This window comes from Spiroplasma endosymbiont of Megachile willughbiella (assembly GCF_964273395.1).
Taxonomy (GTDB): Bacteria; Bacillota_I; Bacilli_A; order Mycoplasmatales; family Mycoplasmataceae; genus Spiroplasma_A; species Spiroplasma_A apis.
In genome coordinates this window covers 865073-922743 of the sequence record NZ_OZ187005.1, presented here as the reverse complement: position 1 = coordinate 922743, position 57671 = coordinate 865073, and the positions used below count along the sequence as shown (strand labels likewise).

At 32.0% G+C, this 57671-nt stretch carries 38 protein-coding genes and 6 rRNA genes (1 of these 44 cut by a window edge); 42 read left to right on the top strand and 2 right to left on the bottom strand.

All coding sequences use genetic code 4. The features are described from left to right. Positions 1-483 precede the first annotated feature (483 nt). Positions 484-1074, top strand: a complete 591-nt coding sequence (locus ACI2WZ_RS04020; RefSeq protein WP_500244719.1) for a Pr6Pr family membrane protein — start codon at positions 484-486, stop codon at positions 1072-1074. A 12-nt stretch (positions 1075-1086) separates the two neighbouring features. On the opposite strand, the gene ACI2WZ_RS04015 is transcribed toward ACI2WZ_RS04020, so the two are convergent. Both ACI2WZ_RS04015 and ACI2WZ_RS04010 read right to left on the bottom strand, forming a co-directional pair. Further along, complete coding sequence (locus tag ACI2WZ_RS04015) at positions 1087-1536, bottom strand: hypothetical protein (RefSeq protein WP_500244718.1); 450 nt, start codon at positions 1534-1536, stop codon at positions 1087-1089. 35 nt (positions 1537-1571) lie between these two features. Next, positions 1572-1811 (bottom strand): NifU family protein, encoded by a 240-nt coding sequence (locus tag ACI2WZ_RS04010; protein ID WP_023789873.1) that lies wholly within the window; start codon positions 1809-1811, stop codon positions 1572-1574. 90 nt (positions 1812-1901) lie between these two features. Here ACI2WZ_RS04010 and ACI2WZ_RS04005 point away from each other — a divergent pair, with 90 nt between their 5' ends. The 41 genes from ACI2WZ_RS04005 to ACI2WZ_RS03805 form a co-directional block, all read left to right on the top strand. After that, the gene (locus tag ACI2WZ_RS04005) at positions 1902-2222 is read left to right on the top strand and encodes a S1 RNA-binding domain-containing protein (protein WP_023789871.1); all 321 of its coding nucleotides are present in this window, start codon (positions 1902-1904) and stop codon (positions 2220-2222) included. 24 nt (positions 2223-2246) lie between these two features. Continuing rightward, positions 2247-3527: a glucose-6-phosphate isomerase gene (locus tag ACI2WZ_RS04000; protein ID WP_500244717.1), complete on the top strand. Its 1281-nt coding sequence runs from the start codon at positions 2247-2249 to the stop codon at positions 3525-3527. A 76-nt stretch (positions 3528-3603) separates the two neighbouring features. Beyond that, positions 3604-4110 (top strand): dUTP diphosphatase, encoded by a 507-nt coding sequence (locus ACI2WZ_RS03995; RefSeq protein WP_500244716.1) that lies wholly within the window; start codon positions 3604-3606, stop codon positions 4108-4110. 14 nt (positions 4111-4124) lie between these two features. Then, positions 4125-5180 carry a hypothetical protein gene (locus tag ACI2WZ_RS03990; RefSeq protein ID WP_500244715.1) on the top strand — a complete coding sequence of 352 codons (1056 nt, stop codon included), beginning with the start codon at positions 4125-4127 and terminating at the stop codon, positions 5178-5180. Further along, the gene (locus ACI2WZ_RS03985) at positions 5173-5922 is read left to right on the top strand and encodes a TrmH family RNA methyltransferase (protein ID WP_500244714.1); all 750 of its coding nucleotides are present in this window, start codon (positions 5173-5175) and stop codon (positions 5920-5922) included. Before ACI2WZ_RS03990 ends, ACI2WZ_RS03985 begins: the two co-directional genes overlap by 8 nt. Before the next feature lie 26 nt (positions 5923-5948). Continuing rightward, positions 5949-7364 carry an NADP-dependent glyceraldehyde-3-phosphate dehydrogenase gene (locus ACI2WZ_RS03980; RefSeq protein ID WP_500244713.1) on the top strand — a complete coding sequence of 472 codons (1416 nt, stop codon included), beginning with the start codon at positions 5949-5951 and terminating at the stop codon, positions 7362-7364. A 140-nt stretch (positions 7365-7504) separates the two neighbouring features. Further along, positions 7505-8809, top strand: coding sequence for a hypothetical protein (locus ACI2WZ_RS03975; RefSeq protein WP_500244712.1), 1305 nt, complete (start codon positions 7505-7507; stop codon positions 8807-8809). Between the two features lie 1478 nt (positions 8810-10287). After that, positions 10288-11806 (top strand): 16S ribosomal RNA (locus ACI2WZ_RS03970). 289 nt (positions 11807-12095) lie between these two features. Further along, a 23S ribosomal RNA gene (locus ACI2WZ_RS03965) occupies positions 12096-15004 on the top strand. A gap of 105 nt (positions 15005-15109) precedes the next feature. Continuing rightward, positions 15110-15215: ribosomal RNA gene (gene rrf / locus ACI2WZ_RS03960) — 5S ribosomal RNA — on the top strand. 533 nt (positions 15216-15748) lie between these two features. Next, positions 15749-17267 (top strand): 16S ribosomal RNA (locus tag ACI2WZ_RS03955). 289 nt (positions 17268-17556) lie between these two features. Then, positions 17557-20465, top strand: a 23S ribosomal RNA gene (locus ACI2WZ_RS03950). 106 nt (positions 20466-20571) lie between these two features. After that, positions 20572-20677 (top strand): 5S ribosomal RNA (rrf, locus tag ACI2WZ_RS03945). The 16S, 23S and 5S rRNA genes sit together here, the layout of an rRNA operon. A 61-nt stretch (positions 20678-20738) precedes the next feature. Next, positions 20739-21326 (top strand): hypothetical protein, encoded by a 588-nt coding sequence (locus ACI2WZ_RS03940; RefSeq protein ID WP_500244711.1) that lies wholly within the window; start codon positions 20739-20741, stop codon positions 21324-21326. Between the two features lie 38 nt (positions 21327-21364). After that, positions 21365-22417, top strand: a complete 1053-nt coding sequence (gene pheS, locus ACI2WZ_RS03935; RefSeq protein WP_023789855.1) for a phenylalanine--tRNA ligase subunit alpha — start codon at positions 21365-21367, stop codon at positions 22415-22417. 11 nt (positions 22418-22428) lie between these two features. Further along, a complete protein-coding gene (pheT, locus tag ACI2WZ_RS03930) occupies positions 22429-24840 on the top strand; it encodes a phenylalanine--tRNA ligase subunit beta (RefSeq protein ID WP_500244710.1) in 2412 nt (803 codons plus the stop codon). Position 24841: 1 nt separating this feature from the next. After that, the gene (locus ACI2WZ_RS03925; RefSeq protein WP_500244709.1) at positions 24842-25336 is read left to right on the top strand and encodes a YceD family protein; all 495 of its coding nucleotides are present in this window, start codon (positions 24842-24844) and stop codon (positions 25334-25336) included. Between the two features lie 19 nt (positions 25337-25355). Beyond that, complete coding sequence (gene rpmF / locus ACI2WZ_RS03920; protein ID WP_500244708.1) at positions 25356-25532, top strand: 50S ribosomal protein L32; 177 nt, start codon at positions 25356-25358, stop codon at positions 25530-25532. Positions 25533-25853: 321 nt separating this feature from the next. Further along, positions 25854-27659 (top strand): ABC transporter ATP-binding protein, encoded by a 1806-nt coding sequence (locus tag ACI2WZ_RS03915; RefSeq protein WP_023789847.1) that lies wholly within the window; start codon positions 25854-25856, stop codon positions 27657-27659. Positions 27660-27677: 18 nt separating this feature from the next. Next, positions 27678-29288: an ABC transporter ATP-binding protein/permease gene (locus ACI2WZ_RS03910; protein ID WP_500244707.1), complete on the top strand. Its 1611-nt coding sequence runs from the start codon at positions 27678-27680 to the stop codon at positions 29286-29288. A gap of 173 nt (positions 29289-29461) precedes the next feature. Beyond that, entirely contained in the window at positions 29462-29767 is a 306-nt protein-coding gene (locus tag ACI2WZ_RS03905; RefSeq protein WP_023789843.1) for a hypothetical protein, read from the top strand. A 92-nt stretch (positions 29768-29859) separates the two neighbouring features. Continuing rightward, complete coding sequence (locus ACI2WZ_RS03900) at positions 29860-32529, top strand: PTS fructose transporter subunit IIABC (protein ID WP_500244706.1); 2670 nt, start codon at positions 29860-29862, stop codon at positions 32527-32529. Between the two features lie 90 nt (positions 32530-32619). After that, positions 32620-33075 (top strand): division/cell wall cluster transcriptional repressor MraZ, encoded by a 456-nt coding sequence (gene mraZ, locus ACI2WZ_RS03895; RefSeq protein WP_166484607.1) that lies wholly within the window; start codon positions 32620-32622, stop codon positions 33073-33075. Positions 33076-33077: 2 nt separating this feature from the next. After that, positions 33078-34019 (top strand): 16S rRNA (cytosine(1402)-N(4))-methyltransferase RsmH, encoded by a 942-nt coding sequence (gene rsmH, locus ACI2WZ_RS03890; RefSeq protein WP_500244705.1) that lies wholly within the window; start codon positions 33078-33080, stop codon positions 34017-34019. A 2-nt stretch (positions 34020-34021) separates the two neighbouring features. After that, positions 34022-35464: a hypothetical protein gene (locus ACI2WZ_RS03885; RefSeq protein WP_500244704.1), complete on the top strand. Its 1443-nt coding sequence runs from the start codon at positions 34022-34024 to the stop codon at positions 35462-35464. Positions 35465-35480: 16 nt separating this feature from the next. Continuing rightward, positions 35481-36737, top strand: coding sequence for a cell division protein FtsZ (gene ftsZ / locus ACI2WZ_RS03880; protein WP_500222128.1), 1257 nt, complete (start codon positions 35481-35483; stop codon positions 36735-36737). 934 nt (positions 36738-37671) lie between these two features. Further along, positions 37672-38901, top strand: coding sequence for an oligopeptide ABC transporter permease OppB (gene oppB / locus ACI2WZ_RS03875; protein ID WP_023789826.1), 1230 nt, complete (start codon positions 37672-37674; stop codon positions 38899-38901). Between the two features lie 14 nt (positions 38902-38915). Beyond that, positions 38916-39878 carry an oligopeptide ABC transporter permease OppC gene (oppC, locus tag ACI2WZ_RS03870; RefSeq protein ID WP_500244703.1) on the top strand — a complete coding sequence of 321 codons (963 nt, stop codon included), beginning with the start codon at positions 38916-38918 and terminating at the stop codon, positions 39876-39878. 11 nt (positions 39879-39889) lie between these two features. Beyond that, positions 39890-41782, top strand: coding sequence for an oligopeptide ABC transporter ATP-binding protein OppD (oppD, locus tag ACI2WZ_RS03865; protein ID WP_500244702.1), 1893 nt, complete (start codon positions 39890-39892; stop codon positions 41780-41782). A gap of 4 nt (positions 41783-41786) precedes the next feature. Beyond that, positions 41787-43964, top strand: coding sequence for an oligopeptide ABC transporter ATP-binding protein OppF (gene oppF / locus ACI2WZ_RS03860; RefSeq protein WP_500244701.1), 2178 nt, complete (start codon positions 41787-41789; stop codon positions 43962-43964). A gap of 2 nt (positions 43965-43966) precedes the next feature. Then, positions 43967-46195, top strand: coding sequence for an ABC transporter substrate-binding protein (locus ACI2WZ_RS03855; protein WP_500244700.1), 2229 nt, complete (start codon positions 43967-43969; stop codon positions 46193-46195). A gap of 61 nt (positions 46196-46256) precedes the next feature. After that, entirely contained in the window at positions 46257-47192 is a 936-nt protein-coding gene (locus ACI2WZ_RS03850; protein WP_500244699.1) for an alpha/beta hydrolase, read from the top strand. A gap of 16 nt (positions 47193-47208) precedes the next feature. Then, positions 47209-48528, top strand: coding sequence for an ATP-binding cassette domain-containing protein (locus tag ACI2WZ_RS03845; RefSeq protein ID WP_023789814.1), 1320 nt, complete (start codon positions 47209-47211; stop codon positions 48526-48528). Between the two features lie 14 nt (positions 48529-48542). Next, the gene (locus ACI2WZ_RS03840; protein ID WP_500244698.1) at positions 48543-49586 is read left to right on the top strand and encodes an ABC transporter permease; all 1044 of its coding nucleotides are present in this window, start codon (positions 48543-48545) and stop codon (positions 49584-49586) included. Beyond that, entirely contained in the window at positions 49573-50586 is a 1014-nt protein-coding gene (locus ACI2WZ_RS03835) for a hypothetical protein (RefSeq protein ID WP_023789810.1), read from the top strand. Before ACI2WZ_RS03840 ends, ACI2WZ_RS03835 begins: the two co-directional genes overlap by 14 nt. Before the next feature lie 10 nt (positions 50587-50596). Then, a complete protein-coding gene (locus tag ACI2WZ_RS03830; protein WP_500244697.1) occupies positions 50597-51451 on the top strand; it encodes a MurR/RpiR family transcriptional regulator in 855 nt (284 codons plus the stop codon). Beyond that, positions 51451-51789, top strand: a complete 339-nt coding sequence (locus ACI2WZ_RS03825) for a hypothetical protein (RefSeq protein WP_500244696.1) — start codon at positions 51451-51453, stop codon at positions 51787-51789. The genes ACI2WZ_RS03830 and ACI2WZ_RS03825 overlap by 1 nt, the downstream gene beginning before the upstream one ends. 35 nt (positions 51790-51824) lie before the next feature. Then, complete coding sequence (locus tag ACI2WZ_RS03820; RefSeq protein WP_500244695.1) at positions 51825-53333, top strand: lipoprotein; 1509 nt, start codon at positions 51825-51827, stop codon at positions 53331-53333. A 219-nt stretch (positions 53334-53552) separates the two neighbouring features. After that, positions 53553-56261: an isoleucine--tRNA ligase gene (gene ileS, locus ACI2WZ_RS03815; RefSeq protein WP_500245183.1), complete on the top strand. Its 2709-nt coding sequence runs from the start codon at positions 53553-53555 to the stop codon at positions 56259-56261. A gap of 11 nt (positions 56262-56272) precedes the next feature. Further along, the gene (gene lspA / locus ACI2WZ_RS03810) at positions 56273-57016 is read left to right on the top strand and encodes a signal peptidase II (RefSeq protein ID WP_500244694.1); all 744 of its coding nucleotides are present in this window, start codon (positions 56273-56275) and stop codon (positions 57014-57016) included. A 1-nt stretch (position 57017) separates the two neighbouring features. Next, positions 57018-57671, top strand: partial view of an RluA family pseudouridine synthase gene (locus tag ACI2WZ_RS03805; RefSeq protein WP_023789799.1) — the 5' portion only. The gene runs 261 nt beyond the window's last position; 654 of the gene's 915 nt are visible here — the first part of the coding sequence; its start codon is at positions 57018-57020; its stop codon lies beyond the right edge, outside the window.

Sequence of the window (57671 nt, the reverse complement as noted above, 5' to 3'; positions counted from 1 at the left end):
TATGTCAAATGTCACAAGTTGCAATTATTCTGGGTGCATTTCTAAACCCAAAAAAAGCCTATTAAATTTCTATTATTGTAAAAAACACTATAGATGGATTAAAAAAACTAGAGGATAGTTTTTAGGGTGGTTTGGGTGGGTTAAGATATATAAATTATCAAAACTTTTTCCGTCTTACTTATATTTTTCATAATTTTCTAAAGTCCTTGGGAAATTATTGACCTCATTTCATGAATGAGGTTTTTTTGTATCCTTATGAAGTTTTGTTATATAATAAACAAATAAAAAGGATCAGGATTAAATATGAACATAAAGTTTAATTTAAATTCAATAATTAAAGATTGAAGATGATGGTCGTACGTTTTTATACTGATCTCATTAATTTCTTCATTAATTTATGGTTTTTATTATTGTGTTTTAAAAGAATATTGATACGTAAGTGAAACTAGTATCTATGCTAGTTTACTTAATTACGATGCACTTATGAGTTTTTTTTCAGTACAAGTAACAATCATCACGATTGTTTGACTATTATTATTTGTAATAAAAAGCTATAGAAATCAAAAAATAATAGAAAGTGATTTTCAAATCTCGGTAATCAATTATAATTTATTGGTATTTATAATCTTTTGGGTTGGTATCATCTATAGTTTTGCGAATGAAAAAGGTTTTTTAGAAAATTACAGTAAGAATCAGGTCATTTGTACTTCAATTACACACTTCTTCTTACCTACTTTTTTATTGGTTTTATATCCATTTACAGCAGGAAATAAATATATTAACTTTAAAAAAATCTTCAAAGAAAAAACTTTTTATAAAACAATGATATACCCTATCTTTTACTTGTTTTATATACTTGTAAGGGGGAAAATATACCAAAATGATAAAGCGTCAGAAAACTCTTGACCATATGATTTTCTCAACTTTGATAAATTATTAATTGGTAACTCATTGTTTGGTTATATTATTTTACTAGTACTTGTGTTTTTCATATGATTGATCTTGCACCATTGATTGATAATTTCTATCAATAATCTTATTTATAAAAAAACGAAAAAAATAGAGAAAAGCTAGTTTCTCTATTTTTTATTTTTGATCTATTTTATATTGATTTTCACCGTTACATTTGTAGCATGTTAGAACAGACATAGTGTTTTGATATTTAGTATTTTCTGTTCTAAATGAAAAGTTGTTTATTTCTGGTATGATTTTATCCACGCTTTTAAAGTATTCCATGTATTTTTCTGGTGAAGAACGTTTTTTACAATTTATACAACGGAAATTACGAACATCAAATCTTTTGATTACAGCTTGTATTTGAGCAAAATACCACTCGAAGTCATTTTTTGGATATTCACTTGAGAAATATTTATCAAATGCGTCGATTAAAGCACGTTCACCTTCTTCTAGTTTGGCTTGTCTGCTAGCAAACTTTTTGTAAAGTAGAGGTAGCAATAATGATGCTGTAAATAGTGACATAGCAGAAACTGCAGTAAAAATAGCTGATATTAATCCAGTTACTTCTTGTAAACTCATATTTTTTTACTCCTTTATATTTTTTAATTTTTGAATTACATTACTAATTCAACACCTTCGATGTCATAGGGAAATTCTTCTAATAATACACCTTCGACACCTTCTTTGAAGGTGAGCTCTGTGAGACCACAGCCAACACAGTTGCCTTTTAATCTAATATAAACTAATTTGTTTTTAATAGCAACAAATTCCATATCACCACCATCTTGTGATATATAAACTTTTAATTGGTCCAAAATTTCAATGACTTTTTTTTCTAAGATATTTTTTTCCATTTTTTTCTCCTTATTTTGAAAAAAAATACAAAATATATACTTTATTTCTAAGATAAGTTTATAATCATTTATGAAGGAGAGCAATAAAAAATGATAAATATAGGTCAAAAAGTTACAGCAAAAGTTACAAGTATCGTTAATTACGGTGCATTTTGCGAAATTATTGATGGTGAAAACATTATTAAAGGTTTAATCCATATATCTGAAATTTCTGACTTTTACGTTAGCGATATCAACGAGTTTTTAACTGTTGGTAGCGAAGTTGAAGTTGAAGTTATTGATATTATTCAAGATAAAAACCAAGTAAAATTAAGTTACAAACGCATCAGACCAGATTTAGTTAAGAGTGATGACTCTAAATTAAAAGAAACTGGCAGCGGATTTGATAACTTAAAAAATAGTGTAGAATAAGCCATAAAAAAAGAGGTATTTTTTATGATTAAAATAGATTTTTCAAATTCAAAAATTGAAAAAGAAGTAAAAAACTTTGACATTTCAAAAATTAAGCAAATACATGAGATGATTGAAAACCGTTCTGGTTTAGGAAGTGATTTTCTGGGTTGATTAGATTGACCTGATAATTATGATAAAACAGAATACAAAAAGATGAAAGAAGTGGCTGAAAAGTTACGAAATCAAATTGATGTTTTAATTGTTATCGGTATTGGTGGAAGTTATTTGGGTGCAAGAGCAGCTGATGAAATGATACGTGGTCTTTATCACAAGGATAAAGTTGAATTAATATATGTTGGTAATACAATAAGTTCAACTTATACACAACAAGTTCTAGATTATCTAGATAATCTGGAGTTTGGTATTGTTAACATCTCCAAATCAGGTACAACAACTGAACCTGGTATGGCATTTAGGGTGTTCGAACAATATCTTGTTGAGTCAAAAGGCAAAGATGTTGCAAAAGAAAGAATTGTAGCGATTACAGATAAAGCCAAAGGTGCTTTAAAAGAGTTAGCTACAGCAGAAGGTTATCAAACTTTTATAATTCCCGATGATATTGGTGGAAGATTTAGTGTTTTCACACCTGTTGGAATTTTTCCGCTATTGGTGGCTGGTATTGATACTGATGCTATTTTCAAAGGGGCAAGTAAAGCCGTTAAAGAGTTAAAGGACATTAATAACGATGCATATTTATATGCTGTGTCGCGTTATTTATTGAATACTCAAAAAGGCTACGCTGCTGAAACTTTAGTTAGTTATGAAATTCAGATGCAAATTTTTACAGAATGATGAAAGCAATTATTTGGTGAATCCGAAGGTAAAGATGGTAAAGGTTTACTTCCTACAAGCTGTATATTTTCAACAGATTTACATTCATTAGGTCAATTTATACAAGAGGGAACAAAAAATGTGTTGTTTGAAACTATCATAGATGTTAAAAACCCCACACATGATTTAAAAGTTCCTAAAAATAAAGATGATCTTGATGGATTAAACTATCTTACTAACAAGACTTTTCATGAAATAAATTCAACCGCCCTAGTCGGTGTAGTTGAAGCACATTCTCAAAAAGGTCTAGTTCCAAATATTTTGCTGAAGTTTGAAAAAATGGACGCCGAAATGTTTGGTTATGCAGCTTATTGATTTATGAAAGCTTGTGCTATGAGTGGTTATTTGTTGGGTGTCAATCCATTCAATCAACCAGGAGTAGAAGTTTATAAAGAAAATATGTTTAAATTATTGAAAAAACCCGGTTATTAAAATAAAAGTTACGATAATATTTATGTTATTCGTAACTTTTATTTTTTTTAATTTAAAATTATTCAAGAGGTGTATTATGTTAACTAATAAAGAATTAATTTATCTATCTGAAAAACAAAAATATTTGGATAATTATATAATGGAAGCAAAAGGTATTATAAACTCTCCAGAAATTACCAAAAAAAAATTAATCGCTTTTTATGTGGAGGTAGCTGAGTTCATTAATGAACAAAGGTCCTTTAAATTTTGGTCAAATAAGAAGCCAAGCGAAAAATCGATTTTACTTGAAGAGTATATTGACGGCATTCATTTTTTAATTTCTTTGGGAAATGATATGGAATATGACTTTTCTAAATACATAAATACTAATGAAATTAAGACAAAAGACATCATTGAAAATTATTTAAATGTATTTTCTATGACATCCAATCTAGTTGAAACTCAATCGATAGAGAATTACGAAAATTTATTAAAATCTTTTTTAAATATATGTTATATCCTTGATTTTACTATCGATGATATTATTGGTTCTTATAATAAAAAAAATGAAATAAACTTTGAAAGACAAAATAGTAATTACTAAAAGGAGAAGTTTCGGTGAACGATTTTAAAAAAAATAAATTATACGATTATCAGCCTTCCAATTTAAATGACCACAAAATGCCCAAATTAGAAAAGGACATTGTAGTTAGCAATAATATCAATAAAGAGTCAAAAAATGAGCATAACTCAGAAGAAGTTGTGTCAAACAAGTTGGATAATTCAAAAGTTAAGGAACTGATTGCCAATATTAAAAAGCAAGCAGAACTTTCTCATGAACAATCCGATAATAATTCAGAACAGTCTAAATTAGTTATGCCAGATCCAAATAGTAATGATCGTTTAATCAAATATGGTAGTTATAAAGTTGCATATGAAGCAAAGGTTCCTGACTATAGAAACTCACAAAAAATAGTCAAAGATTCTAAAAAAGAAGCCAGAGAGAACTTACAAAAAAAAGATATAGATGTCATTGTAAATACTTTTAAACATAAAGTTATTAAAATTAATAAGACTGAAGTAGTTATTAAAAATAATAAATACGGCTTCGAATTTTATAAAAATAGTTTCGATAGAAGGTGATGGGTAACTGCGATTGTCTTCGATGAAATCTGAAATCCAAAAAAAGAAGCTTATCTTTCGTTGTGAAGTGGTAACGCGTTTGTAGGTTATGGTGAAAATACTTTGGACGAAGTTATTTCAAGAGCTCACACTTTAACAACGTCAGGCAGAACCGGCAATATTGTTTGAAGAGATTTCGTTATATCTTGGAATGAACAAAATAATCGTTTTTTAGCGGGTGATAAACCTACCCAGTTTACATTTAAGGAGTATCAAAAAATAATCAAATGATGAGACGCTAATAAAATCAGAATTCACGTCAAACAAGAAAAGATAAAAGACTATGAAGATTTGATGAATGAAACAAAGTTGAAAAAAGCAAAAGGGGAATTTGTTAGTCCAATGGTTGCCATTCAAGCTAAATTATTAGACCCCCCAAGAAAAGCTAAGTATATTTTTGGTTACCCAGTTAAGAAAAAAGATTATAAAGGAAAGGATTATGCAAATCCCGAGAATAAGCTTTATGAAATAGGATTTGCATTTAATGAATAAGTTGGAAAAAATTACATCTGTTAAAAACACTAAAATATTAGAAATTTTAGAACTAAAAAAAATCCGAATACAAAAACAAGAAAAAAAATATATAGTAGAAGGTTTCAATTTAGTGCAAGAGGCTATGAAAAATGGAGTTGTTGAACTTATTTTAGGCACAAAAAAATACTTAGGTTTAATAGACGAAGAAAAATTCATAGAAATAACCGACAATGTTGCAAATAAGTTAAGTGATTTAACAAATACGCAAGAAATTTTTGCTGTTTGTAATTTTAAACCAAAAGACTTCAATGATAGTAATGTTCTTGTTTTAGATGATATACAGGACCCAGGAAATCTAGGAACTTTAATTAGAAGCGCTTATGCATTTGGTTTCGAAAATATTTTATGTTCAGAAAAAACAGTTTGAATTTATAACCAAAAAGTTTTACGAGCAACACAAGGCAATCATTTCCAACTAAATTTCAAAATTGGTATTCTTGAAGAAGAAATGAAAAAATTAAAAGAAAATAATTTTATTATATTAGGAACTTCTTTGAATTTAGATAATAATATAGATATAACAACATTAAAAGATAAGAAAATAGCTTTAGTTTTAGGTAATGAGGGGCAAGGTGTTTCTGAATCAATAAAGAATATTTGTGATTACAACATAGTATTAAAAACTAACAAAAATGTAGATAGTTTGAATGTTTCAGTAGCAGGTTCAATAATTATGAATAATATATATTCAAATAATTAATTTTGTAACACTAAAAAGGAGATAATATGAGAATATTTAAAGCATTAATAGATAACAAACTAATAGATAATGGACAATGACTTGAAATAATCAATCCAACTTCATTAGAAGTAGCTGGTAAAGTTACTGCTTTAACGCCCGATGATATTAAATGTGCGTTTAATGCAGCAAGAAATAGTCAAGCTGAATGGGAAAATACCCCTTTATTAACAAGAATAAGTATTTTAAAAAAATTTAGAGATGAACTTGAAGTTAACAAAATGGAAATTGCCCAAGTAATAAGTGAAGAAATTGCAAAAGGTTTCAAAGATTCATTAACAGAAGTTGAAAGAACTTTAGAAATTATAGACTACACATTTGAAGAAGCAAAAAGAATGGATCCATTAGCGATGACAGGAGAAGGAATGGGTGCCAAAAACAAAATAGGTATTTTTTCAAGAGTGGCTAAAGGTGTTATTTTAGCGATTTCTCCCTTTAATTATCCTTTTAATCTTGCTCTAGCAAAAATAATTCCAGCATTAGTTATGGGTAACAGTGTGGTCTTCAAACCTGCGACAGCAGGTAGTTTGGTTGGTGCATTTATGTCTGAGTTAGCAATCAAAGCCAACCTGCCGAAGGGTATTTTTAATGTAGTAACTGGTAGAGGGCGTGATATTGGTGATGATATTACATCCAATTCAGAAATAGATATGATTTCATTTACAGGCAGTGTGAACATCGGTAACCAAATACGAAAAATGGGTAGCACAACCGATTTAGTCTTAGAATTAGGTGGTAAGGACCCCGCATTGGTTTTGGACGATTTAAATCTTACAAAATATGCGGATGAAATTATTTCTGGAGCTTTTGGATATTCAGGACAGAGATGTACAGCAATCAAAAGAGTTTTAGTCAACAATAAAATAGCAGATAAACTAATTCCGATGTTGAAAGAAAGAGTTGATAGATTATCGGTTGGTAAACCATCGGACAATGCAGATATAACACCTGTTATTGATATGAAATCAGCAAACTTTATTTTAGGTTTAATAAACGATGCGAAAGCCAACGGGGCCAAAATTATAACTGGTTATAAAAGTGAAAATAATCTTTTGTGACCAACTTTAGTAGATTTTGTAACTCCTGATATGCGCCTTGCTTGAGAAGAACCTTTCGGTCCTGTTTTACCAATTATAAGAGTTGACGATTTAGATGAAATGATAAGTTTAACAAATAAATCAGAATTTGGACTGCAGGCAAGTATTTTTTGTCAAGATCTTTCACAATCTTTAAATGTTGCCAAACGAATAAAAACAGGTACTGTTAATTTAAATGGTAAATCTCAACGTGGTCCCGATTGTTTTCCTTTCTTAGGGATTAAAAACTCTGGTGAAGGAGTACAAGGAATTAGAGAATCGTTGTTAAGTATGACTAGATATAAAGGTATTGTAATAAATTACTAGACTAAAAATAATACAATATATTAATGAAACATTTAAGACATACTCGTATATACTTAGAAGTGATTTAAATTTAGGTAGTATTTTATTTTTGTTGTGCTAAAATAATATTATATTTTAGGGCAAATTGATAGGGGTATTTTATGAAAAAAATTAGGTTTTTTGGGATAATAGGAATTTTAGCTTGTTCTATTTTAATGATTCTTTCAATTATTATGTTTAAGTTGCATGATAATTCCTTCAAATTTACAATAATAGTTTCTTTGCATAAAAGTGTTGGTAATCAAATCTCTTCTACAGATTTAAAAGTATTATCTTATATGATTATTGCGTCAATGGTTGGAATGACATTGATCGGTATTTTAAGATATATTCTTTTTAAGAACAAAACTTTATCAATTATAAGCTCACTAACTAGTGTTTTTGCTTTTGTAGCTTTGTTGGTCTATTTTTTTAATGTCAATCCATTTTTGGATGATGGATGATCATTGAATTACAATAACCCAGCATTTATAATTGTTGCAAACCCAACAAGAATAATTTCCATAGTTGGAATTGTACTTTTGGGTATTACAGGCATCTATTCAGTTATCTCTATTGTAATTACTTTTAGAATTAAGAATTTAGCGTCTGACAAGACAGTTAACCACGAAAAAATCAGTAAGAGTTTTTTGGACACACAAGAAACTGAAGATATATCTGAGAATGATAAAAACTTAGTAAAAAATGCTAATCTTGTTGATAGTAGTTTTACATCAACTCCAAATGATGAAACTTACAATATAGCTGATAAACTACAAAAGTTGAGAGAAGACCTTGCCGGTGGAATTTTTGACGAACGATTATTTAGCACTGATAGTGAGACAAATGACACTGAAATCAAAAGAGAAGACAACTTACAATACGATGGGCAAAACATTGATGAAGAAATTGATAATGATGATCCGATTAACTTGAATGAGAGAGAATCGGAAGACAAAGTCGTGGTTGAAGAAAAACAATTAGTTAGCGAGGAAGCTGATGAATTTCCAAGAGAACCCCAACCTCCAGTTGATCCTTATCGTCAAACAATTATCCCAAGAAGGTCACTAGATAGAAAAGTTGAATACAAGAAACCAATCGGAAACAAGCCATTTAGTGAATTATCTCAACCTTCAAGAGAAAGAAGAGAAGCAAAGTACGATAGTAATTATCAAGGAAAAGTATTTCTAGGTGATAGCGATAGAATCTGGGAGGCTATGAAAAAGCAAAAAAGATTAAATACCAATTCATCGCCTCAAATAGAAGCACCTTCAAACCCAGATGACTCAAGTAAAATTGAAGAAGTTCAAATAGAAACAACCATTACCCCTGAGTTAGCACCTAAAAAGGTAATTGATCCCTTAAGTGATAATCAACAAATTAAAAATAATGATCCAATTTACCCAACAATTGATTGGGACGAGTAATAATTTTTTGAAAATCACTTCAATTTTAAAAGGCAACTAAGTTTGCCTTTTTTATGTATAATTCAAACTCGGTATTTGATAAATGTGTGAAGTTGAATTTTATTCTTTCAATGTTCTATGTTTTAAATACATTTAAAGCCGTTGATTAATTTACATGCGTCTATTTATAAACATATAAGAATTTGTTTTACTAAGTACATCATTAATTTACCTACGCTTACAATGAAAACATAATAAAGCAATTATTTTTAACATAATAAGGGTAATTATAAATCAAAATACAACTCTCCTATTTGTTTGATAATTTAATAAAACTTTGCTTTAATAAATGTGAAAGAATGTTGACACTAAATTTTTCTAATGATTTTAATCCTGCCAAATAAATAACTGCTAAAAGAGTTAGTATAAGATTTCTAGATACATATAAATTAGTTCATATTCATTGAATGTAATAGAAAATGTTTTTCTCGATTCTTGAAAAATCATTGGCAACGATTTAAAGTAAAACTAAACCTATGTTTGAAAATTTAAGCATACATCGCAGTGTTCGTTTAGTTTTGAGAGTAAAACTTATTTTAATGTTTTTAAAAAAAATGAAATCTAATATAAACGTTTTTTAATGTTCATATATTATTCATTTTGTTGGATTTTTACTTATTTCAATATAACCTTGACTAAGGTGCATCGAGTTTTTATTGTTTTATTCTTAGTTGCAATTGTTTTTAATTATATGAGCTATATTAGTAGTATTTGTAAGTAAAATATTATTTCTTTCTTTATAATACTTATACATCCGGAACTTTATAGATTTTATGTTTCTTATGTTTATGATGTCAACTTTTTTGATTAATATATGAAGTGGAAAGTATACTAATTAATAATAAGAAATCTGATTTTGTTAGCTAAATATAATTTTCTTGTAATAAATTAGGCTAGAAAACATTGAATATAGGTACGCCCAGAAGAATTAACATAAAAAAGTTTGTGGTACACATTTTAATGATAAAGAATAAGAGATTTAGAACGCAAATGTATATCTTTCTATTAAAGAAATAGTTTATGAATGCTAAACGGCTAACAAATTCTCTTTATAGTGTAAATAATTCTACTGAGATTGAATTTATTACAAATAAAAAACAATCTCAGTTCATAAAATTTGCTTTCTTTATTATCGTAAAAATTCAATAAAAAATGGTTTTTTTATTTTTATATGTGCTATTATTAGAAAGCCGTTAAGTAACTGCCTTTTCAATCGAAAATCATTATCTTAAAAAAAGAAATAAAATAATGTAAAAATGATTGACAAACAATTTCATTTACGGTATATTTAATAACGTGCTTGTTTATCAAGCCATAAAACGATCTTTGAAAACTAGATAGAACAACAACAACCAATTTAATTTGTACAATATAATACAAGTTCAATTTTTTGAGAATACAAACAGATATAGTCATGAATCAAAATATTCGCATTAATTTTTAATGAGAGTTTGATCCTGGCTCAGGATGAACGCTGGCGGCATGCCTAATACATGCAAGTCGAACGGGGTGCTTGCACCCAGTGGCGAACGGGTGAGTAACACGTATCTAATCTACCTTTTAGTGGGGGATAACAGTTGGAAACGACTGCTAATACCGCATACGACACCATTTGGCATCAAAAGGTGTTAAAAGACCCGTTTGGGTCGCTAGAAGATGAGGATGCGGCGTATTAGCTAGTAGGTAAGGTAATGGCTTACCTAGGCAATGATACGTAGCCGAACTGAGAGGTTGATCGGCCACATTGGGACTGAGATACGGCCCAGACTCCTACGGGAGGCAGCAGTAGGGAATTTTTCACAATGGGCGAAAGCCTGATGAAGCAATGCCGCGTGAGTGATGACAGTCTTCGGATTGTAAAGCTCTGTTGTAAGGGAAGAACAGCTAGAAGAGGAAATGCTTTTAGTTTGACGGTACCTTACCAGAAAGCCACGGCTAACTATGTGCCAGCAGCCGCGGTAATACATAGGTGGCAAGCGTTATCCGGATTTATTGGGCGTATAGGGTGCGTAGGCGGTTGATTAAGTTTGAGGTTAAAGCCCGGAGCTCAACTCCGGTTCGCCTTGAAAACTGATTAACTAGAATACAGGAGAGGTAGATGGAATTCCATGTGTAGCGGTGAAATGCGTAGATATATGGAGGAACACCAGTGGCGTAGGCGGTCTACTGGCCTGTAATTGACGCTGAGGCACGAAAGCGTGGGGAGCAAATAGGATTAGATACCCTAGTAGTCCACGCCGTAAACGTTGAGTACTAAGTGTCGGCAATTGTCGGTGCTGCAGCTAACGCATTAAGTACTCCGCCTGAGTAGTATGCTCGCAAGAGTGAAACTCAAAGGAATTGACGGGGACCCGCACAAGTGGTGGAGCATGTGGTTTAATTCGAAGCAACGCGAAGAACCTTACCAGGGCTTGACATCCAGTGCAAAGCTACAGAGATGTAGTGGAGGCCAACATTGAGACAGGTGGTGCATGGTTGTCGTCAGCTCGTGCCGTGAGGTGTTGGGTTAAGTCCCGCAACGAGCGCAACCCCTATCATTAGTTACTAACATTCAGTTGAGGACTCTAATGAGACTGCTAGTGTAAGCTAGAGGAAGGTGGGGATGACGTCAAATCATCATGCCCCTTATGTCCTGGGCTACACACGTGCTACAATGGCTGGTACAAAGAGTCGCAATCCCGCGAGGGGGAGCTAATCTCAAAAAGCCAGTCTCAGTTCGGATTGAAGTCTGCAACTCGACTTCATGAAGCCGGAATCACTAGTAATCGCGAATCAGCAACGTCGCGGTGAATACGTTCTCGGGTCTTGTACACACCGCCCGTCACACCATGAGAGTTGGTAATGCCAGAAGCACGTATCCTAACCGTAAGGAGGGAGCGTACCAAGGTAGGATTAGCGATTAGGGTGAAGTCGTAACAAGGTATCCGTACGGGAACGTGCGGATGGATCACCTCCTTTCTATGGAGTATCATAGTTTAGAGAAAAAAAGCTGAGCGAATCGGTGTAACAGCTTATGAGTATATCTCGTTCTATCTAGTTTTCAGAGATTGTTTTGCGCCAATGCGGCGCAGCAATTTCTGAAAAGAAAATCGTTCTTTGAAAACTGAATATTAGATGAAAAAAATAGACATTTAATTTTTCTTACGTTTAACAATAAAACGTAAAAATAGTAACTAAAATTACTAAGAAAAACTAAAATTTCAAAAAAATATAGATTATTTTATAATGCAAAATAGGTCTTTCTTTAAGAAAGTATAGTAAGGGCATATGGTGAATGCCTTGGAAAATGGAGCCGATGAAGGACGCGACTACCTGCGAAAAGCGCCGGGGAGCTGGAAGTAAGCTTTGATCCGACGATGTCCGAATGGGGAAACCTACTATGATTAATCTCATAGTGTCCATAACTGAATACATAGGTTATGTGAAGGGAACCTGGGGAACTGAAACATCTTAGTACCCAGAGGAAAAGAAAACGAATGTGATTCTGTAAGTAGCGGCGAGCGAAAGCGGAACAGGCCAAACCGGTCTTCGGGCCGGGGTTGTAGGACTCTTGTTAGAGTTACAAAGTTAGTGTATAGCAGAAGCTGTTGGGAAGCAGCGGCGTAGAGGGTGATACCCCCGTATGCGAAATGCACTAACCTCGAAAGAGTATCCTGAGTACGGCGGGGCACGTGAAACCCTGTCGGAATCTACCCAGACCACTGGGTAAGCCTAAATACTACCATTTTACCGATAGTGAACCAGTACCGTGAGGGAAAGGTGAAAAGTACCCCGTGAGGGGAGTGAAACAGTTCCTGAAACCATATGCTTACAAGAAGTCAGAGCCCGTTAATGGGTGATGGCGTGCTTTTTGTAGAAAGAGCCGGCGAGTTACGATATCATGCAAGGTTAAGCAGAAGATGCGGAGCCGTAGTGAAAGCGAGCCTTAATAGGGCGTTCAGTATGATGTCGTAGACACGAAACCGGGTGATCTAGCCATGAGCAGGTTGAAGTTAGGGTAAGACCTAATGGAGGACCGAACCAACGTTCGTTGAAAAGACCGTGGATGACTTGTGGCTAGGGGTGAAATTCCAATCGAACCCGGAGATAGCTAGTTCTCCCCGATATATCTTTAAGGATAGCGTCGAGGTTTAGAATTATGGAGGTAGAGCTCTGAATGTATGATGGCCCCACCTAGGGGTACTGATTACAATTAAACTGCGAATGCCATAATTTCATACTCGGCAGTCAGAACATGGGTGATAAGGTCCATGCTCGTGAGGGAAACAGCCCAGATCTACAACTAAGGTCCCTAAATATACGCTAAGTGTGTAAGGATGTGAAGGTGCACAGACAGCTAGGATGTTGGCTCAGAAGCAGCCACCATTTAAAGAGTGCGTAACAGCTCACTAGTCGAGTGCCTTTGCGCCGAAAATGTACCGGGGCTTAAGCGGATTACCGAAGTTTAGGATTTACAGCAATGTAAGTGGTAGGGGAGCGTTCTAATTGCAATGAAGTCAGACTGTGAGGACTGGTGGAGCGATTAGAAGAGATTATGCCGGCATGAGTAACGTTTGGGAGTGAGAATCTCCCATGCCGTTTGACCAAGGTTTCCTGGGCAAGGTTCGTCCACCCAGGGTTAGTCAGGACCTAAGGCGAGGCCGAAAGGCGTAGTCGATGGACAACAGGTTGATATTCCTGTACCACCTAATAAAGTGATGGAGTGACGGAGAAGGATAGTGGATGCCGGCTGTTGGATATGCCGGTCTAAATACAAAGGAGTGTACGTTGGTAAATCCGCGTGCTATAACTCTGAAGTATGATGGGGAGTGAACGCTACGGCTAGTAACGAAGTCCATGACTCCACGCTTCCAAGAAAAGCTTCTAGCGTTAATTTATTAGGTGCCTGTACCTAGAACGAACACACGTGGTCAAGGAGAGAATCCTAAGGCAAGCGAGATAACTATAGCTAAGGAACTCTGCAAAATAACCCCGTAAGTTAGCGAGAAGGGGTGCTCACTTTTAGTGAGCCGCAGTGAAGAGGAAGGGGCAACTGTTTAGCAAAAACACAGCTCTCTGCAAAGTCGTAAGACGAAGTATAGGGGGTGACGCCTGCCCAGTGCCGGAAGGTTAAGAGGAGATGTTAACTTAGGTGAAGCATTGAATTGAAGCCCCGGTGAACGGCGGCCGTAACTATAACGGTCCTAAGGTAGCGAAATTCCTTGTCAGGTAAGTTCTGACCCGCACGAAAGGCGTAATGATCCCTTCGCTGTCTCGGCTATAGACTCGGTGAAATTTTAGTACCAGTGAAGATGCTGGTTACCCGCAACTAGACGGAAAGACCCCGTGGAGCTTTACTATAACTTAATATTGAGTCTTGGTGTAACATGTAGAGGATAGGTGGGAGACGTTGAAGCAGTCACGCTAGTGATTGTGGAGTCATCCTTGGAATACCACCCTTGTTACATTGAGGTTCTAACCTAGACCCGTTATCCGGGTCAGGGACAGTGTTTGGTGGGTAGTTTGACTGGGGCGGTCGCCTCCTAAAAAGTAACGGAGGCGCCCAAAGGTACCCTCAGTACGGTTAGAAATCGTACGCAGAGCGCAAAGGTATAAGGGTGCTTAACTGCGAGACTTACAAGTCGAACAGATGCGAAAGCAGGGCTTAGTGATCCGGCGGTCCCGTGTGGAAGGGCCGTCGCTCAACGGATAAAAGTTACCCCGGGGATAACAGGCTGATCTCCCCCAAGAGTTCACATCGACGGGGAGGTTTGGCACCTCGATGTCGGCTCATCGCATCCTGGAGCTGTAGTCGGTTCCAAGGGTTGGGCTGTTCGCCCATTAAAGCGGTACGCGAGCTGGGTTCAGAACGTCGTGAGACAGTTTGGTCCCTATCTGTTGTGGGCGTAGGAAAATTGAGAAGAGCTGTTCCTAGTACGAGAGGACCGGAATGGACGCACCCCTGGTGCTCCTGTTGTCACGCCAGTGGCACAGCAGGGTAGCTATGTGCGGAAAGGATAATCGCTGAAGGCATCTAAGCGAGAAGCCTCCTTCAAGATGAGTTTTCCCATTCTTCGGAAGTAAGATCCCATGTAGACCACATGGTTGATAGGTTGGGTGTGTAAGCACGGCGACGTGTTCAGCTTACCAATACTAATAGATCGAGAGTCTTTCTAAAGAATACCTAAAACAAATTGCTTTATAAAGTATATATTCATTCTAATGTTCAGTTTTGAGAGAACGATTAGGTTTGCAAAAACCCATCTCTCAAAAAAATTCAGATCTGGTGGCCATAGCACTGAGGTCACACCTGTTCCCATGTCGAACACAGAAGTTAAGATCAGTAACGCCGACGATAGTATAATGCGAAAATAGGAAGCTGCCAGTTCAGAAATAAAAAAGTCCAACATTTAGTTGGACTTTTTTATTTTTTAGGTGTAATCTTTCTTTTTTTTGCCTCACTAGTAAATTGATTTTAAGATTCTATATTAAAAAGATGAATTATTTATAATAGTACATTAAGGAAAAAATAATAAGCATATATGAAACTTGAAAACTTAAATTACTTCAATATAACATACAAAGTGTATTTACTATTATTATCTTTTTAAAGACTCATATGATAAAAAAATACTAAAATTTTTAGACATTTTTAAGTTTAATCTGTGCTATTATTAAATGGCCGTTAAGTTGAAACTTTTAACTTAACGACAAAAAATAAAATATAAAATAAAAAAAATATTGACATTTAATTTTAAATAATATATATTTATTAATGTCGCTTGTTGAACAAGCTATAAAACGATCTTTGAAAACTAGATAGAACAACAACAACCAATTTAATTTGTACAATATAATACAAGTTCAATTTTTTGAGAATACAAACAGATATAGTCATGAATCAAAATATTCGCATTAATTTTTAATGAGAGTTTGATCCTGGCTCAGGATGAACGCTGGCGGCATGCCTAATACATGCAAGTCGAACGGGGTGCTTGCACCCAGTGGCGAACGGGTGAGTAACACGTATCTAATCTACCTTTTAGTGGGGGATAACAGTTGGAAACGACTGCTAATACCGCATACGACACCATTTGGCATCAAAAGGTGTTAAAAGACCCGTTTGGGTCGCTAGAAGATGAGGATGCGGCGTATTAGCTAGTAGGTAAGGTAATGGCTTACCTAGGCAATGATACGTAGCCGAACTGAGAGGTTGATCGGCCACATTGGGACTGAGATACGGCCCAGACTCCTACGGGAGGCAGCAGTAGGGAATTTTTCACAATGGGCGAAAGCCTGATGAAGCAATGCCGCGTGAGTGATGACAGTCTTCGGATTGTAAAGCTCTGTTGTAAGGGAAGAACAGCTAGAAGAGGAAATGCTTTTAGTTTGACGGTACCTTACCAGAAAGCCACGGCTAACTATGTGCCAGCAGCCGCGGTAATACATAGGTGGCAAGCGTTATCCGGATTTATTGGGCGTATAGGGTGCGTAGGCGGTTGATTAAGTTTGAGGTTAAAGCCCGGAGCTCAACTCCGGTTCGCCTTGAAAACTGATTAACTAGAATACAGGAGAGGTAGATGGAATTCCATGTGTAGCGGTGAAATGCGTAGATATATGGAGGAACACCAGTGGCGTAGGCGGTCTACTGGCCTGTAATTGACGCTGAGGCACGAAAGCGTGGGGAGCAAATAGGATTAGATACCCTAGTAGTCCACGCCGTAAACGTTGAGTACTAAGTGTCGGCAATTGTCGGTGCTGCAGCTAACGCATTAAGTACTCCGCCTGAGTAGTATGCTCGCAAGAGTGAAACTCAAAGGAATTGACGGGGACCCGCACAAGTGGTGGAGCATGTGGTTTAATTCGAAGCAACGCGAAGAACCTTACCAGGGCTTGACATCCAGTGCAAAGCTACAGAGATGTAGTGGAGGCCAACATTGAGACAGGTGGTGCATGGTTGTCGTCAGCTCGTGCCGTGAGGTGTTGGGTTAAGTCCCGCAACGAGCGCAACCCCTATCATTAGTTACTAACATTCAGTTGAGGACTCTAATGAGACTGCTAGTGTAAGCTAGAGGAAGGTGGGGATGACGTCAAATCATCATGCCCCTTATGTCCTGGGCTACACACGTGCTACAATGGCTGGTACAAAGAGTCGCAATCCCGCGAGGGGGAGCTAATCTCAAAAAGCCAGTCTCAGTTCGGATTGAAGTCTGCAACTCGACTTCATGAAGCCGGAATCACTAGTAATCGCGAATCAGCAATGTCGCGGTGAATACGTTCTCGGGTCTTGTACACACCGCCCGTCACACCATGAGAGTTGGTAATGCCAGAAGCACGTATCCTAACCGTAAGGAGGGAGCGTACCAAGGTAGGATTAGCGATTAGGGTGAAGTCGTAACAAGGTATCCGTACGGGAACGTGCGGATGGATCACCTCCTTTCTATGGAGTATCATAGTTTAGAGAAAAAAAGCTGAGCGAATCGGTGTAACAGCTTATGAGTATATCTCGTTCTATCTAGTTTTCAGAGATTGTTTTGCGCCAATGCGGCGCAGCAATTTCTGAAAAGAAAATCGTTCTTTGAAAACTGAATATTAGATGAAAAAAATAGACATTTAATTTTTCTTACGTTTAACAATAAAACGTAAAAATAGTAACTAAAATTACTAAGAAAAACTAAAATTTCAAAAAAATATAGATTATTTTATAATGCAAAATAGGTCTTTCTTTAAGAAAGTATAGTAAGGGCATATGGTGAATGCCTTGGAAAATGGAGCCGATGAAGGACGCGACTACCTGCGAAAAGCGCCGGGGAGCTGGAAGTAAGCTTTGATCCGACGATGTCCGAATGGGGAAACCTACTATGATTAATCTCATAGTGTCCATAACTGAATACATAGGTTATGTGAAGGGAACCTGGGGAACTGAAACATCTTAGTACCCAGAGGAAAAGAAAACGAATGTGATTCTGTAAGTAGCGGCGAGCGAAAGCGGAACAGGCCAAACCGGTCTTCGGGCCGGGGTTGTAGGACTCTTGTTAGAGTTACAAAGTTAGTGTATAGCAGAAGCTGTTGGGAAGCAGCGGCGTAGAGGGTGATACCCCCGTATGCGAAATGCACTAACCTCGAAAGAGTATCCTGAGTACGGCGGGGCACGTGAAACCCTGTCGGAATCTACCCAGACCACTGGGTAAGCCTAAATACTACCATTTTACCGATAGTGAACCAGTACCGTGAGGGAAAGGTGAAAAGTACCCCGTGAGGGGAGTGAAACAGTTCCTGAAACCATATGCTTACAAGAAGTCAGAGCCCGTTAATGGGTGATGGCGTGCTTTTTGTAGAAAGAGCCGGCGAGTTACGATATCATGCAAGGTTAAGCAGAAGATGCGGAGCCGTAGTGAAAGCGAGCCTTAATAGGGCGTTCAGTATGATGTCGTAGACACGAAACCGGGTGATCTAGCCATGAGCAGGTTGAAGTTAGGGTAAGACCTAATGGAGGACCGAACCAACGTTCGTTGAAAAGACCGTGGATGACTTGTGGCTAGGGGTGAAATTCCAATCGAACCCGGAGATAGCTAGTTCTCCCCGATATATCTTTAAGGATAGCGTCGAGGTTTAGAATTATGGAGGTAGAGCTCTGAATGTATGATGGCCCCACCTAGGGGTACTGATTACAATTAAACTGCGAATGCCATAATTTCATACTCGGCAGTCAGAACATGGGTGATAAGGTCCATGCTCGTGAGGGAAACAGCCCAGATCTACAACTAAGGTCCCTAAATATACGCTAAGTGTGTAAGGATGTGAAGGTGCACAGACAGCTAGGATGTTGGCTCAGAAGCAGCCACCATTTAAAGAGTGCGTAACAGCTCACTAGTCGAGTGCCTTTGCGCCGAAAATGTACCGGGGCTTAAGCGGATTACCGAAGTTTAGGATTTACAGCAATGTAAGTGGTAGGGGAGCGTTCTAATTGCAATGAAGTCAGACTGTGAGGACTGGTGGAGCGATTAGAAGAGATTATGCCGGCATGAGTAACGTTTGGGAGTGAGAATCTCCCATGCCGTTTGACCAAGGTTTCCTGGGCAAGGTTCGTCCACCCAGGGTTAGTCAGGACCTAAGGCGAGGCCGAAAGGCGTAGTCGATGGACAACAGGTTGATATTCCTGTACCACCTAATAAAGTGATGGAGTGACGGAGAAGGATAGTGGATGCCGGCTGTTGGATATGCCGGTCTAAATACAAAGGAGTGTACGTTGGTAAATCCGCGTGCTATAACTCTGAAGTATGATGGGGAGTGAACGCTACGGCTAGTAACGAAGTCCATGACTCCACGCTTCCAAGAAAAGCTTCTAGCGTTAATTTATTAGGTGCCTGTACCTAGAACGAACACACGTGGTCAAGGAGAGAATCCTAAGGCAAGCGAGATAACTATAGCTAAGGAACTCTGCAAAATAACCCCGTAAGTTAGCGAGAAGGGGTGCTCACTTTTAGTGAGCCGCAGTGAAGAGGAAGGGGCAACTGTTTAGCAAAAACACAGCTCTCTGCAAAGTCGTAAGACGAAGTATAGGGGGTGACGCCTGCCCAGTGCCGGAAGGTTAAGAGGAGATGTTAACTTAGGTGAAGCATTGAATTGAAGCCCCGGTGAACGGCGGCCGTAACTATAACGGTCCTAAGGTAGCGAAATTCCTTGTCAGGTAAGTTCTGACCCGCACGAAAGGCGTAATGATCCCTTCGCTGTCTCGGCTATAGACTCGGTGAAATTTTAGTACCAGTGAAGATGCTGGTTACCCGCAACTAGACGGAAAGACCCCGTGGAGCTTTACTATAACTTAATATTGAGTCTTGGTGTAACATGTAGAGGATAGGTGGGAGACGTTGAAGCAGTCACGCTAGTGATTGTGGAGTCATCCTTGGAATACCACCCTTGTTACATTGAGGTTCTAACCTAGACCCGTTATCCGGGTCAGGGACAGTGTTTGGTGGGTAGTTTGACTGGGGCGGTCGCCTCCTAAAAAGTAACGGAGGCGCCCAAAGGTACCCTCAGTACGGTTAGAAATCGTACGCAGAGCGCAAAGGTATAAGGGTGCTTAACTGCGAGACTTACAAGTCGAACAGATGCGAAAGCAGGGCTTAGTGATCCGGCGGTCCCGTGTGGAAGGGCCGTCGCTCAACGGATAAAAGTTACCCCGGGGATAACAGGCTGATCTCCCCCAAGAGTTCACATCGACGGGGAGGTTTGGCACCTCGATGTCGGCTCATCGCATCCTGGAGCTGTAGTCGGTTCCAAGGGTTGGGCTGTTCGCCCATTAAAGCGGTACGCGAGCTGGGTTCAGAACGTCGTGAGACAGTTTGGTCCCTATCTGTTGTGGGCGTAGGAAAATTGAGAAGAGCTGTTCCTAGTACGAGAGGACCGGAATGGACGCACCCCTGGTGCTCCTGTTGTCACGCCAGTGGCACAGCAGGGTAGCTATGTGCGGAAAGGATAATCGCTGAAGGCATCTAAGCGAGAAGCCTCCTTCAAGATGAGTTTTCCCATTCTTCGGAAGTAAGATCCCATGTAGACCACATGGTTGATAGGTTGGGTGTGTAAGCACGGCGACGTGTTCAGCTTACCAATACTAATAGATCGAGAGTCTTTCTAAAGAATACCTAAAACAAATTGCTTTATAAAGTATATATTCATTCTAATGTTCAGTTTTGAGAGAACGATTAGGTTTGCAAAAACCCATCTCTCAAAAAAAATTCAGATCTGGTGGCCATAGCACTGAGGTCACACCTGTTCCCATGTCGAACACAGAAGTTAAGATCAGTAACGCCGACGATAGTATAATGCGAAAATAGGAAGCTGCCAGTTCAGAAGTAAAAAAGCTCGACAATTAGTCGGGCTTTTTTATATATATCTTTAAGGAGTTCAAATGGATAATATATTGGAAAAATTTAATCAAAAATTTAATCAAAAATTAAATAGGTTTTGTATTCACGATATAAATTTAAATTGATATTTTGAAGGTCTACCATCAATAATTAATGTAAATAATCTATATTCGATTGTTAATGCAATATTTAAAAGTGAGATGAACAAAGTTGAAGAAGATGACATAAAAAATAAAATTATTTGTCTTAGGAATTGCTTTATCGACAACTTTGACAATAATTTAAAACTTTTAGAGCTATACAAAAATTCTAATGAACATATTATTAATAATTATTTAACTCAATATTATGTGCTTTTGAAAAAATTCATAAATGAGTCTTTGTTAGTCTATATTTTTCACAATAAAATACATAGTGATGTAATTTACAAAAATACTTATGTAGATGTTGACGATTTCTATAATATAAAAAAAGCTGAATTGCATCTACAAGTGTTAAAAATAAGAAAAATATTTGTTAGATCTGTTGTTACACTAAGTGAAGAGTTAAGTAAATTAGTTACCGATTTAGATGAATCAATAAATAATCAAAAATCAATAATTAAAAAACTTTTGAAAAAGATTATTTAGTATAATTATTATGCTGTAAAAATAGAAAAGGTGAGACTGTGATTAAAAAATTAGAAGAATTACTTAAAGATTTCAAATTAAAAGTAAATAATATAAAGACAAAAGAACAACTAGAGGAAGTTAAAAAAGAGTATACAGGTAAAGAGTCGCCTTTGAATCTTGTTTTAAACAATCTTAAACAACTTTCTTCGAGTGAAAAAAAAGAAGTAGGCTTATTTGCAAATAAAGTAAAAGCTGAGATATATGAAAAATTAAATGACCTTTTTGAAGAATTCTCGAATTTAGAATTACTAAACTTGCTAGAAAAGGAAAAGGTAGATATTACATTGCCAGGTGTTAGTATAAATCGTGGATCAAAACACCCCTTGAATATAGTTATTGACGAATTAAGTGATATATTTAGTGAAATGGGTTACGAAATGATCAATGGAACTGAATTGGAACTAGATGAGTATTGCTTCCAAAAATTAAACTTACCTATCGGCCATCCCGCTCGTGATATGCAAGATACATTTTACATAGACGAAAAAGTAGTGCTTAGAACACATGCTACTAATATGACAGCTAGACTTTTAACTAAATTATCAAAAAATATTAATAATGAGAAAAATATTGCAGCCATTAGTTACGGAAACGTTTACAGAAGGGATGACGATGATGCAACTCATTCTCATCAATTTATGCAAATTGATGGATTTGCAGTCGGACAAAAAATAAGCTTTGCCAATCTTAAATGAATTTTAGAATATATGTGTAAACGTCTTTTTTCTAATAAAACTCAAATAAGAATGAGACCGAGCTTTTTCCCATTTACCGAACCCTCAATAGAGGTAGATATTAGTTGTGTTAGTTGCGACGGATTAGGGTGTAAAATATGTAAATTTACAGGGTGAATTGAAATTTTAGGAGCAGGTATGATAGCACCTCAAGTATTAATTTTGAATGGGTTGGATCCTAATGAAGTTGGAGGTCTAGCATTTGGTATAGGAATTGAAAGAGTAGCTATGCTTAAATTTGGTATTAAAAATATTAGAGACTTTTACGAAAACGATATTAGATTCTTAAATCAATTCAAGTTTTTCGGAAATTAAAGGAGCAAAAAATGATAATTACAAGAAATTGATTGGAAAACTTTATAGACCTTGTGGGAGTTAAAGATAACGAAATAACTGTTGCATTAAACTCACTTGGTTTTGAAGTTGACTCATACAAGACTTTCAAGGATTTAAATCAAAGACTAATGTTAGGTCATATCGGAAATGTAAGTAAAATTGATGGAACACATCTGAATTTTTGTTTTGTTGACAAGGGTGAAGATTTGGTTTCTCCAATTGTTTGTGGTGCAGACAATGTTGCAGAAGGTCAATATGTTGTGCTTGCAGAACCAGGGTCAAAAATCTCAACTGGTCTAGAATTACAAACAAAGGAAATTAAAGGAAAAACATCTGAAGGGATGATTTGTTCCTTAATTGAATTAGGAGTTGACCCAAAAAACCTTACAGAAAAAGAGATTCAAAGTATATACGAAGTTCATACAAAAAAAGATACATATAGTTATATCGGGAATAAAAAGATTTTAGACATTATCGGTTTTAATGACTCATTATGAGAAGTTGATTTGACGCTAAATCGTAGTGACTGTTTAGCTGCATTTCAGTTATTGAAAGAGTTAGCTAACTATTTTGATAAAGAAATTATAGACATTTCTCAATCTTTTGAAGCAAAAGTGGACAATAAAAATAACGACCAAATCAAGATTTCTTGAGAAAAAGACGTTGATGAACACATAAACTTCGCTGGGTCTCAAATTTTTAACATAAAAGAGATTTATTCATTAGTAGAAAATAAACTTAAAGTTTACTCAGAACATGATCTATGACTAAAATTCAATGGTGTTAAAACTACAGATAATTTTTGACTTGATTTAAGTAATATTATTGCTATTGAAACTGGACAACCAATTTTATTTTTAGATGAAAAAGTTTTAAATAAGGAATTAAAAATTAAAAATGAAACTAGTGATGACAAGACAACAAATTTGCAACTATTAAATGGTGATGAAATTATCTCTACTTTAGGAATGAGTATTGAGAAAGATTATTTGCCAAACGGCGATAGTAAGAAAGTTGTTGTTGTGTACCTTTCACTAAATCCAATACTTATGAGAAAACAACAAAAGGTACTTAATATTTCAAGTGTTTCTTTACAAAGGTGAATGAAACCAATTAGTACAGAACTTTATCAATTAGCAGAAAAAAGAATCACTTATTGAATGAATTATTATAATTTATATGATTCTTCTAGCTCTATTGAGATGTTTAAACAACTTAAACAGTCTACAAAAACTATTGAAATATCTTTGGAATTTATTAATGATTACTTAGGTATGAGTTTAAGTGTAGAAAACATAAAGAATTTATTTAGAACATTAGATTTTGAAATAGAAATAAAAGATAATCTTTTAACTTTCAACATTGATAAATTCAGAACGGATATTCAAAATAAAGCTGATATAGTTGAAGAAATTGCCCGTTTATACGGATATAACAATATTCCATCAGTTGCACCAAGTATAGTAACACACTCTAAAGAAAAAAAACTTTCTCAAAACTTAAAAAAAATGGTTGAAAATCACTTAATAGGACTGGGATTTAATAATACTAAAACTTATTCGTTGATGAATCACAAAGAAGTTTTACATTGAGATCTTTTCAATGTAAATAATCCGGTGAAATTATTATCTCCTTTAAGCCAATTAAGAGAAGCTTATCGCTTAAGTTTATCTAAAAGCTTAATTGAAGTTGCGAGTCTTAATTACTCAAGAAATAATAAAAATCTCAAACTTTTTGAGTGTGCAGATATTTATAACTATGATAACAAAAGAGAATCGCACATCGCTTTTTTGATATCTAGTGATAGTTTCAGCCAAAAAGCACACAATTATAAAGTCGAACCAGATTTCTTTTTTGTTAAAGGAATTATGGAGTCAGTTTTAAGTATTTATCAAATAAGCCTTTTAGATATTGAACTAAAAGCTATGAATTGAAAAATTAATGAGATACACCCGTATTTAAATGCTGAAGTTATGTATAAAGATTCTTTAATTGGATTTATTTTTAAGTTAAATCCAAAATACGAAAAAACATTAAAACTAGATAATACTTTTTTAGTTGAACTTAATCTAAATGCAATTGAAGAGCTATATAATCAAAAAATAAGATTAAAAGAAATCTCAAAATACCAAAAAACTTCTAGAGATCTTACAATATTATTAGACGATAAAGACCGTTATAGTGATATCATTAAAAAAATAACCCACGATGTAAATTTCATAACAAAAATTGATTTAGTGGATATTTATCAAGATGAATTATTGAAAAAAAACAACAAAAAAGCAGTCTCAGTTAGTTTTGAGTTCAATGACTTAGAAAGACAACTAAATGACAAAGATGTGATGGCAGAATGACAAAAGTTACAAGACAAGCTACTGGAATTAAATATTGAGGTGAAATAATTTGCATAAAAAAGATATAGAACTTAAAAAAAATATCGATTTAGATTTAACTTATTCAAATATCGACAACTCAAATTTTGAACATGCCTTACTTAAAAAAATAGATAAAATTGAAGTCAAGGGTAAATTGGTATACCAGGATTCTATAATGGGTATATATATCAAAGCAAAAATATGTGCAGATTATCAAGCATTAGACGCACGTGATGGAAGTGAAATATCTATCACTAACGAAACTCTTGATTGAGAAGATGAGTACTTCTTTGAATCAAAAGATGATCAACATAACATAGTTATTGGTGAACAATTTGATATACTAGGTTACGCAGTTTCTCAAATAGTTTTAAATATTCCTATTAATTTCACAAAAAACTATGGTAAAATTTCATTTGTCGGTAAAGATTTTAAACTTATGTCTGAAGAAGAATACCAACAAGAACAAGCAGAAAAATTAGATCCTAGGTGAAATAAACTTAAGGATTTAGTAAAAGAATAAATAATCGGAGGTGTAAAACATGGCTGTACCATTTAGAAAAACCAGTAAAGCTGCAAAAAATAAAAGAAGAAGTCATCTTGCTTTAGTTAGTTCAGCTATCATTTCGTGTCCAAACTGCGGAAGCATGATAAAACCACACAGAGTTTGTCGTGAATGTGGTTACTACAAAAACAGAGAAGTAAAAAAAGTAGGTTAATTTAAACAAGTATATCTTGTTTTTTTTTTTTTTTTATTTTAGCAGTTCAATAAATTATAAATGGTTTCCAAGTTATTGCTAAATTGTGATTATGCTTGCTTTTTAATTCTTTATATTTAAAATTATATTAATGAAGGGAGGGCATGATATGCAAAAACACAAAAGTTATACAAACTCAAAAATGCCCTTAATCGGTCTATTAGTTAGCATAAATGATAATCCTTTAAATTAGCTCAGCTCTTTAATGATAATTTTTAATATACAAATTACCTGTGAAGGTAAAATTTTTAATAGCAAAAAATAGAAAAGAAGGTTTATTATATGAAAAAACAAGGAGGAGCAATGTTAAAAACAATTGCTCACTATTATAAAAAAGAGTGGAGGCTCACGGCAATTATGTTATTCTTGATAATGATAATTGTTTCTTGTGCAGTGATGTTTCCTTTATTAACACAACAAATGATTATGGCTGTTAGGGTTGCCAGTGGTGGCAAAGAAGTTATATCATCAGGTATAATAAGTTATTGAGGCTTATCTTGAGTTACACTAATTTATATTTCATTAGGTGTGATTATTACTTACGGTGTATCTTCATACATTTATGACTTTATTGCATATATTATGGGTAAGAGAATTGAAATAAGTTTACGTAATCGATCACTTGAAAGTTTAGTTAGACAAGATATATCGTATTATTCAAACAAAAAAATAGGTAGCATATTAACAAAAGTAATTTCAGATACTCAAATTGTTGGAGATCAAGCTGTTCAAGTTCCCTTACAATTTGGAATATCTTTTTTTGAAATCTTAGCATCTGCAATTATGATGTTTATACTGAGTTGACAGTTGGCAGCTATCACAATGACTATATTTTTACTTATTATGATAGTAATGGCCTTTTGCTACTTAGCTACGAGAAGAAAGTTTCACAAAGTACGTGAAGTTATTACCGAAATCAATGGTAATGTAACTGACAGAGTAGCAACTATTAGACTTATTAAATCTAATGGGACTGAAAATTATGAAACTGACAGATTTCATAGAGTTCACCAAAACTACTACAAAAAATCAATTGTTATTGGTAAAATACAGTCATTCATGTTAACAACAATGTGGGCTGGTATATTTGTTTTGCAATTCTCAGTGATAATATTTTCAATGATATTATTTGGGGGTAAAAGCGGCGGAGTAACATTTTTTGATACGACATTTATTGCTTTTACATTAGCACAACAAATAATGATTGGACCGTTATTCCAAATAATGAATGCTTTATTTGGTTTATCACAAGCCACCGTAGCAGCTCAAAGAGTCGATGATACAATTAATGTTACATCAATTTTAGACCCACATTATAATAGTGGTATAAAAATTGATAAACTAAAGGGAAAAATAATATTTGATGAAATTGAGTTTAGGTATCCAGAAAAACCGAAAAAAATTATTCTACCTAAATTTAGCTTTGTCTTTGAAGAAGGTAAAAGTTATGCTTTTGTTGGAGAAACAGGTAGTGGTAAATCAACAATTGCTAAGTTGTTACTAAGATTTTACGACCCATCAGAAGGTAAAATAATTATCAATGACAATATAAACTTAAAAGATATCAATCTGGAGAGTTATTTGGCGCATATAGGTTATGTTGAACAAGAGCCTCAAATACTTTATGGTGATGTTTACGAAAATATTCGCTATGGTTGTTTTGGAGCTTCTGATAATGAGGTAATGGAAGCGGCAAAAAAAGCAGAACTACACGAATTAGTTTTAACTTGACCCGATGGATATGATACTATTTTAGGAGAAAGGGGATTTATGTTATCTGGTGGTCAAAAGCAGCGCTTAGTCATAGCCAGAATGTTCCTAAAAAACCCTAAAGTACTAATTTTAGATGAGGCCACAAGTGCTTTAGATAATATTGTAGAGCAAGAGATCCAACAAAAATTAGATGATTTAATGAGGGGTAGAACTACAATCTCTATTGCACACCGTTTAAGTACCATAAAAAATTGTGATGAAATAGTAGTATTGGGAAAAAACGGCCAAGGAATTGTTCAAAGAGGAGATTTTGAAACTCTTAAAAAAGTTAAAGGTCATTTTCAAAATTTATACAAAGCAGGTTTGATGGAATAATAAATTAGGAGATTTAGAATGAGAAATGAAACAATGAGTTTAAAAAAGCAATCAAAAGAGATTGACTTATCAAAACCATTAATAGAATTAAAAAATATTACAAAAACTTATAAAACAAAAAAAGCATTAAACAATATAAATTTAACAATTATGCCAGGAGATAGAATTGGTGTCATTGGTGCTAACGGTGGTGGGAAATCTACTCTAAGTGAAATAATTGGAGGGATTAGAAAACCAACCTCAGGACAAGTTATTCGTCAAGAAAACTTGAAAATTGGTTTACAATTTCAAGAATCTAGATATCCAATAGGAATAACTGTTTTTGATATGATCAAATACTATTTAGAGGCTTTCAATGTTCCTATGTCAGAAGAAGAACTCACAAAATTATTAAAAAGATACCAAATTAATCCTTTTCGTAACAAATTTCTGGAGAGGTTAAGTGGTGGTCAACAACAACGCGTTAATATTTTGCTAAGTATGATTCATAACCCAGATTTAGTAATATTAGATGAAATATCTACTGGATTGGATATTGAGGTTCGTGGTGAAATCTTTGAATTTATTCGTGAGAATGTGATTGAAAAGAATAAAGCGATGTTTTTAGTTACCCACATTATGACTGAAATTGAAGACCTATGTGAAAAATATATTTACATAAGTGATGGAGAAATCAAAGATGCTGGATTAGTATCTGATATTATCAAAGAACATGGCTCAATTTACAACTATACTTGAAAAAGATTTAAAGATGATAAAGCAGCCAAAAATATCAACAAAGAAATTGAACAAAATCTTTTAAAGAAAAAAAATAAGATAGACAAAATAGTTAATACAAGCAGAAAAAAAGGAAAGCACATACCACTGATAAATCTCCTTTTAAAATATTATTTTAAAGGTTTTGCAGTTCCATTCTTTGTCTTGGCATTTCCTATCATACTTTTATTTTTAGAAGGGTTTGCTTTTAAAGGTGTAAAGTTCAATCCAAATACTAATGATTATGATTTATTGCACACCTTGGTAGGGTCACTGGCTGTTCTTCAGATCATATCAGTGGGGATATTTATTATTCCACAAACTATAATTGAGTTTAAAAACTCCGTTTTATTAAAGCGAATAGGTGCCACTACCATTAAACCCGTATCATTTGTTTTATCTGTTGTTATAATGGGATTTATATTTATGATAATAGGTTTTCTTTGAACACAATTGTGGGCTGGAATATTTTTTGGGTCAACTTATACTTGAGAATTGGTTGCCATGCCAAAACAATTTTTAGAAATGATACCATTTTTTGTAATTATCTTGGTTTCATCCGTAACATTAGGAACTATGCTTTCAAGTGTATTTAACTCAACAACTACTTATATTGCAATCTCAAATGTGATTTATGTGCCAATCGCCTTTTTATCTGGTTCAATAATGCCAATTGATTTGATAATGAATAGCGATATTCTTAAATATGCAACTTATTTAAATGTATTCAAATATTGTATCGATCCTTTTAATGCAGCCTGAAATGGTACATTTGATTTAGACACGAAGTTTTGTATATTTTTAGGAATCTCAATAGTTCTAGCTGTAGGCTATGCAACAATCACATCTTTAAGATTAAAATGAGAAAATTAAACATAAAAACTGAAACGTTTTTTAACTAAAATTTAGGAACACTAGTTTAACTAGTGTTTTTTTTATCTCAATAATTAAGGTCTCATTTAAATTAGAAGTTATCATTTACATACGAAAATACATAAAATACTCCAAATAATCGTCGATAGTTATAATGAAAGGAGACAAAAAAAATGACGAATTTATTCAAAGAAATATCAGCTGAATTGATGAATATTTCCATATGTATTGCAATTGCAGAAAATGACTTAGTCAGCGAATTTCTAGATTACGAAGATAAAACTTTAAGTGACTTGATTAAATCTGTTAATCCAATTAAAGCTTTAGATCTAACAAATTCCATATATTATCATTATTCAAACTTCATGAATGAAGTTTCTGGATTGGTTAGCCATGAGTCTTATCAAGAACTTAAAGAAACAGAACGAAAAGCATATCATAAGACAGTCAAGATTATTGAAAGTACAATAAAACATTAAAAAATATTCCATTAAATTAGACTTATTTAGAATTTATTCTTGTAAAGTAATATAATCTTAAATGTGGTGGAACCCATGAAAGGAGTTACTTTATGAATGAAAAAATTATCAATACGGAGTACATTTTTTTAAATATCGATATCAAAAGTAAGGAAGAACTATTTTCACACATAGCTAATAATGCTTATAAATGAGAAATCGTGAAAAGTATACCAGAATTGATAGGAAGTTTTAAAGAACGAGAGACTTTATCATCAACAGCACTTGGCGGTGGCTTTGCTATACCACACGCGAGAAACCCCAAAATTGCTAAACCTGCTGTGTTCGTATATAGGTTTACCAAGCCAATTGTTTGAGATGACGAAAACGAAGTTGAAGTTGCAATAGTTTTGTTGGTGCCAGAAGGCACCGGTACTTACTTAGATATATTAAGTGGTATAGCAACAAAATTAATGAGCGAGAAAAATAAAGATTTTTTGAAAAAGTGTAAAAATAAAACAGAAATAACATCGTTTCTTATTAGTGAAGAAACTAAAAGTCCGACAAAAGAAACTCAAAATGAGAAATCTATCAGAGTAGTGGGTGTAACAGCATGTGCTACGGGTGTGGTTCACACTTATATGGCTAGAGAAGCAATATTAGATGCTTCAGCCAAAATGGATTGATTTGCTGAAGTGGAAACTCAAGGACAAAAAGGTCCAGAATTTATATTATCGTCAGAGTCTATCAAAAAGGCCGATGTAGTAATTTTGGCAAATGATATAGCAATCGATACTGACAGATTTGTTGGTAAAAAAATATATAAAGTTGGTACAAAACCCTTAATAGAGGATCCTGTTTTTCATTTGCGACAATCTCTGATAAAAAGCAAAGAAATGAAGGCTGATAGTTATAATGAAGGAACAGGTTTTGATCTTAAAGACGGGAAAGCTTGAATAAGACATATAATGAGTGGTATATCATTTATGATACCCTTTATTGTTTTTGCTGGGATTGTTTTTGCTATAGTAACAGGAATCGGTAAACTAACTTATGGAACCTGACTAGACTATAGTGGAAAACTTAATGGAAATTCAAATACTTATGTCCAAAGCGGTGTCTCACTACATAACCTAGATGTAAAAGGGGGAGCAACCTGAGAAGCAATTAGAGGTGATGATGGTAGTTATACTGCGACTATCACGATAAATAGTGCTTTTATATCAATACTTTATTACTTAAATCAGTTCGCTAACATAGGTTTTGGTGTGATGATTCCGGTGATGGGGGCTTATATTGCTAACTCAATTGGGGGAAGAAGTGCTATTACTCCGGCCTTCATTTTGACTAGTGCAGGAACCAACCCTTCGATGTGATGACATTGAGGTATTTTCCACAGTAACATAACTTCACCAATGACAGGAGACGAAGTTTCTATGGACACTTTGTTCCCAAGTAATGGTGGTGGTATATTTGCTGCTCTTTTATTTGGTTTTTTAGTTGGTCACACTGTTAAGTGAATCAATACTAAATGAAAGGTTAGTAACTATTTAAAACCAATTATGCCAATCATCATAATTCCAGTATTCGTAACCTTAATTTACGGAATATTTACTTTATTCTTATTTGGTAATATATTCGGGTTATTAATGGGATATTTCAATTACGGTTTACAAAAAATGGAAAACTCTAAAATGGGTATGGCTGCGCTTGGACTTGTTTTAGGATTGATCGCTGGTATTGATATGGGTGGACCAATCAATAAAATCGCTTCATTTGGTGCAACCGCATTGATTCCAACAGATGGTGGTAAGGCAATGGGTTGTGCTGCAGCTGCCTTCGCAATTGCTCCACTTGGTGCAGGAATATGTTCACAAATATTTAGAAAAAAATTCAAACAAGACCAAGCATTAGGTGTAAATGCAACAATACTTGGGTTTATGGGTATTTCTGAAGGTGCCATTCCTTTTGCTGCTAAATATACTTGAGCTGCCTTCTTACCAAACATTATTTGTTCTGGGGTCGCTGGTATGCTAGCTGGAATGTTCCATGTATCTGGTTGAGTCGGTGCATGAGGTGGTCCTATTATTGCTTTATTTGGTGGTGTCACTACGTGGGAGATGAGCTACATAGGTGTATTATGGTATTTATTAGCGATTGTTATCGCTACAACCATGCACGTATTTATGTTCAGATTTTTAGTAGAAATCCAATCCGATAAAGGGCAAATAGGTTCTGTTAAAAAAGCACATATAGAACTAATGGAGAAAATGAATAAGGACTTTATAAATGAGAAAAACTTGTTTAAAAGCAAAATTATGGATATAAAAAAAGAGAAAAGTAGTATATCAAAACTTAAAAAAAATAAGAAAATTGCTTATCTTGCAAAAAATGAAAAATATAATTACTCATTAGAGAAAATAAATATTCATTTTAAAGAACTTCTACATAAACATAAAGTATTTAAAAATAAAGAAAAAAGCATTTATAAAAAACATATAATTAGCGAAAAAATAGCTTTGAAAGCAAACAATACTGCTATCAATAACTATAAAATGCAACAAAAAAAATTGATGAAACAACTTGTAACTGAACAACAAGCAAAACTAAGATCTCTTACTAATGTTTTAGATCAAAACATCAAAAAAACTAAGGCAGAAAAACTCAAAACAGTAATTCAAAATGCAAAAGAGAAATATAAACTAGAAGTAGAAAATTATATTTCTACATTTAGAGAACCTTCTCTATTCAACTACAACCAAGAAATAATGACTATTTCATAAATAAATAACTCACCTTAAAAGTGAGTTATTTTTAAAACTAAAAGAAAAAAAACTTGATTATGTAAAGAAGTGGTATATAATAATTAGTGTGTGGGAGAAAGTGGGGGAAAATGTATGCTTCTAGGTACTTTTGAGCATAATCTTGACGATAAGTTGAGGTTAACAATACCTTCAAAACTTAGAAATAAGTTAGGTGACTTAATATTTGTGTCAAAAGGCATAGAGAATTGTCTAGAAGTGAGAACCCCAGAGAATTTTAAAAAGCTACTTTCTGATTTAGGGCAAAAAAGTAGTTTTAATTCTTCAACTCGTAAAATAGAACGTTTAATTTTATCTAATTCAGATGAAATTAGCATCGACAATGCAGGAAGAATAAAAATCCCAACAAATTTATTGGATAAAGTTAATATCTCAAAACAAGTTTATATCTTAGGGCTAGGAGATAGAGTTGAAATTTGAGATAAGTTTGTATATGAAAAAATGATTGAGGAAACTGATGAACTAGAGATATATGAAGCAGCAGAACAATTGGGCGGAGCAAAATAAAGATGCAAAAACATACATCTGTATTATTAAAAGAATCATTAGAATTATTAAATATTAAAGAAGATGGTATTTATGTCGATTGCACATTAGGGCGTGCAGGACATAGTGCTGAAATATTAAAAAAAATAAAAAAAGGTCATTTATTTGCGATTGATCAAGATATTGAAGCTATCAAGGAAAGTGAAAGTGTACTAAAAGAAATTGCAAATAATTTCACCATTATGCAAGGAAATTTTGAAAATATAAAAGTTTTACTTGCATTAGAAGGTGTCGAAAAAGTTGACGGTATTTTATTTGATTTAGGTGTCTCATCACCACAGTTTGATGTTGGTGATAGAGGATTTAGTTATCGATTTGATGCTGAATTAGATATGAGAATGGATAAAATAAATAATCAACTTACTGCTAAATTTGTCATAAATAATTATTCTGAAAGAGAACTTGCAGATGTTTTTTTTAAATACGGTGAAGAAAGTTTTTCATTTCAAATAGCAAGAAACATAATTAAATACCGTGAGAAAAAATCACTAGAGACAACATTCGAACTTGTTGATGTCATTAAAAAATCTCTACCTCAAAAAGTTTTGAAAAAGAAAAAACATCCAGCAAAGAAGGTTTTTCAAGCATTAAGAATATTTGTTAACAATGAACTTGAAGTTTTAAAAAAATCTTTAAGCCACTCACTAGAATTACTAAATAAAAATGGAAGATTGGTAGTTATTACCTTTCATTCTTTAGAGGAAAAAATTATTAAAGATATTTTTAAAGCAAATACCGTGCATTCAAGTGATAAGTTTATTGCTAAATTACCAATACAAGTTGATCTGAAGAATAAAGATTTTGAGTTAGTTATTAAAAAACCGATTGTTCCAAGTGATGTGGAATTAGAAAATAATAGAAGGTCGCGAAGTGCTAAGTTGTGGTCTATAAAGAAAGTGAGTTAATTATGATTGAAGAAGTTTATGCAGCTTTAGAAATTACTAAAAAAGAAATTCGTTTTATTGTTGGTAAATACCGTGATAGCAGAGAACTTAAAGTAATTTTTAAAGATAAAGTTAAAGGTAATTGATTAAATGACCGAGATGAAGTTGTTGATATTAATGCAGTATATCATCGTGTTAATAGAGCAATAAATAGATATGAAATAACTTTTAAAGAAAAACTCGAGAGTATAGCGGTGGTCTATCCGACAAAAACATTAAATATCAAACAAGCTTCTCCAGTTGTTTTTCTTGAAAAACATCCTAAAATATTTGGTGAGAAAGAAATCGAAGAACTTCATTCACTTGCCAAAAAAGTTAACTTCGATGAAAAAAACATAGTATTTAATATTAGACCATATTCTTTTACAATCAATAATACCATTTCAAAGAGCGAACCACCGATTGGTGTAATGGCTAATTCTGTTACAATGAAAGCAAAAGTTTACACAATTGCCAAAGAGGTTTATGAGAGTCATAATAAAATTATTGAGAAATGTAACAAAACTATCTTGAACAAAAACAATCGTCTTTACGCATTGGCATTACAATGTGCCCAGAACGAGAATTTTAGAGAAAACTTTGTTTTAGTTAACTGGGACATTAATCAAATTGATCTTGGTTTTTTTGGTAAGGAAACACTTGTAAAAGTAATTACTATTAATTCGGGGGTTAATTCAATTGTAGAATCATTAGCTAATAAGATGTATTCTAAGTATGATGTTGCTGAGAAATACCTTTTTAAACTTACGGATTTTGCAACACAAAATCAAAAAAGTGTTCCTATATACAGAAAATATTTAAATGATAAAAAAATTACTCATGAACTAACATCTTCAGAAATTAAGGATATGTTAATGTATGATTTCAAAGGAATTATAAAAATAATCGATAAACAAATTGAAAAAGAATTTGAAAACATACCACCAAACTTTAAAATTTATCATACAGGTAAAATAACCGAAGTCTCTGGTTTTGAAAAGATTTTATTGGAAAGTAAATATAAAACAAAGTCTTTAATTTACTTCTCTGTTGTAACGGGTGCTAGCGAAATATGAGCAACTGCTTTATGTGGAGCCATTTTGTACAATCATATTAAAAATAAGCACAAAACTGTATTTAAGACAAGCACAAACACAATTGAGAGACCAATCAATTATCCAATGGGTCAACCACCATTTGGATTTAATCAACACATAATTGGACCACAATTCAACATTCCACCGAACGAAGGTTTTGAATATCAACAATTTCCGCATGGAATAAATAATTGAAATAGTCAAATTTATTATCCAAATCAAATACCTAATCAGGTGTATAATAATCAAAATAACAATCCCCAAAGTTTAAGAAACGATAGTAATATCGGACCTCAAAATGGTATTATAAATACGCAAAGAGATAGATAAAATAGGAGAGAATAATATGTCTGTAAATTTAGATTTTAATCAAGTTGCCAAAATTAAAGTTATTGGTGTTGGTGGAGGAGGTTGTAATGCCGTAAACCGCATGGTTGAAGAAAATCTTCAAGGTGTTGAGTTTATCGTTGCAAATACAGACTCACAAGTGTTAGCAGCAAGTTCAGCACCAACTAAGTTAATACTTGGTAAACAAACATCAAAAGGGCTTGGAGCAGGTGCTAATCCAGAAACTGGAAAACAAGCAGCTATTGAATCAGAAACTGAAATAAAAGAAGTTTTGTCGGGTGCAGATTTAATTTTTATTGCCGCTGGAATGGGTGGAGGTACTGGAACTGGTGCTGCTCCTGAGATTGCTAGAATAGCTATGGAAACTGGAGCTTTGGTTATCGCAATAGTTACAAAGCCTTTCCGTTTTGAAGGAAGAATGAGAAATTCATATGCTGTACAAGGTGTAAGTGAACTTAGAAAATATGTGGACTCAATAATTATTATCTCAAATGATCGCTTACTTGAAATTATTGGTGGAATTCCAGTAAAAGACTCATTCAGAGAAGCCGACAACATTTTAAAACAAGGAGTACAAACTATTACAGATCTAATTGCGGTTCCTGCTGTTATTAACCTCGATTTTGCTGACGTAAGAACAGTTATGCGCGGTAAAGGTAATGCTTTATTTGGTATAGGTATTGGTTCTGGGCCAGACAAAGCTATCGAAGCGGCTAACAAAGCAATAACTTCATCTCTCCTTGAAACTTCAATACGTGGAGCTAAAGATGCCATAATTAACGTAACTGGTGGAACAGAAGTTACTTTAAACGATGCTTATGATGCAGTTGATATTGTTCAACAAGCGAGCGGTGAGGACGTTAACTTCATTTTTGGTTTGGCAATTAATGAGCATCTTGGAGATGAATTGATTGTTACTATCATTGCCACTGGTTTTGATGAAGACTATGTTCAACCAAATATAAAAGTTGATAATACTTATAATCAAAAAGTTGAGCCAACAAAGGCTTCTGAAAAAGTAATTGAAGAACCTCGTTTAGAAACAGCTTACGAACAAAGAACATCTTTTATTAGTAACGCTGATAAAAGACCGTCTTATTTCCAACAAGATGATTCAAACAACATTGCTGGAAGAGTTGAAAATTGAAAAGAAGCTCATGTTCAACCTCAAGTTCAACCAGTTGCTCAAAAAATTGAAGATACTTCTGATGATGAAGATGGCGAATATCCAACTTTCTTGAAAAAAGAATGATAATTTAACAACTATACAACCATAAATACTAAGAGTTATACAGAACATTCTGATAACCATATAGTTATTTGGTTGTTTTTTATTTTTTTAAGAGATTTTATGTATACTAATTAGTTACCATAAAAAGGGGGTAATTAGGTGTTTCTTAATATTTAGATAACACAAACCCCCTATTAATGGGCTTTTAAGATGCTTGCTTTTTGCATTTTCTTTTGCTAGTATTTTATTAGGCGATGGAGGACAAAAAAATGTCATGTTTATTAAACACCCGCAAAGTTAATAAAATGATTGCCTTTTTTGCTATTCCTACATTGTCATTTAAAAATATGTTTTTTAAATGCAATACTTACGTTAAAAATGGTGCGTACATTTGAAACGAAAAGAATTTGACTAACCGAATCGGATATTTATAAAATTTGGAAAACTATTTTAAATTACCATACTGATAAGTATTTTAATTTTTTAATAAATGAGAAAAAGTGTTTTATTTTATAAATGTTGATTTGGCAGTTTGTCAAAATATTTTATAAAAGGAAACACTCTTTTTTTTATGAATAATACTTAATATCAGTAATCTATCAAACTAGCATAATAGTAAATTTAAAAGTTTTTATTTAAGAAATAAATTAACTAAGTAATACTTTTGTATTTTTATAAATTATCTTTAAACATTAGTTTAAAATTTAATTGATGATATTTATTAAAAAAACTATTTATCAAACTATTTATCTAAGTAAGTTAGAAACTAAACTAAAGTTTTATAAGAAACATTAATTAATGTGCTAAAACTAAATATTTTACTTGCTTACTCAAATTATGAGATTTACTTCTCATCAAAAAAACTCAAAAAAGATTTTATTTTTATCTCTCATAATTAACATAAACAAATGGCTAATATTAGAAATAAAAATAAAATAGAAAGGATAAATTAATTATCATGAAAAGAGAAAACAAAAACCCTGATGTTGGTGACCTCACACTTGAGCAATTAGTTGAAGTTACTTCTTTAAAGAATGAAATTAGTTCTTCGAAAAGAAGTTATTTTGGAAAAATAAAATATATTTTCAATAAATCAACTGGCTCAATAGAAGAGTTCATTCAAAAAGCGCCACTTCTTGGTTACTCACTGAAAAGAATTATTTACGCATTTTTTACACTTTATTTAGCAATTGCATTTGTATTTATAATGCTAAGAATTGTAACTACAGATGCAGCTTATTTATCAGATGTAAATTTAGAAAAGCTAGGTATTCAATACGGTGATGAAAGATATAATACATTATTGAATAATAGGATGAAGGCCTTTGGTGTTGCGGGACCAATGTTAGAGCAAATGTTTATTTATTTAAGAAACATTACCCCTTTTATTCCAAAAGACATAATTCTAAATCCGGTTGTTGATGGAGTTACAGGTGAAGTTGGTGGTGAACTAACAAGAATGTGATTTTATTTAGGAGTATTTATGAACAAAGCTAGTGGAGGACAAGTTCTTTCATTAGTTCAAAGTGCTTTTGCAAGATCTATTCCAGTTTCATTTACTGTCGGAGGAACTGCTGTCTTACTATCATATTTATTAGGTGTTCCATTAGGAATTATAGCTGCAAAAAATAAAGACAAGCCTGCTGATAGTGCTATAAACGGTACTAGTTTAGTTATAAGTGCAATACCTGCTTTGGTAGTTATTTCACTACTATATAAAATGTCTATATATCTGTTTGGTGCCAATGGTACTTATGATGGATCATCCACTTTCACAAAAATTTGACCAGTAATTGGGGTAATGCTATTAATTATGCCAATGATAGCTGTTCAAACAAGAAGATTTGTTATAGATGAGATGACAACTGATTATGCAAAATTTGCATTATCAAAAGGTCTGAGTGAAAAGTATGTGTTTTATGTTCACATTTTTAGAAATGCGGGGATAAGACTTATTAAAACAATGCCAGAGGTATTTGTTATCACCCTGTTTGGATCAAGTATACTTGTTGAAAGAACTTGGTCAATTGATGGAATGAGTAAATTCATTCTTAACGGTGTCTCTAACAAAGATACATTTGTAGTGCTAGGTTATATATATGTTTCTGCAGCTGCCGGTGTATTTTCAAGCTTAGTAGGAGACTTATTATTAGCGGTATTAGACCCAAGAATAAAACTTACAAAATAAAGGAGAGTCATTTTATGAATCAAAAACAATATACAGCTGAAGAAATGTCTTCTATTGATAACTCTCTTTTTAGAGTTGTTGGTAGTAGGGTTGAAGAAGCTGAAAGAATTACTAATAAACCATATAGCTATTGAAAGTCAGTTTTTACAAGAATAGCTAAATCAAAAACATTTATCATATCAACATTATTATTAATTACAATAATTTTACTTGCTTCAACTATTGGTATTGGTTCTGACCCTGTTCCAGTAGTAACTCCAGGTATCGATATCGAAAATCCATCATGAGATCACCCATTTGGTTTGGGTAAATTTGGTGAAGATTTATGAACTAAAATGTGAATAGGAACAAGAACAACTTTAATCTTTACTTTAATTGTTGCATCTATTCAAATATTTTTAGGAATACTTATTGGTGCAATCTGAGGTTTCTATACAAGATTAGACATATTGTTTATCGAGATTACTAGATTTATGAGCTTAATTCCTTCATTGATAATGTGATTGATAGTAATTTTCCTATTTGGGGGTGTCACAACATTACCGATACTGATATTCGCTATCTCTCTAACAAGTTGAATTGCTCTTTCAAGTATTATTAGAGTACAAATTATGTTGGTTAAAAACACAGAATATAATATTGCTTCAAAAGTTTTAGGAACTCCGAGTTCAAAAATAATCAGAAAAAATATTATGCCAAAAATATTACCAATCGTTATTCAAACAGCATCATTTGCTATACCAACTGCTATAGCAATTGATTCATTACTTGCTTACTACAACTTTGGATTTGTAACAAATACATTAGACTCTGCATCTTTAGGTTCTATTTTGAATGAACTACTTCTTGGTTCTGATTGAGAAGTATACCCACACTTACTATTAATACCAGTATTTTTTGTTGGGGGAATTTCATTGTTGTTCTTTTTAGTAGGAAAAGTATTTGCAGATTCATTGGATCCAAAAACACATAGATAGGAAACCAAATCATGAATAAAGAAAAAAGAATATTGTCTGTTAGAAATATGGAAGTTAAATTCCAAGTTAGAGGAAGATTTTTAACAGCAATAAGAAATGTAAATTTAGATATTTTTGATAAAGAAATCCTAGCGATAGTTGGGGAGTCTGGTTCTGGAAAATCTGTTATCACGAAAACTTTTACTGGAATGCTTGAATCTAACGGGTGAATTAGTAATGGTTCTATAGTTTATAGACCAAATAAAGAGTCAGTCGATGATACAAAAGTTTATTTTAAAGAACCATTAGACTTGGTTAACTTACAAAGTCCATTAATTTCTAAAGACTTGATTAAAGTTGTGGTTAAAACTAATAAGCAAAATATTAAAAAAATATTAAAAAAAATTAGAAGTATTTATAAGCTTAATCCAATGTTTTTGTCTAAAAAAGCAGAAAAAGATTTTTTAGAAGTTTATAGATTAGAAAAAAAGTTATCAAATGAAACTAATGAAACTTTGCAAAAAATTTATGAAGAAAAAATTGCAAGTTTGAAGGCAGGCTTATTTAATAACGAAGAAGAAGTAAACAAAATTATTGAAATCAAAAATAATAATAAAACAAAATACAATGAGTTATTAAAAAACAAGCAAGATTATTTACACGAATTATCAAAAGATGTCGATTTCAATAAATCTAATTTACGAAACAAAAAAATAAATAATGTCGAAGCAAAAATTAAATTAATATCAGAAAAATTAGAAATAATAGAAAACGACGAAGTTCGTGATTCTATTGTAAATAGTTACTTCGATGAAATTATTCGCTATGAAATCGATATTAATAAAATCAAACCAATAGATATGTTATGTAAAAATAAAATATCTAAAATCATTTTATTGATTGAAAGATTTATTGACACAAATAACGAATGAACTGACGAAGAAAAAAGTTTCGTTATAAAATATTTCTCACTTAAAAAACATTTAAAGCGTTTCGAAGTGGAGTTAGAAACATTGTGTCATTCTATCATTAATAACAAGGTATTGGATACAGATCATTTTTACAATATCTTAGTCGATTGAAAACGAGTTAAAAACTCGGACTTAGTAAATAAAATAAAAGCTTCAAAAGAAGTTAGACAACTTAGAGGTAAAACAATTTCTACTGTTTTCCAAGATCCTATGACTTCATTAAACCCACTTTTACCTGTTGGTTTCCAAATTACCGAAGTATTAAGAAAACAATTAGGTATGGGTAGAAAAGAAGCAAAAGTAGAAGCTATAGAATTATTAAGAAAAGTTGGTATAACTGATCCTGAAAAACGTTTTAAAGATATTCCTGGAAGATATTCAGGTGGTATGAGACAAAGAGTTGTTATTGCCATAGCCTTAGCTTCAAGACCAAGAGTTTTGATTTGTGATGAACCAACAACAGCGCTTGACGTAACCATACAAGCACAGATTCTAGACTTGATTAAAAGTCTACAAGATGAATATAAGTTTACTGTAATATTTATTACTCACGACTTAGGTGTTGTTGCTAAAATCGCGGATAGAATTGCGGTTATGTATGCAGGTCAAATTATTGAAATTGGAACAGTGAATGATATCTTTGAAAATGCAAAACATCCATATACTTGAGCTCTTTTATCTTCATTACCACAATTAGGTAAAAAAGGTGATGAACTTTATTCAATTGAAGGTACACCTCCATCATTATTTAATGAAATTAAAGGAGATGCTTTCGCACCAAGAAATAAATTTGCATTAGAACTTGACTATATCAAGGAACCTCCAATGTTCAAAATTAGCGAAACTCATTTTGCTAAGACTTGATTATTAGATCCAAGGTCACCAAAAGTTGAAAAACCAGCTATTCTTAATAACTTGAAAGAAACAATTAGAGAGGCCGAAAAGGTAGGTTAACATTATGTCAACAAATACAGAAAACATACTTTTAAGTATTAGAGACCTTGTAATTGAGTTTCGCACTAAAGGAAAGAAATTCAAAGCCGTAAAGGAAGCAAGTTTTGATATTCATAAAGGAGAAATATTTGGTATAGTTGGTGAGTCAGGCTCTGGAAAAACAACAATTGGTAGAGCTATAGTTGGTGTTCAACCAATTAAAGATGGTGCAATTTATATGAATGACACCATCGTAGGGGGTAAACCAACAAGTTTATACACTTTAAACAAAGATATTGCAAAAAAAATTAATAGTATGTTAATTAAGGCTGATATGACTTCAAAAGAACTTGATAGAACATTGGAAGCATTAAAAGATATTTATTATTTTTACAAAGACCAAAATAAATTATTAGATATTAAAGAGCTAAAAAGTAAGCTTAAAGATAGCAAAATAAAATATGTTAAAGATATTTCATTAAATAACTTAAAAGACATCAATAGAATAATTAAAAACCAAGACAGAATGATTAAGTTCACTACAAACTTGAACGCATACATACCTGAAATCTCAAAAAAACTTGAGAAATCTGTATTATCTAAAATCATAGAAACTAAAGAAGCAGTTTTGGACTTAAAGGAGTTTGCAACTAATGTATATAACTGCATTGAAGAGATTTTAAATTTAAGAGGTAAGTTCATTGCTAACAAAAATAAAGATATTGAAGCGTTTTTCACAGCAATATTTAAACAATGAAACACACTTGTTGAAAATCACAAAGACTACTTGAAAAAAATCAAGTGAGTCTCTGATATGCAATATCAATCATATGCATTATCAGCACCAAAAAGTAAGAGAGAATCTTTCATCAACTACTACAATAAACTTATTTATATAAAAAGAGACGAATTCTGAAAAGAATGTGTAAATCAATTAAATATTTTAAAAAACCAAGGTATTGATGAATCGGATGAAAACTTTAAAAAATTGTCTTACTACATTCAAGATTTTTGGTCAAACAAAAATTTCAATACCAATGCTTCTAAGAAAATTTTAAGTTTATTGAGTGAAGGTCACCCAATCGATGAGCGCATAGTCTCATTAGGTAACAAATTAAAGAATACAGACTTTGAAAGAAATCTAAAAAACCTAATTGACAACAATGCAACATTATCAAAAAAAGAACTTAAGGATTTATCTAAAGAACTTGAACAAATAAAAAAAATAATTCAAAAAAATATTGTTAAAGACAAAGAGTTGATAGAGAGTTTCTACAAATGGAAAGACATTCAAAATCCATATTCTGAAGATGAAGTTGATTCATTTATAGAGTTAACTGAGTTCTTAGAATTACCTTCTATTGATGAATTTGTTAAAAACTCTTTCTTGTTTGCTGGTCAAACAAGAAAAGAAAAAAGAAAAAATAGAAGAAATATACAAATGATTTTCCAAGATCCTGGTTCATCATTAAATGATAGAATGGCAATCGAAGAAATTATTGCAGAAGGAATGGAAAACTTCCCAGAACTTTACAAAGGTGACGAAGCTAGAGAAAGATTTTTGAAAGAGCATAACGAGCAAAATCCTCATGATCAATTAACAATGGAACAAGTAACTCACTCAATGGTTAAAAAACATATTATACTAAATCTTGTTAAATCTGTTGGTTTACTACCAGAACATTTATCAAGATATCCTCATGAATTCTCTGGTGGTCAAAGACAACGTGTTGGTATTGCAAGAAGTTTAGCTATGAGACCTCAATTGATAGTTGCAGATGAACCAATATCAGCTTTAGACGTTTCTATTAGAGCACAGGTATTAAACTTATTTAAAAAATTCCAAGAACTATTAGATTTGACATTTATATTTGTAGCTCACGATTTATCAGTTGTAAGGTATATTGCAGATAGAATTGCTGTTATTTATCATGGTCAAATTGTTGAACTTGCACCTGCTGAAGAGTTGTTTAGTAATCCTTTACATCCTTATACAAAAGCTTTGTTATCTGCAATTCCAATTCCTGAACCAGAGTTAGCAAAAGAAACAAAACTTCAATTATATGAACCAGAAAAAGAACACTTCGATTACATATTTGAGCTACCATATTTTAAAGAAATTTTACCAGGGCACTTTGTCTGAGCGAATTCAAGAGAAATTAGAAAAATAAAAAGCAATCTTAAAAATCGAGAAAGGAGCTAAAAATGAATAAACTATTTAAAAAATTCCTAAGTTTATCTAGTGTGGCAATGGGTGGGTCATTAATTACCTCCTCAGTTGTCTCATGTGGATTATCTCTGTCATCACTGATGAATAGAGAAATAGACAATGAAACTTATAAAGGAATTTATCAATTCAACGTCACAAGTTGAAACACAGCTCATACTATGCAAGCGGAAGACGGACGATTTTTATCAGATACAAATGATACACTAATTTCATCAGATCCTTACGGAAGAATGTATGGTGCATTAGTTGAAAGTGAGTATGGTGAAGAAAATGGTTCAAAAGGTACAGTAGGTAAGTCTGAAGAGGATTCTAAGAAATGAACATATAAGTTTAGAGATAATATTTTTTGAACAAATAGCAAAGGTGAGAGGGTAGATAAAGTTAAACCTTCTGATGTTATAAAAGCAGCTAAATATGCTTTAGTCGAAAATAATGGTTCTGATGTTTCTACACTTTGATTATCATTTATCAAAGGTGCTGATACAATTTACGATGAGATCAAAAATCTAGACAAGCAACAATCAAGAGGTTCGTCAAGTCAGTTGATAGATAAAGTTTTTGAAAATCATAAAGATGATTTCGGAATACAGGCCAACGACGAAAAAGGTTTACTAACTTTTATACTTACTAAACCATCACCTTATTTTGAAAGTTTATTAAACTACTCAGTATTCTCACCAATTTATGATCCATATAAAGGTATGATTACAGATTATAAGGAAGCATATTTTAATGGTGCTTATATCCCTGAAGTGGTGAACCCAAATGGAAAGATTGTTTTAGTAGCTAACCCAAATTATCACCTTAAAGAAAATGTAAACATAAAAAGACTCGAGTATAGCTATTTAGAAGCTGGTTCTTCATCTAGAACTAGAACATTATTTGAGTCTGGTTCAATTACTGGATTTAATTTGTCTGCAGATGATTTAAAAGGATGAAATGATTACATTGGTAAGGATTATGATAATCCTAAATTTGATGGAGCTTATTATACAAAATCAGCAGATAGTCCAGGAACATTTCTATTATTCTATAATTTCTTTAACTCTGCTTTAAATAAAGGAAACTCACAAGCACTTTCTGCATCAAAATTATTACAGTCAAAAGATGTTAGAGCATTCTTATCTACATCAATTGAAAGAAGTAAATTTGTAAGAGCATTTTCAAAAACAATTGATGATTCTCAGATTTCTAAAATGCTTAGAAATACATATACAGGATTTGATGTTGCGAAAAACCCAAGTGAGTCTAATAAAGATTACACAGAATATATTTCAGATATATACGACCAAAAATCAACTATACAAAACAACTTAGCTTCAAAAAGTTGAACTTTGAAAGATGGTAATGATGCATATTTAAACAAATCAGAAGCTTTAGTGGGTAAAAGTCAGTCTCAATTAATTGAAAGTATTAATGAATTTATTGAAAAAGAGAAACTTGAAAGAAAAAATGGTAAAGTCGTTTTAAGATTTATTTTAAATCCTTCAACAAGTACATCATTAAATCCATATGTTAACTTTATGGTTAAAACATTTAATGCAATTCCAAATAACCCAATAAAAATTGAAACTTTTGTTCCTACTTCAACAGATGAATATCGAACAGAAGCATCAAAGGGTAACTTTGATATGTTTGTTTCTGGTTGATCTCCTGATTTTAAAGACCCATCAACATTTTTAGAAACACTAACACTTGGTGGTTCATATACCGCTTATAATGGAAATAAAAGATTATTCAAATCAAAAGCATCAGCAACAGATGATGAAATGTTTGAGGGAAAATATTACGTAGATAAAAAGTTAATTACAAGTGAAACAAAAGATTTATTTAATAGCTGATATAAATATTCAAATGATTATGAAAAGACTGATCTTGAACAAACTGATACAACAAAAAGATATAAAGAGTTCGCAAATGAAGAGTACAGTATGTTATATGAAAACTTCAATGTTCTTCCACTTTATACAAGAGCAATGCCAAAGACATATGTGGTGGACTATACTGAACCTTACTCTAGATCTTATGAAGCATTTGGAACAAGTCAGTTCAAGCACTATGGTGCAAAATTGAATAAAAAGTTATTAACAAGAGAACAATCTACAAAAATCATAGAGGAGTATTCTGAAAAATTAGCAATCATTGACAAAGATTGAAAAAAATGTAGAACTGGTCCTCATTGAAAAACACAAACTAGTTGTTAGTTTAAAAAATCTACTTAATTGTAGATTTTTTTTGTAATATATTTATATAAAGGAGTACAAGATGACCAACAAATTACTGGCAAAGAAATTAATAAAGTATCTAAATAACACAAAAGCTAATGAAAGTATTTACAACCAAGGTGGCTTTAAAAGTGTTTTACATTTATATAACGAGTCTCTGATAACCGAGAAGGTAGATAGAAGAATAATATGTCTAGACACAAATGGTTGAAAACAAGTTAGTATCGGAGGAGATGTTACATTAAGTGCAATCTATCATTTGAGTCCAAAAAAATCTAAAAAATGAATAATAGCAGTTCACGGTTATTCTTCATCAAAAGAATCTAGCGCACTATCAACTTGATATTTAAATGACTTGGGGTTTAACATTTTAGCTTTTGACTTCCGTAATCATGGACAATCTGAAAAAGGATTAGTAACTCTTGGAACTAACGAAGTTGAAGATTTGATGCAAGTTATCAAATATGTTAACGCTTCATTCAAACCAAAATCAATTGGACTTGTTGGTTTTAGTATGGGAGCATTTACAGTTAATGCTTTTGCATTACGAAAAGACTTTGATTGGAAAAAAAATAAAATCAAGTTTGGAATCACTGACTCACCATATTTTGGTGTTCGTGAAATTTTTAATAAGTTATTCTTAAATATCACACCACTTATATCAAACTATTTAAAAGATGTTGTAAATGAAACGATACAAGTTTATCAACAAGATTACGGCGTTGATGTAATGAAACATAATTTGTCAAAGATGATTGTGAATTGTGACAAAAGTTTTCCTATTTTGTTCATCCACTCAAAAGAAGATACAATTACTAATTGCGAAGACACAAAAAAGATATATAATTTAAGAAAGATTTTAGATACTAAAGATAAAATTAAAATTTTTGAAAAAGGATCTCATATAAGATCATTGATATCTAATACAGAAGAATATTTATCGTTAGTAAAGGAATTTATTAAAGGTAAAGTATAAAAAAGAGGTTAAATATATGCAAAAGGAAAAAGAAGTTCTTGTTGAATTGGAAAACATCTCGAAAATTTTTGATAGAAAAGTCTGAGCGATTAAAAAAATAAACCTAAAAATATATAAGGGAGATGGGATTGGTATAATTGGTCCTAATCAATCTGGAAAGACTGTTTTAGGAAGATTGATTGCTAATCAAATCAGGCAGACAGGTGGTATTTTAGAATATAATTTTAATCGTGGTGACGTTTTATCTTCAGTGGGTTTTCAGTTTAGGGATACCATTTGACCAGATGGATTCAAAGTTAAAGAAATCGTTAATTTATATAAATCTATATACAATATGGAAGATGAAGCTTGATTGGATGAACTCTCAAGTGTTTTTAATATACAAGATAGATGAGATAATTACTTAAACTCTTGTAATAAGTCGTGATTGCAATTATTTTCATTATTCCTTGCCTTCATTCACAAACCTGAACTAGTAATTCTTGATGAGGTTTCAAATACAATAGGGATGGATATGAAGGTAAAAGTTTTGAGCTTCTTGAAAAAATATAAAGAGGAGCACAAGGCCACATTTGTAGTCATTTCACCGGATAATTCAATTTTCGATTACCTATGTAATCGAATAATTGTTATGGAATCAGGATTAATACTGTCAGATGATTATGTTAATGACTGAGATTCTAACACTAGATTTGAAGACTATACTTTAAAGGTTATGAAAACTATCGAATCAAAAGAAGTGAAATTAAAACCGGACCCAGTATTTAAACCTATATTAAAAAAATATGAAAAAAAATTAGAAAAAGCAACTGAGATTTATGATGTATTCATAAATAGTTTTGATAATATTGAAACTGTTCAAAATGATAAAATCTTTAATAAAATAAAAAATATTAATTTCAATAGTCAAGAACTTCACCAAAAAATAATAACATTAGCATCAACGGGTTTGAATAAATCTACTATTGACGATGTTAAAATAGCAATCAAGAAACTAATAAAATTATTCAAAGACTTGAAAAAGCAATATAAAAAAGTAGGAACTACACATAATTATTGAAGATTAATAAAACGTTATTTACAAAAAGTAGAGTTCTTTCCAAAATATTTATCAAACGACTTATACGGTGTTTTTAAAACTAACAAAATTATAGTAGATGGAAATGAAATTACCGCCGAATTGTCAAAGAAAGAACTAACTCAGCTAAGACTTCTTAAGAAAAAATATATTCAAGAAGAGATTAAAATCATGAAGTTTGAAGCTAAAATTTTAAAAAGACAAGAAAGAAGTAAAAAACAACTACGAAATCTAGAGCAAAAAAACACTAGTGTTTAGAAAGGAGTTTAATGATGAATAAGCATTGAGAAGTATTTAAAACCTTATGAAAACTTCAAATGGAAAACTATCAAAAAGATATATTCAACCTTTTTTCAGGGTGAATTATAACAATCATAACTTTGATAGTTTGATTATCCTTTAAAGACACTTCGGTTGGATCAAACTCAATAAAATATGACCCCTTTGTAGTAGCGTCTGCAGTAGGGGTTAGTTGTATTAGAAATTGCTTATTCAACTTCATCAGAACACTAAATGAATTTAAAGCTAAAAACTTTTTTAACAGAATATTCTCAACAAGAGTATCTAAAACTTTCGTCTTTTTCAGTTTAATCATATTTAATCACGTTATAAATCTGCTTGTTTCCTTAATAATTGTAGCAATAGCAATGTTGTATAAAGATCAAAGAATGTCCATACAGGATGTAAATTGGATAATGTTCATAAGTGGTTACTTACTTCTTGTAATTATGTGTAATATGATTGCTTTTATAGTAGCATTCACAATCAAAAAAACAGAATGAGCGTTAGCTATTGGTAATATTTATTATTATGGAGCAATATTTTTACTTGGTTTGGGTATCCCATACAAATTATTAGCAAAAAACGAGTTTATCATTTATATAAGTTATATATTTCCACAAAGATATGCACTTAATATAATGGACGCTGGTTGAATCAATTCATCAAATATGTCCTATCCTGACTTTGATCAAGGATTTGGATACGGTGGGCATACTTGGATCCCTTATTTAGTATCGATTATTTTGATAATGGGTTCCTTAATATTGGTGACTTTCATTTTTAATAAGTCTTTTGAGTTTGAGAATAGAAAATACAAAAGATTTATTAATAAAAACAAACATTTAGGAATAATTTACACGATAAAAAGAGCAAGTTCTGTAAATGATCTTAAAGAAATTATCAAAGTTCGTAATGAAATAAATAAATCAAATGAAACCATTATATTAAATAAACAAAAAAGTCTAGCAAAAAAATATTGAAAGTTGAAAAAAAACTCAGCTTCGAAAAAGGGTGACAATAATGAAGGAATCTAATAAAACATTCAAATTTAAAAATAACTTTAAAGTATTTTTTGATTTTTATAAATTATCTCTTAAGACTTTTTTTGTTTCACCATTAAACATATTATTGGGGATAGTTATAATATTTTTTGTTTTATGAATATGACTTCTTTATAGAGAGAATGACCCTTTTATATTATCTTCTGCAATTGGTAGTTTAATTATTAGAAATGGTCTACATACTTTTTATCGTGGTTTAAATAGCCATAAAGAAACGGGATTTACTAAAAGAATAGATTACACACCAATTAATGTGTGAATAAAACCATTTGCATATATTCTATCTTCATTAACAATTAATGTGATTGTATCAATAGCACTATTATCATCAACATTAATAGTCTTTGATACACAAATGGAATTAGTTAAACATGTAAATTGACCTATGTTCATAAGCGGAGCTTTCTTCCTATGATTATTATCGGTTCTTATGAGCTATAGTATTTACACTTTTTTCAAAAGATCAAGTATGGCGTTAATTTTAGCTTTACTTTTGTATATTTTAGCCTATTATTTGCTTGGTTGTGCCTATCCTTACAATATTATAGCTAAGTATGATTGGTTGAATTCTTTCCTTTATGCATTCCCACAGCGTTATATGATGAATGTTATGCAAGCAGGATGAGTTGGAGCCACCAATTTAGTCTTTACAGACATTGAAAATGCTGGTGAATTCGCTGTTGATTGAAAACTAACACAAAACCTCTGAGTACCTTATCTTGCTACTTTTGGGTTCATTTTACTATTTTCAATTCTTTTAATAATGGTTATAATTATAAAGGTTGAGAAACACAAAAAAGATAAATTTGGGGTTAGTTTAATCCTTAGATTATCAACAAAATACATCAATGACTTGAAAAGATGCGCAAGTCTTGAAGAATTAAAGACGCTAAGAAAAAAACACTTAGAAGAAATAGGGTATCGTTCAGATACTAAGGATTGATCTAAAGTAACTTTCAAAAAGAAAAAGTAATGGAGGTATTATGAAAATAATTAAATTAGATGAGAGTAAATTGAATAGTACAGAAGGAGCGATTGTTAAGCAAATTAATGAAAACCCCGATTATTTCTGTAGTCATTCAATACAAGATGTCTCAAAAGCAAGTAATGTAAGTTCGAGTACAATGACAAGGGTTTGTCAAAAGTTGGGTTTCAAAAGTTTCAAAGCAGCACAAATGTTTGTTTATGAGAAATCAAGAATGCAAAGTGATTATTACAAATTATGAGATAATAAGACTATTGAACAAATTATTCATAATGTGAGAGGTAGTGCTTTATTTACAATAAATGAAACATTAGACGCAATCGATCATAAATATATAGAAGAAATAGCTTCTAGAATATATAATTCCAAAAGAGTAATTGTGTTTGGTATTGAACAAGAGCAAACATCTATCAACTCTTTTGTACTTAACTTAGCAAGAATAGATATAGATGCAATCAGAGTAAGCAATATACATAGTTTTGCACAAAGAGCAGTTTTTTTTGGCAAAGAAGATTTTTGTGTATTTGTAACAAGAACAGGTTGAACAAAAGAAATTATTGAGGCTGTTAAGTGGTCAATGACCAAAGAAATACCTATTTTGATATTAACAACTGACATTGAAACCACTAAAAATCATATAGGTACCATGTCTTGCGATGATATTTATTTATTAGAAACTCATACAATGAATATTGATAAAATAAAATATCCATCAATCTCATCAGTTCCAGGAGAAATGATTATTTTCGACTTACTATTTAATATAATCGTTGGTATGAATAAAGAATTTAGTGATAAGTTTCAAAAAACTAATGAAATATCGTTAAATTGAAACTTTGGAGGTCATTTATAATGGACGCTCAGGCACTTTATAAAGAAAATAAGGAACTAAAAGAAGAAATAGAGATTTTTCGTAAAAAACAAGAGTATATAGACAGCGGAGTTCTTAAGACAAAGCAAGTTTACGATATTGCTCGTTATAATGCTGAAAAAATAATTACAAAAGCTATTGAGTTTGTTTATGATGTTAAAAATGATATTGAAAATACTTTGAATAAAATCAATGCTAATCAAAATTCGTTCAACAAAGAAGTTAATGAATTTTTAGCAAGAAACGAACATTTTATAATTAAAGACAAGGCAGAAATTAAAAACATCGCAGATATGGTCTTAAAAGACATTAAAATATAAAATGTTACATAAGTAGGTCATTAGGAGTTAAAAAAATGAAAAGAATATTAAATATCTTTAGCACAATAAGTTTAGTTGTTTCAACAAGTTCACTAACAATTTCTTGTTTTGAAAAGACCACAACTAACATTGCATCATTAAATTTTAATGGAGATTTGACTGATACTCCAATAATTGAAGTTAACGAAAAAAACTTAATAACAACTTTTGTCCGAAAAAATCTAAAAAATGGTTATTATTCTGATAAAGAATTGGAACTATTTTCAAACATAACTATTGACAAAAACTCTATAAAAAAAGAATCTGATACGGTAGACATTTTGAATAATTCTATCTACTCAGTAAATATTAAGGCGGTTGCAAGATCAAGAATACTTACTGGAACACAAAAAATATTATTCAAATCGAACAACAAGGGAGTTTTGGATGAAAAAACTAATAAGCTAATAGAAAAAAGAGAAAATAATTTATCATTTTATTGATATGATTGAGTCACAAAAGAAAACAAGATTGCCGATAGTGAATCTAATAAATGAGTTGAAGCACCTCCATTAGAAACTATTGATTGTTGTGAGAATTATAAAAATGTAAAATATATCAAGTTGGCTTATTCGGTTCCAGGTGTTTACGATAAAGAAAAAGAACAGGTTATCTCTAATAATTACGATACTGATTTTCAATATACATTGAGAAACAAATCAGCAGAAAATGGAGAAAAAGATAAAAACTACATTTTTTTAAGCACCAATAAAAATAAAAATAAAAAATACATTTTATCTATTGGAGGAGCTTCAGCAGATAAAATTTTATTCAAGTGAGACCAAAAAAAAGATATAAAAAAATCTCTTAAAGAATTGATAAGAGAAATGAATTTGGACGGAATTGATATTTCAATTGTTGGTGAAACTTTGAGGAGTTTTGAAAGTAAGTCCACACTCTCACAAGCAATTCGTGAAATAAAACTTGAAAACTGATTAGAAAACAAAGACTTTTTTGTATCCGCATCAATAAACTTTGATCATTTACGAAAAGATAAGTTCGTTGCAGGAAGTTTTTCATACATAGACTTAATTGAGTCATTAAAAGGTTATATTGATATAATATCACCAACTACTTTTAATGTTATGTCAAGATATAAGTTAGAATATTTAGATGATGTTGAATTCGGAATAAATGATAAAAGTAAAGTTAAAGTACGCAAGGGTACAATTATAGAAGCAAGTATTGAAATGCAAACTATGGAATTCTACTACGCTTATCTAAGGTCTTTATTAGATGAAAACTGAAGTATTAAAAATAATCTTTATTACATAAACGATTTACCTATTGACATTTCTATCACAAGTGCACTTAGTGGAATTGGATATTTCAATGAAAATGTCTTCAAATCTGCTTTCGAAGCTCTTAAAAGAGACTTAACAAATGAAGCTAAGAAAAACATCATAGGGTTAAATGTTTTTTCATTAAATGATGATATAATTAACTCAAGAAAAATCGTGCAATCGTACGAAAATATATTTAAAGAACAAGACAAGGATATATAAAAAGTTATTCAGAGAGTTAGTGTTTGGTGTGAACTAATAAATGGACTATATATTCATCACTTGGTTATTAGGAGAAGAAGAAGTTTCAACTTTGTAGAACTCCTCGGTTTTCGCGTTATAGAAAAAAAAGATATGTAAATTTTTTTTACATAACTAAGGATGGTACCGCGATCAAACGCTCCTTTATAAGGGCGTTTTTTTTATATGAAAGGATTTATTATGCAAAAAAATTATAAAGACACATTATTAATCTATCAAACAGATTTCGAGATGAAAGCAGATTTAAATAAAAAGGAACCATTAATGGAAAATAAATGGTTGGAAGAAAATATTTACAATAAAAAAATATCAAGCAACAAAGATAAACCTTTGTTTGTTTTACATGATGGACCACCATATGCTAATGGAGATATTCACGTTGGTCACTCATTAAATAAAATTTTGAAAGATTTCATCGTGCGTTGAAAAAATAGTAGTGGATATAATTCACCATATATAATGGGTTGAGACACACATGGTTTGCCGATTGAAACTGCAATCACTAAACAAGGTGTCGATAGAAAAGCAATTAAACCAACAGAATTTAGAGATTTATGTAAGAATTATGCACTAGATCAAGTGAAAAATCAATCAGAACAATTCAGAAGATTAGGTATATTCACTGATTATGATAAAAAATATATTACTTTGACTCAAGATTATGAAATTAGTCAACTTCACCTATTCTTAAAAATGATAGAAAAGGGATTAATATATAGAGATTTAAAGCCAATTTATTGGTCACCATCTAGTGAATCGGCACTTGCAGAAGCAGAAATCGAATATGCAGAAGTTAGGTCACCTTCAATTTACGTTGGGGTTCCTATAATAAATAATCCTGAATTTAATAATGTAAATGCAATAATTTGAACAACAACTCCATGAACAATACCAGCCAATCAGTTAATTGCTGTTGGAGAAGATATGGAATATGTTGTTATTACGTCAGATGCATCAGATAAAAAATATCTTTTAGCAAAAGACTTACTTTCTCAGGTGTCAGAATCAGTGGGTTGAAAAAACCTAACCATATTAAAAACTTTAAAGGGAGCAGAGTTTGTTGATCTTGAATATAAACATCCTTGATATGATAAAAAAACAGGGAAAATTGTTATTGGACATCACGTAACAGCTGAATCTGGTTCTGGTCTAGTTCATATAGCTGGTGGTTTTGGACAAGACGACTTTGAAATTGTCTCAAAACACAATATCAAAGCATTTGCCCCAATAGATGATCAAGGAAAGTTTGACATCACTGTTGATGATGAAAGACTTGAAGGGTTATTTTACGAAGATGCTAATAAAGTTATCGGATTAGAGTTAGAAAATAAAGGCTATTTATTAAAACTAAAATTTTTAAAACACTCATACCCACATGACTGAAGAACAAAAAAACCAGTTATTTATCGTGCTACAAACCAATGGTTTGTAGGTTTGGATGCAGTTAAAAAAGAAATAGACAACGTTATTGTTAACAATGTTGTTACTTATCCTGAATGATCTAAGGAAAGATTGAGAAACATCGTTAAAGATAGAAATGATTGGACAATAAGTAGACAAAGATTATGAGGGGTACCTATTATCGCATTCTACGATGAAAAAAAACAACCTCAACTAGATAAAGAAATAATTAAATATGCAATTAATGTGATTCAAGAAAAAGGAACTAATTCTTGATTTGAGTTAAGTGCTGATGAATTTCTGCCTGAAGAGTATCGTAACAAAGGGTGAACAAAAGAAAAAGATATTTTAGATGTTTGGTTCGATTCTGGTTCATCAAATATTGCTTTAGAAGAAAACTTTGGTTTAAAAAGACCATTCGATGTTTATTTAGAAGGTAATGACCAATACCGTGGTTGATTTAATTCATCAATAATTAACTCAGTTATTTATGATGGAAAACCAGCATATAAAACTTTATTAACTCATGGTATGACAAATGATGAAAAAGGTAAAAAAATGTCTAAATCAATTGGTAATACCATTAATCCGATTGATATTGCAAATGATTTAGGAGCAGATATTTTAAGATTATGAGTGTTCTCAACAGACTTTACAGACGATCAAAAGATAGGGAAGGATATTCTAAAACAAATTTCAGAATCATACAGAAAAATAAGAAATACTTTAAGATTCCTACTTTCTAATCTAGTTGACTTTAATCCAATGACAGATGAAGCAAAAACCTTAAAAGAGGTCGATAATTTTGCTTTACACAATCTTGCAGTATTCAAACAAAAGGTTTCAGAATCATTTGAAAAATTCAATTTCAACAATGCATATAAGTTAATCAATAATTATGTCGCAAATGATTTGTCTGCATTTTACTTAGATTTTATAAAAGATATTATTTATGTTGAAAAAAGAGACTCTCTAAGAAGACGACAAGTACAAACAGTTATGTACGAACAATTATGAGTTTTAATCGATGTTTTAAGACCAGTTTTACCTCACACTATTGAAGAAGTTTATAAAAATATAAAAAACATCACTTTACTGGAATCTGTTCATTTATTAGATCTAAGAGTACAAGATTTCATGATGAAAGATGATTTTGTTGAAAAATGAAAAACAGTTTTAAAACTTCGTGACGATGTAAATGAAGCATTAGAAAAAGCTAGAAATGAAAAAATAATAAAAAAAGGATTTGAAGCAGAATTGACTATAAAATTAAAGAAAGATTATGATTTTATAAAACAAATTGATGATTTAAATCAAATCTTAATTGTTAACTCAATAATCTTTGAAGAATCTTTAAGTGATGTTAACTCTAGGGTTGCTGAAGTTAGTGTGAAATTAAAAGAAGGATTAAAATGTGAACGTTGTTGAGCAATTTTCGATAATCTTAAAGAAGATATCTGTGAACGCTGTTATGACGTACTTAATTAAGGTGGTATTTTATGAAAAACTTAAAATTAATTCTTAAAACATATGATTATAACGCTAGATATAAACTTCTTTGATGTCTACCATTATTTTTAAGTCTAATATTTTTTGATTGAATAACAAAAGCTTTGATAGTAAAAAATTTTAGTTATGGTCAAGAAGGTAAATTGATACCTGGCTTTATAAAAATGGAGTATATCATTAACCCAGGAGCAGCTTTGGGAATGAATTCTGACAATCCAACCCTAGCGATTGCATTAGCAGCATTAGTAACTATAATATTAATAGGTATTTTTGTATTTGTTAACAATAAATTTTGGACACAATCAATAAATGTTATGTTAGCTGGAAGTTTTGCCAATCTACTGGGTAGGGCTTGAGCTCCAAACGTTAGAGGTATTAGTGGTGGAGTAGTTGATTTTTTAAAATGAGATTTCCAATTATTAGGATCTGACACATACATATTTAATCTTGCTGATTTATTTGTTAATATTTCAATCGGAATGTTGATCCTTTCGTTAATTATTTTTTCAGTTCAACAAGTGAAAGAAATCTTCTACAAAAAAAATCAACAAAAATATGATTTTTATCTCGAAACTAAAGATAAGCTTCACAAGTTAGAAAAATCTTATCTTCATTCTATAAAGAAACAAACCATAAAAAATAGATATGAGTTATGAAAAACTTATCTAAAAGATAAAAAAGTAATAAAAACAAATTGAAAAATTAGAAGTAAAGAAATAAACAAGGAGAGTTAAAATGAAATCAATAAGATTGGTGTTAACAAATAATGAAGGTAGATTAGACAAGTTCTTAACAGATAGACTTAAAGATAGTTATAATTTTTCGCGAAGTTATATTCAAAAACTAATAGATGAAGGTTACATCAAGGTTAATGATAATGAAGTAACTCCAAAATATAATCTACTAGAAAATGATGAGATATATGTCGAATTAAAAGCACCAACAGAATTAGATGCTAAACCACAAAAAATTGATTTCAAAATAGTTTATGAAGATGATGATTTAATTGTAGTTGATAAACCAAATAATTTGGTTGTGCATCCTGCGGCTGGAAATCCTGATGGTACATTAGTTAATGGTCTACTATATAAACTTGAAAAACTATCTTCTATTGGGGGAGTTTTAAGGCCTGGAATTGTCCATCGTCTTGATAAAATGACAACAGGTTTGATGATTGTTGCTAAAAATGACAAAACACATAGAGCATTAACAGAAATGTTAGCAAAAAATAAAATCCATAAAGAGTATTTGGCACTCGTACACGGAGTTGTTGAACCAAATACGGGACTTATTGATGCTCCTATCGGGAGACAAAAACATGATCGTAAAAAAATGACTGTAACTGATTTAAATTCAAAAAATGCTCGAACACATTTCACTGTTATGAAA